Annotated in this window: 52 protein-coding genes and 1 pseudogene (1 of these 53 cut by a window edge); 42 read left to right on the top strand and 11 right to left on the bottom strand. The window is 68.7% G+C overall.

Features of this window, described 5'->3' with window-relative positions:
* Positions 1-754 precede the first annotated feature (754 nt).
* Genes ACZ3HV_RS28260 through ACZ3HV_RS28270 form a run of 3 tightly spaced genes read right to left on the bottom strand, consistent with a single transcriptional unit; the run spans position 755 to position 4,220 of the window.
* Positions 755-1,441 (bottom strand): SGNH/GDSL hydrolase family protein, encoded by a 687-nt coding sequence (locus ACZ3HV_RS28260; RefSeq protein WP_465688369.1) that lies wholly within the window; start codon positions 1,439-1,441, stop codon positions 755-757.
* Positions 1,438-2,655, bottom strand: a complete 1,218-nt coding sequence (locus ACZ3HV_RS28265) for an MFS transporter (protein ID WP_465688371.1) — start codon at positions 2,653-2,655, stop codon at positions 1,438-1,440. The genes ACZ3HV_RS28260 and ACZ3HV_RS28265 overlap by 4 nt, the downstream gene beginning before the upstream one ends.
* Positions 2,652-4,220, bottom strand: a complete 1,569-nt coding sequence (locus ACZ3HV_RS28270; RefSeq protein ID WP_465688373.1) for a class I adenylate-forming enzyme family protein — start codon at positions 4,218-4,220, stop codon at positions 2,652-2,654. Before ACZ3HV_RS28270 ends, ACZ3HV_RS28265 begins: the two co-directional genes overlap by 4 nt.
* Positions 4,221-4,516: 296 nt before the next feature.
* Between ACZ3HV_RS28270 and ACZ3HV_RS28275 the strand changes: the two genes are divergently transcribed.
* From ACZ3HV_RS28275 to ACZ3HV_RS28300, 6 genes are all read left to right on the top strand, one after another.
* Positions 4,517-5,800, top strand: coding sequence for an SGNH/GDSL hydrolase family protein (locus ACZ3HV_RS28275; protein WP_465688375.1), 1,284 nt, complete (start codon positions 4,517-4,519; stop codon positions 5,798-5,800).
* Entirely contained in the window at positions 5,800-7,014 is a 1,215-nt protein-coding gene (locus tag ACZ3HV_RS28280) for a cytochrome P450 (RefSeq protein ID WP_465688377.1), read from the top strand. The genes ACZ3HV_RS28275 and ACZ3HV_RS28280 overlap by 1 nt, the downstream gene beginning before the upstream one ends.
* A 4-nt stretch (positions 7,015-7,018) precedes the next feature.
* The gene (locus tag ACZ3HV_RS28285; protein WP_465688379.1) at positions 7,019-7,945 is read left to right on the top strand and encodes an alpha/beta hydrolase; all 927 of its coding nucleotides are present in this window, start codon (positions 7,019-7,021) and stop codon (positions 7,943-7,945) included.
* 14 nt (positions 7,946-7,959) lie between these two features.
* Entirely contained in the window at positions 7,960-9,036 is a 1,077-nt protein-coding gene (locus ACZ3HV_RS28290) for an alpha-hydroxy acid oxidase (RefSeq protein WP_465688381.1), read from the top strand.
* Entirely contained in the window at positions 9,018-10,319 is a 1,302-nt protein-coding gene (locus tag ACZ3HV_RS28295) for an aminotransferase-like domain-containing protein (RefSeq protein WP_465688383.1), read from the top strand. Before ACZ3HV_RS28290 ends, ACZ3HV_RS28295 begins: the two co-directional genes overlap by 19 nt.
* A 66-nt stretch (positions 10,320-10,385) precedes the next feature.
* A complete protein-coding gene (locus tag ACZ3HV_RS28300) occupies positions 10,386-11,546 on the top strand; it encodes an MFS transporter (protein ID WP_465688385.1) in 1,161 nt (386 codons plus the stop codon).
* Here ACZ3HV_RS28300 and coaA read toward each other — a convergent pair.
* Positions 11,527-12,480 (bottom strand): type I pantothenate kinase, encoded by a 954-nt coding sequence (coaA, locus tag ACZ3HV_RS28305; RefSeq protein WP_360363971.1) that lies wholly within the window; start codon positions 12,478-12,480, stop codon positions 11,527-11,529. The two genes, ACZ3HV_RS28300 and coaA, sit on opposite strands and share 20 nt — an antisense overlap.
* Before the next feature lie 149 nt (positions 12,481-12,629).
* On the opposite strand from coaA, the pseudogene ACZ3HV_RS28310 reads away from it, so the two are divergent.
* The 6 genes and pseudogenes from ACZ3HV_RS28310 to ACZ3HV_RS28335 form a co-directional block, all read left to right on the top strand.
* Positions 12,630-13,247 (top strand): annotated as a pseudogene (locus tag ACZ3HV_RS28310) (hypothetical protein); the annotation flags it as partial.
* A complete protein-coding gene (locus tag ACZ3HV_RS28315) occupies positions 13,184-14,038 on the top strand; it encodes a hypothetical protein (RefSeq protein WP_465688807.1) in 855 nt (284 codons plus the stop codon). The pseudogene ACZ3HV_RS28310 and the gene ACZ3HV_RS28315, both read left to right, overlap by 64 nt.
* A gap of 31 nt (positions 14,039-14,069) precedes the next feature.
* Positions 14,070-15,074, top strand: a complete 1,005-nt coding sequence (locus tag ACZ3HV_RS28320; RefSeq protein ID WP_465688387.1) for a LacI family DNA-binding transcriptional regulator — start codon at positions 14,070-14,072, stop codon at positions 15,072-15,074.
* 10 nt (positions 15,075-15,084) lie between these two features.
* Positions 15,085-15,435: a holo-ACP synthase gene (locus tag ACZ3HV_RS28325; RefSeq protein ID WP_360363963.1), complete on the top strand. Its 351-nt coding sequence runs from the start codon at positions 15,085-15,087 to the stop codon at positions 15,433-15,435.
* A gap of 3 nt (positions 15,436-15,438) precedes the next feature.
* Positions 15,439-16,836: an NAD(P)H-hydrate dehydratase gene (locus ACZ3HV_RS28330; protein ID WP_465688390.1), complete on the top strand. Its 1,398-nt coding sequence runs from the start codon at positions 15,439-15,441 to the stop codon at positions 16,834-16,836.
* Positions 16,837-16,893: 57 nt separating this feature from the next.
* Positions 16,894-19,824, top strand: coding sequence for a PIG-L family deacetylase (locus ACZ3HV_RS28335; RefSeq protein WP_465688392.1), 2,931 nt, complete (start codon positions 16,894-16,896; stop codon positions 19,822-19,824).
* Here the strand turns inward: ACZ3HV_RS28335 and ACZ3HV_RS28340 are convergent.
* Positions 19,811-20,587 (bottom strand): META domain-containing protein, encoded by a 777-nt coding sequence (locus tag ACZ3HV_RS28340; protein WP_465688394.1) that lies wholly within the window; start codon positions 20,585-20,587, stop codon positions 19,811-19,813. The genes ACZ3HV_RS28335 and ACZ3HV_RS28340 overlap by 14 nt on opposite strands.
* A gap of 283 nt (positions 20,588-20,870) precedes the next feature.
* On the opposite strand from ACZ3HV_RS28340, the gene ACZ3HV_RS28345 reads away from it, so the two are divergent.
* The 10 genes from ACZ3HV_RS28345 to ACZ3HV_RS28390 all read left to right on the top strand — a co-directional run bounded on the left by ACZ3HV_RS28345 (position 20,871) and on the right by ACZ3HV_RS28390 (position 29,545).
* A complete protein-coding gene (locus tag ACZ3HV_RS28345; protein WP_465688396.1) occupies positions 20,871-22,088 on the top strand; it encodes a GH12 family glycosyl hydrolase domain-containing protein in 1,218 nt (405 codons plus the stop codon).
* An 85-nt stretch (positions 22,089-22,173) separates the two neighbouring features.
* On the top strand, positions 22,174-22,815 hold the full coding sequence (locus tag ACZ3HV_RS28350; RefSeq protein WP_465688398.1) for an HAD family hydrolase: 642 nt from the start codon (positions 22,174-22,176) through the stop codon (positions 22,813-22,815).
* Between the two features lie 15 nt (positions 22,816-22,830).
* Positions 22,831-24,021, top strand: a complete 1,191-nt coding sequence (gene alr, locus ACZ3HV_RS28355) for an alanine racemase (protein WP_465688400.1) — start codon at positions 22,831-22,833, stop codon at positions 24,019-24,021.
* Between the two features lie 6 nt (positions 24,022-24,027).
* Positions 24,028-25,143, top strand: a complete 1,116-nt coding sequence (locus tag ACZ3HV_RS28360; protein ID WP_465688402.1) for an alpha/beta fold hydrolase — start codon at positions 24,028-24,030, stop codon at positions 25,141-25,143.
* A gap of 118 nt (positions 25,144-25,261) precedes the next feature.
* Entirely contained in the window at positions 25,262-26,188 is a 927-nt protein-coding gene (gene tsaE / locus ACZ3HV_RS28365) for a tRNA (adenosine(37)-N6)-threonylcarbamoyltransferase complex ATPase subunit type 1 TsaE (protein WP_465688404.1), read from the top strand.
* 1 nt (position 26,189) lies between these two features.
* On the top strand, positions 26,190-26,858 hold the full coding sequence (tsaB, locus tag ACZ3HV_RS28370) for a tRNA (adenosine(37)-N6)-threonylcarbamoyltransferase complex dimerization subunit type 1 TsaB (RefSeq protein ID WP_465688406.1): 669 nt from the start codon (positions 26,190-26,192) through the stop codon (positions 26,856-26,858).
* Entirely contained in the window at positions 26,855-27,304 is a 450-nt protein-coding gene (locus tag ACZ3HV_RS28375) for a GNAT family N-acetyltransferase (protein WP_465688408.1), read from the top strand. Before tsaB ends, ACZ3HV_RS28375 begins: the two co-directional genes overlap by 4 nt.
* Positions 27,305-27,315: 11 nt before the next feature.
* Positions 27,316-28,368 carry a tRNA (adenosine(37)-N6)-threonylcarbamoyltransferase complex transferase subunit TsaD gene (tsaD, locus tag ACZ3HV_RS28380; protein ID WP_465688809.1) on the top strand — a complete coding sequence of 351 codons (1,053 nt, stop codon included), beginning with the start codon at positions 27,316-27,318 and terminating at the stop codon, positions 28,366-28,368.
* Positions 28,365-28,811 carry a GNAT family N-acetyltransferase gene (locus tag ACZ3HV_RS28385; RefSeq protein ID WP_360381220.1) on the top strand — a complete coding sequence of 149 codons (447 nt, stop codon included), beginning with the start codon at positions 28,365-28,367 and terminating at the stop codon, positions 28,809-28,811. The genes tsaD and ACZ3HV_RS28385 overlap by 4 nt, the downstream gene beginning before the upstream one ends.
* Positions 28,808-29,545 carry an alpha/beta fold hydrolase gene (locus ACZ3HV_RS28390; protein ID WP_465688410.1) on the top strand — a complete coding sequence of 246 codons (738 nt, stop codon included), beginning with the start codon at positions 28,808-28,810 and terminating at the stop codon, positions 29,543-29,545. Before ACZ3HV_RS28385 ends, ACZ3HV_RS28390 begins: the two co-directional genes overlap by 4 nt.
* A gap of 171 nt (positions 29,546-29,716) precedes the next feature.
* Here the strand turns inward: ACZ3HV_RS28390 and ACZ3HV_RS28395 are convergent, their stop codons facing one another.
* A complete protein-coding gene (locus tag ACZ3HV_RS28395; RefSeq protein WP_465688412.1) occupies positions 29,717-30,985 on the bottom strand; it encodes a class I SAM-dependent methyltransferase in 1,269 nt (422 codons plus the stop codon).
* A gap of 9 nt (positions 30,986-30,994) precedes the next feature.
* On the bottom strand, positions 30,995-31,603 hold the full coding sequence (locus ACZ3HV_RS28400; protein ID WP_465688414.1) for a peptidoglycan-binding domain-containing protein: 609 nt from the start codon (positions 31,601-31,603) through the stop codon (positions 30,995-30,997).
* A 295-nt stretch (positions 31,604-31,898) separates the two neighbouring features.
* On the opposite strand from ACZ3HV_RS28400, the gene groES reads away from it, so the two are divergent.
* The 8 genes from groES (at position 31,899) to ACZ3HV_RS28440 (ending at position 39,913) form a co-directional block, all read left to right on the top strand.
* A complete protein-coding gene (gene groES / locus ACZ3HV_RS28405; RefSeq protein WP_130384566.1) occupies positions 31,899-32,195 on the top strand; it encodes a co-chaperone GroES in 297 nt (98 codons plus the stop codon).
* 131 nt (positions 32,196-32,326) lie between these two features.
* A complete protein-coding gene (groL, locus tag ACZ3HV_RS28410) occupies positions 32,327-33,946 on the top strand; it encodes a chaperonin GroEL (RefSeq protein WP_465688416.1) in 1,620 nt (539 codons plus the stop codon).
* Positions 33,947-34,045: 99 nt separating this feature from the next.
* On the top strand, positions 34,046-34,528 hold the full coding sequence (locus ACZ3HV_RS28415; protein WP_465688418.1) for a GNAT family N-acetyltransferase: 483 nt from the start codon (positions 34,046-34,048) through the stop codon (positions 34,526-34,528).
* Positions 34,529-34,639: 111 nt separating this feature from the next.
* On the top strand, positions 34,640-35,254 hold the full coding sequence (gene shbA, locus ACZ3HV_RS28420; RefSeq protein WP_360376874.1) for an RNA polymerase sigma factor ShbA: 615 nt from the start codon (positions 34,640-34,642) through the stop codon (positions 35,252-35,254).
* On the top strand, positions 35,247-36,644 hold the full coding sequence (locus ACZ3HV_RS28425) for a hypothetical protein (RefSeq protein ID WP_465688420.1): 1,398 nt from the start codon (positions 35,247-35,249) through the stop codon (positions 36,642-36,644). Before shbA ends, ACZ3HV_RS28425 begins: the two co-directional genes overlap by 8 nt.
* Before the next feature lie 130 nt (positions 36,645-36,774).
* Entirely contained in the window at positions 36,775-38,286 is a 1,512-nt protein-coding gene (guaB, locus tag ACZ3HV_RS28430; protein ID WP_465688422.1) for an IMP dehydrogenase, read from the top strand.
* 26 nt (positions 38,287-38,312) lie between these two features.
* Positions 38,313-39,419, top strand: coding sequence for a GuaB3 family IMP dehydrogenase-related protein (locus tag ACZ3HV_RS28435; RefSeq protein WP_465688424.1), 1,107 nt, complete (start codon positions 38,313-38,315; stop codon positions 39,417-39,419).
* A gap of 92 nt (positions 39,420-39,511) precedes the next feature.
* Positions 39,512-39,913: a hypothetical protein gene (locus ACZ3HV_RS28440; protein ID WP_465688426.1), complete on the top strand. Its 402-nt coding sequence runs from the start codon at positions 39,512-39,514 to the stop codon at positions 39,911-39,913.
* On the opposite strand, the gene ACZ3HV_RS28445 is transcribed toward ACZ3HV_RS28440, so the two are convergent.
* A complete protein-coding gene (locus tag ACZ3HV_RS28445) occupies positions 39,910-40,470 on the bottom strand; it encodes a TIGR03086 family metal-binding protein (protein WP_465688428.1) in 561 nt (186 codons plus the stop codon). The genes ACZ3HV_RS28440 and ACZ3HV_RS28445 overlap by 4 nt on opposite strands.
* A gap of 48 nt (positions 40,471-40,518) precedes the next feature.
* On the bottom strand, positions 40,519-41,970 hold the full coding sequence (locus ACZ3HV_RS28450) for a hypothetical protein (protein ID WP_465688430.1): 1,452 nt from the start codon (positions 41,968-41,970) through the stop codon (positions 40,519-40,521).
* A 125-nt stretch (positions 41,971-42,095) separates the two neighbouring features.
* Between ACZ3HV_RS28450 and ACZ3HV_RS28455 the strand changes: the two genes are divergently transcribed.
* The 5 genes from ACZ3HV_RS28455 (at position 42,096) to ACZ3HV_RS28475 (ending at position 48,336) form a co-directional block, all read left to right on the top strand.
* Positions 42,096-43,688 (top strand): succinic semialdehyde dehydrogenase, encoded by a 1,593-nt coding sequence (locus ACZ3HV_RS28455; RefSeq protein ID WP_465688432.1) that lies wholly within the window; start codon positions 42,096-42,098, stop codon positions 43,686-43,688.
* Positions 43,685-45,394 carry a GMC oxidoreductase gene (locus ACZ3HV_RS28460; RefSeq protein ID WP_465688434.1) on the top strand — a complete coding sequence of 570 codons (1,710 nt, stop codon included), beginning with the start codon at positions 43,685-43,687 and terminating at the stop codon, positions 45,392-45,394. Before ACZ3HV_RS28455 ends, ACZ3HV_RS28460 begins: the two co-directional genes overlap by 4 nt.
* Before the next feature lie 649 nt (positions 45,395-46,043).
* Positions 46,044-47,039, top strand: coding sequence for a biotin synthase BioB (gene bioB, locus ACZ3HV_RS28465; protein ID WP_465688436.1), 996 nt, complete (start codon positions 46,044-46,046; stop codon positions 47,037-47,039).
* A 16-nt stretch (positions 47,040-47,055) separates the two neighbouring features.
* Positions 47,056-47,247: a biotin synthase auxiliary protein BsaP gene (bsaP, locus tag ACZ3HV_RS28470; protein ID WP_465688438.1), complete on the top strand. Its 192-nt coding sequence runs from the start codon at positions 47,056-47,058 to the stop codon at positions 47,245-47,247.
* Positions 47,248-47,256: 9 nt separating this feature from the next.
* Complete coding sequence (locus ACZ3HV_RS28475) at positions 47,257-48,336, top strand: tRNA (adenosine(37)-N6)-dimethylallyltransferase (protein WP_465688440.1); 1,080 nt, start codon at positions 47,257-47,259, stop codon at positions 48,334-48,336.
* 68 nt (positions 48,337-48,404) lie between these two features.
* Here ACZ3HV_RS28475 and ACZ3HV_RS28480 read toward each other — a convergent pair whose 3' ends face one another.
* Positions 48,405-48,641, bottom strand: a complete 237-nt coding sequence (locus ACZ3HV_RS28480) for a hypothetical protein (RefSeq protein WP_360376903.1) — start codon at positions 48,639-48,641, stop codon at positions 48,405-48,407.
* Between the two features lie 193 nt (positions 48,642-48,834).
* Here ACZ3HV_RS28480 and ACZ3HV_RS28485 point away from each other — a divergent pair, with 193 nt between their 5' ends.
* From ACZ3HV_RS28485 to guaA, 7 genes are all read left to right on the top strand, one after another.
* Positions 48,835-49,242, top strand: coding sequence for a hypothetical protein (locus ACZ3HV_RS28485; protein WP_465688442.1), 408 nt, complete (start codon positions 48,835-48,837; stop codon positions 49,240-49,242).
* A complete protein-coding gene (locus ACZ3HV_RS28490; protein ID WP_465688444.1) occupies positions 49,239-50,177 on the top strand; it encodes a zeta toxin family protein in 939 nt (312 codons plus the stop codon). The genes ACZ3HV_RS28485 and ACZ3HV_RS28490 overlap by 4 nt, the downstream gene beginning before the upstream one ends.
* A gap of 74 nt (positions 50,178-50,251) precedes the next feature.
* Entirely contained in the window at positions 50,252-51,580 is a 1,329-nt protein-coding gene (gene bioA / locus ACZ3HV_RS28495) for an adenosylmethionine--8-amino-7-oxononanoate transaminase (RefSeq protein WP_465688446.1), read from the top strand.
* Entirely contained in the window at positions 51,580-52,701 is a 1,122-nt protein-coding gene (locus ACZ3HV_RS28500; RefSeq protein ID WP_465688448.1) for an 8-amino-7-oxononanoate synthase, read from the top strand. Before bioA ends, ACZ3HV_RS28500 begins: the two co-directional genes overlap by 1 nt.
* The gene (gene bioD, locus ACZ3HV_RS28505) at positions 52,698-53,351 is read left to right on the top strand and encodes a dethiobiotin synthase (RefSeq protein ID WP_465688449.1); all 654 of its coding nucleotides are present in this window, start codon (positions 52,698-52,700) and stop codon (positions 53,349-53,351) included. The genes ACZ3HV_RS28500 and bioD overlap by 4 nt, the downstream gene beginning before the upstream one ends.
* A complete protein-coding gene (locus ACZ3HV_RS28510) occupies positions 53,348-54,418 on the top strand; it encodes a cytochrome P450 family protein (protein WP_465688450.1) in 1,071 nt (356 codons plus the stop codon). Before bioD ends, ACZ3HV_RS28510 begins: the two co-directional genes overlap by 4 nt.
* A gap of 10 nt (positions 54,419-54,428) precedes the next feature.
* On the top strand, positions 54,429-55,991 hold the full coding sequence (guaA, locus tag ACZ3HV_RS28515; RefSeq protein ID WP_465688451.1) for a glutamine-hydrolyzing GMP synthase: 1,563 nt from the start codon (positions 54,429-54,431) through the stop codon (positions 55,989-55,991).
* A gap of 15 nt (positions 55,992-56,006) precedes the next feature.
* Here guaA and ACZ3HV_RS28520 read toward each other — a convergent pair whose 3' ends face one another.
* Positions 56,007-57,370, bottom strand: the 3' portion of a protein-coding gene (locus tag ACZ3HV_RS28520; protein WP_465688453.1) for a tetratricopeptide repeat protein. Its footprint extends 1,282 nt past the window's final position; only the last 1,364 of its 2,646 coding nucleotides appear in the window; the start codon falls outside the window, past its right edge — the gene reads right to left on this strand; it ends in the stop codon at positions 56,007-56,009.

Genomic DNA, 57,370 nt, shown 5'->3' on the forward strand with positions numbered 1-57,370 from the left:
ACGGCCGCGGCTGGAGCGTCCGCCGCGTCGACCACAAGACCCTCGAATGGCGCACACCCCACGGATTCACCTTCCGCGTCGACCCCACCGGCACCCACCGAGTCCCCAGAAATCCAACTGGGTGATCCCTGATCGGCGACTCTCAGAGCTGCCGAGGACCAACAGAGTCCCCGGCGGTCTCAACGATCCTGGACAGTTTCTGGGGTCGTCCCGATCTGGCCGGCGCACGCCGCCCGCTGTTGGTGGTGCAGTGCTTGTTGCTTGTTGCTTGTTGCTTGTTGCTTGTTGGTGGTTGCGTTGCTCCGCACGGCACGATCTCTTCTTCCTCCGGCGCACCAGCACGCTCCACCGGACAAGGTGGCTGATTGTGCAGGGTCGGCCCGTTGGAAGGCGTTCACGCAGTTACCTGATCCCCAGGACACGCGTCATCACGGCTAACGAGGTGACGAGTCTCAGTCACCATCCCCTCGCCCTCGCCCTCGCCCTCGCCCTCGCCCTCGCCCTCGCCCTCGCCCTCGCCCTCGCCCTCGCCCTCGCCCTCGCCCTCGCCCTCGGACCTCGACCTCGCCCTCGGACCTCGCCCTCGACCTCGGACCTCGGACCTCGGACCCCGGACCTCGCCACCGGCCCCGGCCCCGATTTCGGCCCGGCCCCGGCCGCGACCTCGGCCTTGACCTTGACCTTGACCTTGGCCTTGACCTCGATCTCGGCGTTGAACTCGGCCTCGGCCCTGAACTGCGGGGCTGGGCTGAGGTCAGCTGGGTGATTGCTGGTGGGGAGCTTTCAGCCAGCGGCCCAGGACGCGGAGGGTTTCGGCGGTCGCGATGGCGTCGCTTCGGGCGTTGCCGTGGCGGCCGTCGGTGCTGTAGAGGGCGGCGTCGGTGGAGAGGGGGTGGTCGGTGAGAGGGATGTGGATCGTGTTGAGCTTGTCGGCGAGGGCGGCGGTTCGGTTGGAGAGGGTGCGCATTCGTTGCCGGAGGCCCGGTCTGAGCCAGTCGGCGACGGCGGGGCTGTAGGAGATGTCGAACATGCCGAGGGTCATCACGTCGGCGCCGGAGTCCTGCAGGGTGGTGATCATCAGCGTGAGTTCGCGATCGACGCGGTCGGCGTCGTACGTGGCGGGGAAGGCGTCGTTGCCGCCGCCGACGACCAGCGCGAGATCGGGACCGAAGACCAGCGCGGGCTCGAGTTGGGTGGACAGGATCTCGCGCGTACGCAGTCCGCTGACGCCGAGATTGAGGTACTCGAGGTCAGGACGTACGGCGCGCAGTTCGGACGCAATGCGATCCGCCCACTGCAGGTCGCTGTAGCCGTCGACCGGTTCGCAGAGGCCCTCCGCGACGCTGTCGCCTAGTACGACGAAACGCCGCCAGGGATGATCGGCGAGCAGTTCGTGGCTCTCGCCGGGGCGGAGGCAGTAGGGATCCGTGGCCTCGTTCATCTGGCCTCCACCGGTGCGCGGGTGTCGAGAACCTTGCCGGGTCCGCGCCGGATCAGCGGGTAGCTGCTGACCACCAGGCAGGCGATACCGGATCCGATCAGAGCTGGAGTCAGTCCGAAGACACTGACCAGTTCACCGGCCAGCAGTGCGCCGAGCGGGAGACCGGCGAACGACGTCGCCGCGACCAGGCCGATCACTCGGGCCTGGAGGTGCTTCGGGACGTGTTCGTAGAGTGCCGCGCCGAAGACGGGGTTGATCGCGGCGATGCCGATGCCGGACAGGAACGTCACCACCATCACCAGGCCCAGGTGATCGCTGAGGCCCAGGACGAGCAGTCGCGGGCTGCCGCCGATGAAGGCTCCGACGGCGAAGGTCAGGTAGCGGGGGACCTTGGTGGCGAGTACGGCGAAGGCGATGCTTCCGAGGAGGGCGCCGGCGGAGAATGCGCCGAGGGTCAGGCCGAGGCCGGCGGGTGATCCGAGTTCGTCGGCGACCCAGACGGGGATGAAGACCGCCGTACTCGCGCTGGCGAAGATGTTGATGGTGAACGTGGTGATGAGCATCGTCGCGAGTAGTTCGTCGCGGCGGACGAAGGAGAATCCCTCGGCTAGCGAACGGAAGTATTTGCCTCGGATCGCGTCGATCGGGACCTGTGGGGGGCGGACGAACGCTGAGACCAGCAGGCCGCAGATCACGAAGGTCACCGCGTCGATCCAGAGCACCGACGCTGCGTCGGTCCAATAGATCAGGAGGCCGGCTAGTGGGGCGCCGAGGAGGGTCGCTCCCCGGGCGAAGGCCTCGTGGAGTGAGGTGATCCGGATGAGTTCGACTTCGGCGGCCTCTGCCATCGGTCGGACTAGCAGATCCTTGGAGCGGTCGGCGGCGCCGCGCAGCGCACCCGCGAGGGCGACGAGGGCGAGGAGGGCGCCGAAACCGAGGCTGGTGGTCGCCGCGATCGCTGCCACCGCGACCGCGCTGGTCAGGTTGGCGAGTACTGACGTTCGCCGCGGCCCGAGGCTGTCGATCAAGGGTCCGGCCATGATGCTGGCTACGATGTACGGCACCATCTCGACCGCCGCGACGAGCCCCATCCGCGCGGCGCTCCCGGTGGTGACCAGCACCAACCACGGAATCGCCACCATCGAGATCCGGCTGCCTACCGCAGACAAGACGTCCGCGACAAACAGGATCACCAGACCCCGCCGTGCCGTCACCGCGCCTCCCCAGCACTGACGCTGGGATGGGAGGCCGCGTCGTCGTGCCCTATCTGGTCCGGGTGGAGTTCTCGGTAGAGGTTGCGGAGGGCGACCTTGTCTACCTTGGCGATGCGGGTCAGCGGCAGCTCGGGTACGAAGTCGATCGCCGCCGGCGTCCACATCTCGTTGAGAGTGTTGGTGACCAGTTGTTGGAGGTCGGCGGCGGGGACGGGGGAGCGGGTTACGACGAACGCGTGGACGGCTTCGCCGAAGACGGGGTCGGGTACTCCGATGACTGCGGCGGTTCGTACTGCGGGGTGACTGGCGAGGACGTCCTCGATCGGCCGGGAGAAGATTGCCCAGTTGCGGCGGGTCGTGACGATCATGTCGTGCACCCGATCGACGAGGAACAGGTATCCGTCGGCGTCCAGGTAACCGAGATCCCTGGTCCGGAGCCAGCCGTCGACCAGGGTCTCGGCGGTGAGTTCGGGCTTCCCCAGGTACCCGGCAAACGTGAGGTTGCTCTGCACCCAAACCTCGCCGGTCTGCCCCGGCTCGAGCACCTTCCCGTCGTCGTCGCGGATCTCCAGCCGCACATCGCCGTACGCCGTCCCCGCGGACGCCAGTCGCTCTGGATGAGCAGGGTCCTCGGTCAAGCCGGGTTGTGCGGTGACGACGACCGCCTCGCTCAGGCCGTAGACGATCCGCAGCACCGGGCCGAAGCGCGCGATCCCCTGCCGCAGCCGCGCGGGGGTCGCCGGCCCGGCGCCGACGTTCAGCATGAACAGGCTGCTGCAGTCGACGTCCTCACCGCCGGGGTGATCGAGGAGCTCGTAGAGCATCGGCGGTGTCACGTACGTCGACGTGATCCGCTCGGTCGAGACGACCCGGTAGAACTCCTCCGGCGACCAGGTGTCGGTCAGGAACAGCACGCCACCGGTGAACAGGTTGAAGAAGCTCGTGATCTGGCCACTCGCCAGCCACAGCGGCGAGCTCGAGTAGTGCTGCAGCAGCGGGAACCCGTTGGCCACAAAGGCGTCGGCCAGCTCGAGGATCTGCTCGTAGAACGCCTGCGTGTGATGGACCAGCTTCGGGTCGCCGGTCGTTCCACTCGTCTGCAGCACCGAGTCCGGCGCGGGCGTCGCAGAGATCTCGTACGGCGCTCCGTCGGTGAAGAGCTCCGCCATCGTCCGGACGGTCATCGGCGCGAGCGACTGGGCGAGCTCGCGGCCAAGCTCAGTCGTCTGGTCGTAGACGAACGCGTCCGCATCGGCCAGCGAGGCGAACCGGTCGATCTCCCGGCGGGACGTGATCGGCGCGCTCCACAGCGCGCGGCAGCCGTGCAGATGCAGGGCGAGTTGCAGGGCCGGGGCGTCGAAGCAGTTGGCCGCCATGATCAGCACCTTGCCGCCCGGGCGGATGCCCGCGTCGCGCAGCCCGGCGGCTATCCGCAGTACGTCGGCGATCAGTTCGCCGTACGTCGATTTCCGCTCGCCACGGACCAGCGCGATCCGGTCGGAGAACTGTTCGAAGAGTGTGAATACCCGCAAAACGTAATTGGGCAGGACGAATTCAGGCGGCATTTCGTCTCCTGGAATAGGGCAACAGCCCTCGACACCGGCCACCCCCAGCCGTCAGCGCGACTCTACTGGATGCGACGATCGCTGGCCAGAGCCTGGAAACCCCCGGGTCGTCGCGCTCCGGAGTCGACTGATCACACCCTTGCCCGGGTGAAGGAATACCCCTGCGAAACGGGCGGGGATACCTCCCGCTAACCGTTGTCCGGTGAATTTCGAAAAGGCAATTGTTGTGCATTGACCGGATTCCTCGCGGCGTATTACGTTCCGTCCGCCATCCGATTCCGCCAGGAGGTCCGTCCATGCACGTTTCCAGTAGTTGGCGCGCGGTCGCGGTGACCGCCGCACTGGCCCTGGCCGGCTCCGGCCTCGCCGGGGCGAGCTACGGCCAAGGTCAGCACGACGACGAGTGGGTGGGGACCTGGGCGACCGCGGTCACTCATGGCAACGCCACTGGGTCGACGAATCTCGGCCTGACCGACCAGAGCGTGCGATTGGTGGTCCGGCCGACCGTCGGCGGTGACCGGATCCGGATCCGGCTGTCGAACATCTACGGCGAGAAGACCGTCATGGTCGGCGCGGCGACTGTTGCCAAGCCCAACAAGTCGACGCCGGAGCTGTCCGACATCGACCCAAACACCCTGCGGACGTTGACGTTCAACGGCTCGGGTACGGCGTCGATGGTCAAGGGCAGCGAACTGCTGAGCGACCCGGTGAACCTGAAGCTCGGCAGTCTCGACGACCTCGTCGTCAGCCTGTACTTCCCGGAGAACACCGGACCGACGACCTTCCACGGCTCGTCGATTCAGGACAACTTCGTCGGCCCGACCAACCTGGTCACCCAGCCCGGTGGCGCGGCGTACACGCTGACCCGGCGCTGCTGCTTCTTCTTCCTGTCCGGCGTGGACGTGCAGACCGAGAAGTCGGACGGCTCGATCGTCGTGCTCGGCGACTCGATCACCGACGGCACCAACAGCACGCCGAACGGGAACAACCGCTGGCCCGACCAGCTCGCCGAACGGCTGGCCGCCGCGGCCGGGCACAAGTCGTTCCCGAGTGTGCTGAACGCGGGTCTTGCCGGCAGCCGGCTGAACCACGAGGGCACCGAGCCGTCGGACAACGGCGCGTTCCCCGGCTTCAACGAGGTCGGCGTGAATGCGCTGGCCCGGCTGAACGAGGATGTGTTCGCGCAGACCGGCGTACGGACGGTCATCACGCAACTCGGCATCAACGACATCTGGATGTCCGACGACTCGGCGACCGAGATCATCGGTGCGCTCCGGCAGGTCAACGCCCAAGCGAAGGAGCGTGGAATCCGCAGCCTGGTCACCACGATCACGCCGTTCGAGGGACTCGGCGGCACTGACAGTTGGACGCCGGCCAAGGAGGCCACCCGGCAGGCGGTGAACAGCTACCTGCGGTCGAGCCACGAGTTCGACGGCGTGCTCGACTTCGACAAGGTGCTGCGGGACCCGGCCGCGCCGAGCAAGCTCCGGGCCGAGCTCGACTCCGGCGACCACATCCACCCCAACGACACCGGTTACCAGGCGATGGCCGCTTCGGTGCCGCTCAACCTGGTGCGCTGATGGTGCGTACCGCCAACGAGATCCTTGCCGCGCTGGGATCCGAGGACGGTCGCCGCGATCCGATGCCGCTCTTCGCCGAGCTGCATCGGATCGGCCCGGTCTGCCGGCTCGCTCCCGGGAGTTCGCCGTACGCCGTCGTCGTGAACGGGTACGACGCCGCCCAGGAGGCGCTGAAGGACACGCGGTTCCATCGGTTGCTGTCGGCGGATCCGAACCCGAAGGAGCCGGTACTGCGCCGGCTCGGTGGGTCGATGATGTTCCGCAACGAGCCGGATCACCTGCGGATGCGCAAGGTGTTCCAGGCGGTCCTGACGCCACGCCGGCTGACCGGGTTCGAACCGGTCGTGGAGGCCTTGGCCGCCGAGCTGCTGGACGATCTGGGCAAGACCGGTGTGGATGGTCAGGTGATCGACTTCGTCGACTTCGCGTACCGGTTGCCGATCACGGTGATCGGCACGTTCCTGGGCATCCCGCGGTCCGACCTCGGCTGGTTCCGGGATCGGACCCAGCGGATCGACGAGTACCTCGACCTCGGCGGCAAGGCGCCGGAGAAGCTCGTGGCGGCCAACCAGGCAGCCGAGGAGCTCAACGACTACTACGCCAGGATGATCGCTGAGCGGCGGATCCGTCCGCGGGACGACCTGGTCGGATCGCTCGTACACGCACTGGATTCCGGTACGTCGGGCATCGACGAACAGGAGCTGATCGACAACCTGCTCGTGCTGGTCAACGCCAGCTTCGTGACCACGATGAACCTGCTCACGAACGGCCTCGAACTGCTGATGGCCGATCCGCCGCTGGTCGACGCGCTGATCGACGATCCTGGGCTGGCCGCGGACTACGTCGAGGAGATCCTCCGGCATCAGAGCTCGGTCCAGCTGGTCAGCCGGAAGGCATCGGTCGATCTCGAGCTGGCCGGTGAGTCGATCAGCGCCGGCAGTCTGGTCCTCATCCTGCCGGGCGCGGCGAACCGTGATCCGGCGAAGCATGCAGATGCCGACACGTTCGATCCGGGACGTGATGATCTCCAACATCTGTCCTTCGGCGCCGGTCCGTTCTACTGTGTCGGCGCTGCGCTCGCCCGGATGGAAGGCCGGGCCGCTTTCGGTCAGCTGTTCCGGAGGTTCCCGGACCTGCGGCTTGTGGGGGAGCCGGTGCGCAGTCACAGCTTGCTGCTGCGTGGGCATCAGTCCATGCCGATCCGATTGAGGTGAGTCGATGCCGTTGGACCCGCAGGTCGAGGCGATGCGCGCCGAGCGCGAGGCGAGCCAGGTCCCGCAGCTCTATACCCAGACGCTGGCCGAGGCCAGAGCTGCCGACCTCGCATCGATCAAGGCCGCGGGGGGTGAGGCCGAACCCGTTCATCACGTCGAGGACCTCACGACCGACGGCGGCGTACCGCTGCGGGTTTACCGGCCTGACCTGACCGGGCCGATGCCGACGCTGATCTACTTCTTCGGCGGTGGCTGGACGCTGGGCAGCATCGAGACCGCGGACGGCATCAGCCGCAAGCTGGCCAACGCCGTTCCCTGCCAGGTGATCACGGTCGGCTATCGGCTGGCGCCCGAGCACCCGTTCCCGGCGGCCGTGCACGACTGCCACGACGCCGCGCAGTGGATCGCGGCGAATGCCGGCAAGCTGCAGGTCGATCCGACCCGGTTGGTGGTGGGCGGCGACAGCGCCGGTGGCAACCTGGCGGCCGCGACGACGTTGCTTGCTCGTAGCAACGGTCCGGCGCTCGCCGGTCAGCTGCTCGTATACCCGAACACCCGGTACGGCTCGGACACCATCTCGATGCGGAAGGGTGACGACCCCTACCTGTTCAACAAGACCTCGGTCAACTGGTACTGGAACCACTACCTGGACGAGCCCGCCGACGGACTCGATCCGCTGGCGTCGCCGTTGCTGGCCGAGTCGCACGCGGATCTCCCGCCGGCGTTGGTGATCACCGCCGAGTTCGACCCGCTCCGCGACGAGGGCGAGTTCTACGCCGAGAAGCTGCACGCCGCCGACGTTCCGACGACGCTCAGCCGGTACGACGGCATGGTGCACGGCTTCTTCGCCATGTCCGGGATCCTCGACGGCGGCAAGCAGGCGATGGCCGAAGCATCCGCGTGGCTCGCGGAGATCTTCCGCGATGCCTGAGACGCGATGGCGTGATGGCTGACACGCTCGCCGACTACGAATCCCTGGCCGCTGCCGTCCTCCCTACCGAAGTCCGCGATTTTGTGGCCGGCGGCAGCGGTTCCGAGACCACCCTGCGCCACAACCGCGCGGCCCTCGACGCGATCACTCTCACGCCTCGCGTACTCGCGGGTGTCGACGACCCCGACACCACGTGCACACTCCTCGGCAGTCAGTTCGCCATGCCGGTTGCGGTGGCCCCGATGGCCTATCAACGGCTCCTGCACCCCGACGGCGAACTCCTCCTCGCGAGCGCGGCCGCGGCTGCCGGAATCCCTTATGTCATCAGCACTCTGAGCAGCTACCCACTGGAGAAGATCGCCGCCACGGCGCCCTCGTGGTTCCAGCTGTACTGGTTGCGGGATCGCGGCCTGGTCGCGGCACTCGTGGATCGCGCGGCCGACGCCGGGTGCACCGCGTTGACGGTGACCGTCGATGTTCCTGTGATGGGCCGCCGGCTGCGGGACGTCCGGAACTCCTTCGCGCTGCCTCCGGAAGTGGTCGCGGCCAACATTGTCGACATGGTGACAGAGGCACATACTGTCGTGCCCGGGTTGTCCGCGGTTGCGGCCCACACGGCGTCGGCGTTCGATCCCGCCGTTTCCTGGTCGGACCTGGAGTGGCTCCGAACCTCAAGTGAACTTCCCCTAGTGGTGAAGGGGATTCTCGACCCCCGCGATGCGCGCAGAGCCGTCGACGCGGGTGCGGACGGGGTCGTGGTGTCGAATCATGGCGGGCGCCAGTTCGATGGTGCGCCGGCTTCGATCGATGCTCTCGGCCCTGTTGTCGATGCGGTTGGCAACGACTGTGCGGTGCTTCTGGACAGCGGGATCCGCAGCGGCGCCGATGTCGCCAAGGCGGTTGCTCTGGGGGCGTCCGCCGTCCTCGTCGGGCGACCGTTGCTGTGGGCATTGGCTGTGGAGGCTGTGGACGACGCGCTGACGCTGCTGAGGCAAGAGTTGCGCGACGCGATGCTGCTGACGGGATGTGAGGACCTGGCCGCGCTGGCGCGGCTGACCACGGGGAGGACGACATGGCAGACCTCGAGCTGACCGAGTTGCACGGTTCGCTGACGGATCGGGCGCTCACCTCGATGAACTTCCTCAACGAGGTGTCGCACCACTACCCGGACGCGATCTCGCTCGCCGCCGGTCGCCCGACCGAGGAGTTCTTCGCGCTCGAGGATCTGCACCGCTACCTCGACCTGTACGCCGATCACCTGCGATCCAAGGGGTACGACGAACCAGCGGTACGACGGACGATCTTCCAGTACGGAAGGACCAAGGGGATCATCCACGACCTGGTCGCCCGGAATCTCGCGGTCGACGAGGACATCCACGTCGACCCCGAAGCGATCGTCGTCACGGTGGGCTGCCAGGAGGCGATGGTCCTCACCCTCCGCGCCCTCCGGGCCACCGCGGACGACGTGCTGCTCGCGATCTCGCCGTCGTACGTCGGTATCACGGGCGCGGCCCGATTGGTCGAGCTGCCGGTCCTGCCGGTGGCCGGCGGCGCCGACGGGGTCGACCTCGACGACCTCGTCGCGGTGGTCAAGGCAGCCAGGGCAGACGGCCTGCGGCCGCGGGCGTGCTACCTGGTGCCGGACTTCGCCAACCCGACCGGCCTCAGCCTGGACGTGGACCTCCGGCGACGGCTGCTGGAGACCGCGGCCCAACAGGACCTGCTGCTGATCGAGGACAACCCGTACGGCCTGTTCCCGGCCGAAGGTGTCGACCGGCTGCCAACCCTGAAGGCGCTCGACACCGAGCGTCGCGTCGTCTACCTCGGCTCGTTCGCCAAGACCGGTCTGCCGGGCGCCCGAGTCGGGTACGTCGTCGCCGACCAAACCGTCGCGGCACCCGACGGAACGACCGGACTCCTCGCCGACGAACTGTCGAAGCTCAAGAGCATGCTCACCGTCAACACCTCGCCGGTCGCGCAGGCGGTGGTCGGCGGCAAGCTGATCGCGTACGACTACAGCCTGGTCGCGGCAAACCGGCGCGAACGGGACGTGTACGCCGCCAACCTGAAAGCGATCACCGACGGCCTGGCCGCCCACTTCCCTTCGGGCAAGCTCAGTCCCGGTGGCGAGATCACCTGGACGGTCCCGTCCGGCGGGTTCTTCGTGGTGGTCACCGTGCCGTTCCCGGTCGACGACGTACTCCTGGAGAAGTCGGCCCATGAATATGGCGTGCTGTGGACCCCGATGAGCCACTTCTACGAGGGCGACACCCCGATCCACGCCCTCCGGCTGTCCTGCAGCGCGGTCACCCCGCCCCAGATCGACGCGGCCCTGAACCGGCTGGCAGCCCTGATCGCTGACCAGTTGCCGTAACTGGTCCTCTCGCGCGGTGCGGAACTGGATCTGTAGGACGTACCGGTCCGCTTCTAGCGTCGAGATATGACCACCACATGCGAGATCCCGACAACTACCGATCGAGTGCTCACCGGCCAATTCGGCCGGTTGCTGGTGATGGTGTTCGGGTCCGGGCTGAGCATGTACCTGCTCACCTCGGTGGTCCCGCTGTACCTGGCCGCCAATGGCTCCGGCGGGATCGGGGCCGGGCTGTCGACCGGCGCGATGATGCTGTCCGCGGTCGGTGTCGAACTGCTGGTGCCGCGGATGCTGGCCCGCTGGGGCTACCAGGTCGTCCTCGGCCTCGGGCTGATCCTGCTCGGTGCACCCGCACTGGTCCTGCTGGCCACCGCCTCGCTGCCGGTGGTCCTCGCGGTCTGCATCGTCCGTGGCGCCGGTCTGGCGATCCTGGTCGTCGGCGCGGTCGCCCTGGTCGCCGGGATCACCCCGGCCCACCGCCGCGGTGAGGCCCTGGGCGTGTACGGCGTCGCAGTCGGCGTTCCCGCGGTCATCGGCCTCCCGCTCGGCGTCTACCTGACGAACGTCATCGGCTTCGGCGCCTTGTTCGTGCTCGCCGCGTTCACCTCCCTGGCCGGACTCGTCACCCTGGTCGGCCTGCCCGCGCGGGTCAGCACCGAGGAGCAGCACGTGAACGTCCTCGGTGGCGTCCGGCGTAGCGGTCTGCTGATGCCGACCTTCGTCTTCGCGGCCGTGACCGTCGCCGCCGGGATCAGCGTCACCTTCCTGCCCCTGGCCGTTGCCGGGGACAAGCACTCGCTGATCGCGACCGCCCTGCTTCTGCAGGCCGCGGCCGCACCCGGCGCCCGCTGGCTGGCCGGCCGGTACGGCGATCGCGTCGGCCCGGCGAAGTTGCTGGCGCCGGCGTTGATCCTGGCCGCGCTGGGTGCCGGATCGCTGGTGCTGATCGGCAACGGTCTCGTCGTCCTGCTCGGTTCGACGCTCTTCGGCCTCGGCTTCGGTGCCGCACAGAACCTGACGCTGACGATGATGTACAACCGGGTTCCGAAGGCCCGGTACGGACAGGTCAGCGCGCTGTGGAACCTTGCCTACGACGGCGGCTGGGGGATGGGAGCCATCGCCTTCGGACTGATGGTGTCAGGCGTTGGGTTTGCCGCCGGGTTTGCGATCACAGCGGCAGTTGTCGCGGTGGCCGTCGTACCGGCGGTCAGAGCTTACGGAGCCTGACCCAGCGGACCGCGTGGTCGGGGCCTTTGCGGAGGACGAGGGTGGCGCGGGAGCGGGTGGGGAGGATGTTCTCGCGCAGGTTGGGCCCGTTGATGCCGTCCCAGAGCGACTCGGCCTTCTTGACCGCTTCCTCCCGGCTCAGCTCGCCGTACCGGACGAAGTAGGACTCCGGGTTGCGGAACGCCGTCTCCCACAGCTTGAGGAAGCGGTGCACGTACCAGGACCGGATGTCGTCGGCGGCCGCGTCGACGTACACGGAGAAGTCGAAGAAGTCGCTGACCGCGAGACCGCTCTTGCCGTCGGCGTGCCGGGGTGCGGGTTGCAGGACGTTCAGGCCCTCGAGGAGCAGGATGTCGGGCTGCTCGACGGTCGTCCGTACGCCGTTCATCCGGTCGTAGTGCAGGTGGGAGTAGACCGGCGCCTCGACCGCGTCCATCCCGGACTTCACCTCGACCACGAAGCGCAGCAGCGACTTGCGGTCGTACGACTCCGGGAAACCCTTGCGCATCATCAGGTTCCGGCGTTCGAGCTCGCCGTTCGGCCAGAGGAAGCCGTCGGTGGTGACGAGCGCGACCCGCGGGTGCTCGGGCCAGCGGGCCAGCAGTTCGCGCAGCAGCCGGGCGGTCGTGGACTTGCCGACGGCAACCGAACCGCCGATGCCGATCACGAACGGGGTGCGGGTGGCGGCCGGCTTGCCGAGGAAGCTCTCGGTGTCCGCGTGCAGCGCGCGGGCGTGCCGGACGTAGAGCGACAGGATCCGCGACAGCGGCAGATAGACCTCACGGACCTCGTCCATGTCGATCTCGTCGCCGAGGCCGCGCAGCCGTTCGATCTCGTCCGCCGTCAGCGGGGACACGGTGGTCTCGGCCAGTTGCGCCCAGGCGGCACGGTCGAGCTCGGTGTAGGGAGTCACCTCCCGTGACGGCTGCAGCATGAGCCCCATTCTTCCCATCCCGCCGCGGTGCACCCATACCGGGCGGGCGTGGCCTTCGTCTCAACCACGACTCGGACCCGTCGGTGCCGAAACTTTCGAGCCCGCGGACGGGTGCTGGTGACCCGGATCCAGTGCAAGGATCCGGCGTGATGTTCGACGCCTGCTGGCTCGGCACCCAGCGGTTGCCTGAGGTGACCGTGCATGCTTCGGGGGCGCTGGCCCAGACGATCCGGGCCGAGCTCCGGCAGACCCGCCGGCTCCGCAACGACGTGGAGATCGCGCTCTGCGTCCTGGACCGGGTGCGGGAATCGCCGTTGTGGCAAGAGGTCGAGGCCGCGGTGCCGCTGGACGGCTTGGACGCCGAGGGTTTCGTGGTGGTGCGACGAGGCAACCAACTGGTCGTCGCCGCCGAGGCCGGCCCCGGGTTGACTCGGCTGCTCAACGATCACCTCCCGGATGTGTCCCGGCTGGCAGCGGTGTTCCGCGAGTACGGGATCGCTCTGATGCTGTCGGTCCGGATGAGCGAGCCACAGGACGTACGCTCGGCGCAGCGGTGGTCGGCGGCGGTCGTCCGCTTGTACGACGCCGTCCCCGATCTCGCGGGGTTGGTCGTGGTCGCGGACACAGAGGGCTGGTCGCACGCCGACGGCGCGAACATGCTCGCCCGGGCGCTGGCGCCGTACGGCGGGATGGTCTTCTGGCGATGCTCCGGGGCCGAGGGCCGGCAGGACTGGCGGGACCGGCGGACGGATCGCGCGCGGGCGGCGTACGACCACTTCATCCTGCAGTTCGACACCACCGGATCCGGCGGCCCGGCCGTTGCCGAGCGCGCCGACGCGATCGTTGCCGTCTCCAGCATCGGGGACGATCCGAACTGGACCGGGCACAAGCTTGCCCAGAGCAACCTGTACGCGTTCGGCCGGCCTGGGATCCGTCCGCCGATCCGGTCAGCCTGCTGCACGAGTGGGCGGTGGCGACCTTCGCGATGGACGATCGGACCCGGGCCGAGCTGGTGTCTATCATGGCCGACTCGTGGCAGACGTACGAGCGTTACACCGCGCCGCTCGGGGTCGGGTTCATGGTCACGCCGGAGACGCACTACGGGCCGAACGTGAACGGGTACGAGTACTCGGCGCGTGGGACGTACCACTTCGCCGACCGCTATGGCGTCGGTGTGGACCGCACGGTCGCGAGTGGTTCCGGCTTCACCGGGCAGTACCCCGAGCCGCTCGCGAGTCGCTACGAGAACGCCTACACCTGCCCCGACGAACTCCTGCTCTTCTTCCACCACGTCCCCTACGACCGAGTCCTCCAGAACGGCAGGACGGTCCTGCAGCACATCTACGACACCCACTTCCAGGGGTACGACGAGGTCGCGGCGATGCTGGACCGCTGGACGGCCATCGCCGACCGCTTCGAGCCGGTGACGCGGGAGAACGTCACGTCCCGGCTGGAGGCGCAGCTTGCGAACGCGGGCGCCTGGCGGGACCAGGTGAACACGTACTTCTACCGTCTCAGCGGGGTCCCGGACGCCGAGGGGCGCACGATCCACCGGTAGGCTGGCCGAAAGTTTCGACACTGGAGGTCGGGTGAGCCAGCGGATCACGATCGCGAAAATTGCGGAGCAGGCCGGGGTCTCCGTGCCCACCGTCTCCAAGGTGCTGAACGGCCGGGCCGACGTCGCCGAGGACACCCGGGCGAAGGTCGAGAGCATTATCCAGGAGCACGGCTACCGGCGCCGCACCGCGAGTACGGCGAGCAGCCCGATGGTCGACCTGGTGTTCCCCGAGCTGAGCGGTGACTGGGCGATCCAGCTGATCCGCGGGGTCGAGGGCGTCCTCCGCGCCGAAGGCGTCGAGTTGGTGCTGTCCGAGTGCGGCGACGCCCGCCGGCCACGTCAGGAGTGGATCGAATCCGTCCTGAACCGGCGCCCGCTCGGCGTGATCATGGTGTTCTCCGACCTGGACGCGGACCAGCGGGCGCAGTTGGAGGCGCGGCGGATCCCGTTCGTCGTGGTCGACCCGATCGGTGACGAGGGCGACGATGTACCGTCCATCGGCTCGGCGAACTGGAACGGCGGGCGGATGGCGACGCTGCATCTGCGCAAACTCGGTCACACCCGGATCGGGATGATCGGCGGACCGGTCGAGACGCTCTGCTCGCGGATGCGGGTCGACGGGTACCAGGACGCGCTGCGGTCGACCGGGGTCGCGGTCGAGCCGGAGCTGATTCGTGCGGGCGACTTCGGCGTCGGCAGTGGTTACCGGGAAGCCCTCGCGCTGCTTCGGCAGCCGGACCGTCCGACCGCGATCTTCGCGGGCAGTGACATGCAGGCGCTCGGCGTCTACCAGGCCGCCCGTGAGCTCGGCCTGGAGATTCCCCGAGACCTCTCGGTGGTCGGGTACGACGACCTCCCGGTGGCCCAATGGGTCAGTCCCACCCTGACCACGGTTCACCAGCCCCTCCACCGGATGGCCGAAATGGCCACCCGCCTGGTCCTCGACCTGGCCCGCGGCGTCACCCCGTCGGCCCTACGGATGGACCTGGCCGTAGAGATGCGAGTCCGCCAATCGACTGCTGAACCCGCCAGCTAGGCTGGCCCGCATGATCGTCGGCGTGGGCATCGATGTGGTCGACGTGGAACGGTTCATGAAGACACTCGAACGTACGCCGGGACTGCGGGATCGAGTGTTCACGCCGATCGAGGCACTCAAGCCACCGGCGTCCCTGGCCGCCCGCTTCGCCGCGAAGGAAGCCCTGGCCAAAGCGCTGGGCGCGCCCGCCGGCATGCACTGGCACGACGCCGAGGTCCAGACCGACGAGACCGGCCGGCCGTGGCTGGAGATCACCGGCACAGTCGCCACCCAGGCTTCGCGACTCGGTGTCCAGAGCCTGCATCTGTCCTTGAGTCACGACGCCGGCATCGCATCCGCAGTGGTCATCCTGGAGGGTTGAGCGATGCGCCGCGCATACACCGTCGAACAGGTCCGGGCCGCCGAGGCCGAGCTGATGGCACGGCTCCCGGAAGGCACCTTGATGCAGCGCGCGGCCACCGGCCTCGCGGTTGCCATTGGCAACTTTCTTGGCCGTACGTACGGCGCCCGCGTCGTCCTGCTGATCGGCTCCGGCGACAACGGAGGCGACGCCCTGTACGCCGGTGCCCGGCTCGCGCGCCGCGGTGCCCGGGTGACCGCCGTACTGCTCTCCGCGAAAGCCCACGCCGAAGGACTGGCGGCGCTGCGGGCAGCCGGCGGACGCGTCGGCTCGACCGACGACATCCCGGCGGCCGACGTCGTGGTCGACGGCATCGTCGGGATCGGTGGCCGTCCGGGTCTTCGCCCCGACGCTCTCGAGGCCATCGAGTTGGCCGACCAGTACGGCGTACCGATCGTCGCCGTCGACACGCCCTCCGGCGTCGACGTCGACACCGGCGAAACCCCCGAGCCGCACGTCCGCGCCGCACTCACCGTCACCTTCGGCACGCACAAGATCTGTCACTTCATCGACCCCGCCGCCACCGCCTGCGGCCCGGTCCACCTCGTCGAGATCGGCCTCGACCTCCCATCGGCCCCCGTCGAGTCGCTCCAAGCTGCCGATGTCCGCGCCCGCTACCCCGTGCCCCATGGGGAGTCCGACAAGTACTCCCGCGGTGTCCTCGGCCTGATGGTCGGATCGGCTCAGTACCCCGGCGCCGCCGTCATCGCGACGGCCGGTGCTCTCGGCGGCCCGGTCGGCATGGTCCGGTACGTCGGTTCGGACGCCGTCGCAGCCGAGGTCCGGGCGGCCCACCCGGAGATCGTGGCCGGCGAAGGCCGCGTGCAGGCGTGGACCATCGGGTCCGGCATGGGCGATGGCCTCGATATCCCGCGCATCCGCGAATTGCTGGACGCGGAAGAGCCGGTTGTCCTCGACGCGGACGGACTGAAGGCACTCGACGACTCCGGCGACCACGTCAACGTACTCGCGACACCCCATGCTGGTGAGCTCGCCAGACTGCTCGGTGTCGACCGTGCCACCGTCGAAGCCAGTCGACTCGAGCACGCTCGCCTGGCAGCCGAACGCTTCGACGTGACGATCCTGCTCAAGGGCGCGACCACCGTCATCGCCAGCCCCGACGGTCACGTCCGGGTCAACACCAACGCCACTCCCTGGCTGGCAACCGCCGGTGCCGGCGACGTCCTGGCCGGCCTCTGTGGCGCCCTCCTCGCTGCCGGTCTGACACCGCTCGATGCTGCTTCCGTCGGTGCCTACCTGCACGCCGCCGCGGCCAACCTGGCCTCGTCGAGCGCCCCGGTGACGGCCCTGTCGGTCGCGGCCGCGTTGCCGGACGCCACGCGATATCTGTTGCGAACCTGAGTGGTGCGGACGTAGGACTGAATCTGCTAGTGCCTCCACCGCCTTTGGAGTGTGCACGTGAAGCGATTCGTGGGGTTCGTCGTACTTGTCCTGCTCGCTGTTCTGCCGGTGCCTGCCCAGGCCGGCCCGAAACAGTATGTGGCTGATGCCCAGACCAAGATCGACGTGATGGGGGAGTGGGCCCATCCGGACGACGACACGAGCATCATCGGCCCGTGTGGCGTCTGGCATCAGCTGTACGGCGTCAAATGCGGCGTCATCCAGGTCACCCGCGGTGAGGGCGGCGGGAACGCGGCCGGGAACGAGCTCGGGCCGGACCTGGGCCTGCGGCGGGAGAACGAGGACCGCGTCGCGCACTACCGGTCCGGGACCGTCGACATCTTCAACCTGGACCGGATCGACTTCTTCTACAACCAGAGCGCGCCGCTGACGCAGTACTTCTGGGACGAGGAGGAGACACTGCGCCGGGTGACGCGGGTGATCCGCGAGACCCAGCCCGAGATCTACATCGGCTTCACCCCGACCCTCGCGGCCGGGCACGGCAACCATCAGCAGGCCGGCCGGCTGATCTGGGAAGGCGTCCTCGCGGCCGCCGACCCGACCCGCTTCCCTGAGCAGCTGAAGGGACCGCACGCGCTCAGCACGTGGCAGGTGAAGAAGGTCTTCTCCGGCGGCAGTACGGCGGGAACCGGCGGTACGACGTCGGCAGCGAACTGCACCACCGGCTTCACTCCGACCGGCCTCGACACCGTCGCGGGCGTGTGGACCGGCCACAACTCGCCGTACGTCTGGCCGGCCGGGAACCTGCAGGGACAGCCGGCCGGGACCGCCAAGATCTGGCAGCAGGTCGCGGACGAGGGCCGGGCGGCGTACCCGACGCAGAGCCGCGTGATGTTCAAGGGGACTTCGGTTCCGGCGTGCCCGCGGTTCGGCATGACGGAGTCGTTCGTACCGTTCCAGCCGAACAGCAGTCCGCAGGCCGGGCTCGACGACGCGATCCTCTTCGGTGCGAAGAAACCCGATCCCGGCGGGCTGCCGCTGGGGACCCTGGAGTACCTGACGTTCTCGCGGTTCTACAACGTCGCCGGTGAGCCGTTCCAGGCCACCCTGCACTTGCGCGGAAAGCTTGCCAAAGGCAACGTCCAGCTGACCGTCCCGGCGGGCTGGTCGACCGACGGCCCCCAGCAGGTCCGGGCCGGCTCGCGGGCCGACGTCACCTTCACCGTCACCCCGTCGGCGACCGCTCCGGTCGACCAGAACGCGAAGGTGTCCGCCACCTACACCACCGCGCATGCCTCCGGTTACACCGACAACGTCGTGCGCATCGTGGCCCCGGCCGAAGGCCGCTTCCAGCGCTGGGGCAACTGGGCCGAGTACGACCAGTGGCTACGGAACACCGCACCCCAGGCGAACCGTCTCGGCCGGTCCCAGGCGATCCAGTCGATGGGCATCGGCACGACCATCGACATACCGGTCGTCGTGCACAACTGGTCCACGCAGCAGCAGACCGGCGCGGTCTCCCTCGACCTCCCGGCCGACTTCACCGTCGACGCGCCGTCCAAGCCCTACGACCTCGCCCCCGGCGCTGACGCCACGGTCACGTTCAAGCTGACCAACACCGACACGACACTGCCCGCGCAGCAGAACGTCTCGATCCCGATCCGGACCGCGACCGGTAGCGAGACCCTGACGCTCACACTGGTCCCGACGACGGTGATCCCGCAGGCGACACCGGTGGTCGACGGTACGGCGGGGCCGGGCGAGTACCCCGGTCCGACGCTCGACCTCGGCCGGATCTGGCAGGGCGCGGCCACCTGCACCGGCGTCGACGACTGTGGCGTTTCCTCAACAGGAGAAGGCAGTACAGCCAAGGTGAGCTGGTCCGACGACGCCCTCTACTTCTTCATCCACGTCCGCGACGACTACCAGTCGTACGCCGTGACTCCGGCCGAATGTGTCGGTCACTGGCAGGCCGACTCGGTCGAGATCCTGCTCGACCCGCGCGGGACTGCCTCGCAGGCGCTGATGGACACGGCGAACACGTTCAAGCTCGGCATCTTCCCGTTCAGCCAGAGCGGCGGGCCTTGCTGGGAGCGAGATGCGGACAACCATCAGGGCTACTCCAGTGGTGCGCTCGACACCGGCAACGCGCCGGGTGTGCAGGTTGCCTCGACCGCACAGTGGGTCGGCAGCAACGAGACCACGGTTCCGCACGCGTATGCGGGTGGCGGGTACGACCTCGAGGTGAAGATCCCGCTGGCCGACCTCCCCGCCGCGGTCGACCCGACCCGGCTCGGCCTCAACATCACGCCGTACGACAACGACGACACCTCGGCGGCTGGTACGACGACGTTGCGGCATATCGACATGAGCACGCGACTGGGTTGGTCGGCGCTCGGATCGGTCCAGTCCGACCCGTACCGCTGGGGTCTCGCCACCCTCCCGGGCTACACGCCGCCCGCGGACCGCCCGACCACGCCGGCACCGCCGAACGTGTCCAACCCGAACCTGAACGGTGCGTTGTCACCCCAGACCATCGCCCAGTCCGCGCGTAACGGCGTACCGATCTCGGGCCGCGTCCCGACCAGCGACCTGACGATCCTGTCCGCCGCACTCCGCGGAAGCAGCGTCGACCTGGTCACCAACTCACGTGGGTCCGGCACAGCGCGGGCCTTCCTCACCACTGGCGAAATCGGCGCGATCCCGGTCTGGACAACGACCTGTACGACGGCCGCCGATCCGCCGCCCGACTACGGACTGACCCCTTGCGCGCTCACCGACGGTGCGACCCCACCCTGGTCCCCGGACATGAGCGGCCACCTGGTCAAACAGTCCAGCCAGCAGATCACGCGCGGCGTCCAGCACTGGTCGATCCCGCTGACCGCCGCCCAACGCACCCAGCTCAGGACCAACGGACATCTGCTCGTGTCCTACGAGACCCCGCAGAACGAGGTCCAGGCGTTCGACGTCCGGCTCAGCGCGGGGTAGTGAAGTCGAGGCCGCCGGTTGAGGTCCGAAGCTTCAACCGGTTGGCGTCGACCTCGTAACCGACCTCGCCCTTGAGCGCGGTGAGGAGGACGGTCTCGAGTCGCGCGGCGTCACCGGCGCAGGCCCGGCGGGTGGTGGCCAGTTCGCCGAAGGTGAGTTTGCCGGTGGCGCGGGCGACTGTGGCCTGGAAGTCGTTGCAGCCGGTCGATCCGGTGACGCGCTCGCCGTTGAGCGTCATCCAGACGTTCTGGGAGCCCGCGAAGTTGGTGGCGGCGTCGCCGGTGATCACCGTCTCCAGGGACCACCGGGTGCCGTCGAGGGCGACGTCCGGTTCGGCGGTCTCGCGATCCACCAGCGAGATCGTCGTGCTGCCGGCGGTGATGTCGAGCTTGCTGCCGTCGAGCGTCCAGGTCGGCTTGCTACTGAGGATGTTCGCCAGCCAGGAGTCCTGACCCTGCCGCGGACCCTCGCAGCCCATCATGGTCATCGCCAGGCCGCCCTCGAGCGTCAGCTTGCCGTTGTCGGTCGACACCTTGGACTGCATCGAGTTGCAGCCGGCGTCCCCGACCAGGCGGCCGTCGTCGGTGAAATCCAGCCGGACCCGGGTGTTCGGCGCGAGCTGCTTGGGCTTTCCGTTCTCGGTCACAGCGGTGGACAGGTACGAGTTTCCGGTCAGCGACGCACCTGCCGCGGTGTCGTTCCCGCAGGCGGTCAGGGCGAGCAGCAAACCGGCTCCGGCGAGGGCGATCATCCGCGTCTTCACACCCTAAGGATGCCGTTTGCCAGGCCCGCGTTGCAGTGTGAAGGGTTCGTTAAGTCGAGGCCCCGGGTTGGCGGGCGATATCACGGTTCGATAACGTCACCGGCGTACGCGAGAGCTCACGAGAAGGAACAGGACCGGTACGCCGGTCTGCCGGATCGGTTCGGCGTTTCGGGGACGCCGGCTTTTCCTGGCCTCTCTGGGGACCAAACGAACAGTTGTTGGGTCACACTGAAGTTCTGGGGCAACACAGCGTGGCCCGTCGAGCAGACGAGGAATGTTACGCATGCCCCCCACCCGAACTGCCCGGACCCGCAAGCTTGTCCCAGCGGTCGTCCTTGCCGTCGGTGCACTCATCGCCGCACCGATCGTCGTTCACGCGGCCAAGGATTCCCCTGTGGCGACCGCGAGCGCCGCGGACAGCGCGGTTTTCGATCTTCCGAGCATCGGTCGCGTCGAGAGTTGCGTCCTGGACGCCTACTCCAGCTGCACCGTGGTGCACGGATTCGGCAAGAAGCCGGTCGCCATCACCGCGACCGCGTCCGGACCCGCGATCCTGTCGATCGACCCGGCGAAGACCACAGACCAGAGCTACCGGCTGCGTGCCCTGCGCTACGACGGCCAGAAGTACCGCGCCGGCACCAAGCTGAGCTACACGGCGCACTACGACTTCGTCGCCGCGCCGGCGCAGCCGACCACACCGACCCCGACCACGACGGCAACCCCGACGAAGCCGCCGACCACCAGCACGCCGGCGCCGACCCAGACGCCGACGACCACGTCGACGCCGACCAAGCCGCCGACGTCGACTCCCACCACGACCACACCGTCGACGACGACCCCCACGTCGACTGGCAGCCCGAGCCAGACCTGCACCAACCCGTCGTTCGTCACCACCTCGACGAACAACCAGGGTGACGGCCGGACGTTCGGTGCGTACTACGTCCACAACAACATGTGGAACAACGACAACGGTACGTACACGCTGAGTGCCTGCAACTACGACAACTGGTTCCTCGACGTTACCCAGCCGCTGCCGGGTGACAAGGGCGTCCAGGCGTACCCGAACGTGCACAAGGACTACAACGACGTCGCGCTGTCGAAGATCCAGTCGGCCAAGTTCGCGGCGACCACGCCCGCCAACTGCTCCGCCTGCATCTACAACGTCGCGTTCGACGCGTGGATCGGCGACGGGCTGAACAACGAGCTGATGATCTGGACCGACAACAAGGGTCAGGTCCCGGCCGGCCGCAAGGTGGGCACCGTGACCTTCGGCGGCTTCACGTACGACGTCTGGCACGAGGACGGCTACACCGCGTACGTGTCCCAGGTGACGCAGAAGTCCGGCACGATGCCGCTGGCGAGCTTCTTCAACGACATGATCGGCCGTGGCTGGGCCCCGAAGGCCACCACCTGGCAGGTCGACTTCGGTGTCGAGGTGGTGTCCACCGGCAACACCAAGCAGCGCTTCAACTTCACCGACTTCTCCATCCAGGAGAACTGACCCCCGCGCTCTCGCGCACCCCGCGGCCACCGCGACGACCCCCACGTCGCGGTGGCCGCTCAGGTTTCCGCTTAGGGTTTCCGTCGTGACCGGACTCGTGATCTTCGACAACGACGGCGTACTGGTGGATTCCGAGCGGCTGGCCAACACGATCCTGGCCGAGCTGCTCACCGAGGCCGGGCTGCCCTACACGTTCGAGGAAACCGTGCGTGACTTCATGGGCGGCAGCATGGCGTCGATGCGGCAGCAGACGGAGGTCCAGTTGGGCCATCCGCTGCCGGCGGATCTGGAGGATCGCTACCACCAGCGGTTGTTCGACGGATTCGCCCACCTGCAGGCGATCGAGGGCGTGGAGGCTGTCCTCGATCACCTCCAGGCGCGGGGTGTCACCTACTGTCTTGCATCCTCCGGCACCCACCGCAGGATTCGTACGGCACTGACCGCGGTCGGGTTCCTGGATCGGTTCGAGGGCCGGATCTTCAGCGCCGAGGACGTTGCCCACGGCAAGCCCGCGCCCGATCTCTTCCTGCACGCGGCCGCGTCGATGGGCGTGAAGCCGGCCGACTGCGTGGTCGTCGAGGACAGCCCGCTCGGTGTCGCCGCGGCGGTTGCGGCCGGCATGAAGGTCTTCGGGTACGCCGGGATGACGGACCCCGCGAAGCTCGCCGATGCGGACGCGGTTTTCCACAACATGGCCGCCCTGGCCGAACTGCTCGACGGAGCCTGAGACACTGGAGGAGCTATGTCTACCCTCCAGTCACCTGGCAGCGCCCGCCCCGTCCGTGCCGAGGCGGTCGTCGACCTGGGCGCGATCCGCCACAACGTCGCCACGCTGCGTGCCCGTGCCGAGGGCGCGCAGCTGATGACCGTGGTCAAGGCCGACGGTTACGGGCACGGGATGATCCCGGTCGCCCGGGCCGCTCGCGAGGCCGGCGCCGACTGGATCGGTGCCGCTGTTCTCGAGGAGGCGCTCGCGCTGCGCGACGCCGGCGACACCGGACCGATCTTCTGCTGGCTGACCACCCCCGGCGAGCCGCTGGCCGACGCGATTGCGGCCGGCATCGACCTGTCCGCCGGTGCGCCGTGGGAGATCGACGAGCTGGTAGCCGGCGTGGAAGATCGACCGGCCCGGGTGCACCTGAAGATCGACACCGGGATGAGCCGGGGCGGCGCCGTACCGGAGGAGTGGCCGGCACTGATCCGGGCCGCGGTGCGGGCACAGGCGACCGGCCGGATCGAGATCAAGGGCATCTGGTCGCACCTGTCGTCGTCCGACGAGCCGAAGAGCCCGGCGAACGAGGCCCAGCTGTCTACCTTCACCGAGGCCATCGAGGTGGCCGAGTCGTTCGGGATCGACGCCGAGTTCAAGCATCTGGCGAACTCGGGTGCCACGCTCGCGCTGCCCGAGACCCATTTCAACCTGGTCCGTCCGGGCGTGGCGACGTACGGGCTCTCGCCGTTCGGGCACGCGTTGCCGTCGGACGAGCTGGGGTTGCGGCCGGCGATGACGTTGAAGGCGCGGCTGGCGATGGTGAAGCGGGTGCCGGCGGGTGCGGGTGTCTCGTACGGCCTGACCTGGACCGCGCCGCGGCCGTCGACGCTGGGCCTGATCCCGCTCGGGTACGGCGATGGCCTGCCCCGGCACGCGTCCAACGGAGCCCCGGTCCTGGCCGGCGGCGAGCGTCGTACCGTGGTCGGCCGGATCTGCATGGATCAGTGCGTGGTCAACCTCGAGGACGGCGAGGCGGCCGCGGGTGACGAGGTCGTGCTGTTCGGGCCGGGGACGGCGGGTGAGCCGACCGCGGACGACTGGGCCGACGCCGCGCGGACCATCAACTACGAGATCGTCACCCGGCTGGGAGCCCGGATCCCCCGTCGGTACGTCGACAGTTCTGAAGACCTTCCCCGCCCCACCGCCCCAGTCGAAAGGTAAACCGGCATGTCCAAAGCAGGGCGGACGGCCGGTCTGATCGGGGCCGCGGTCGGAGTGCTGGCGGCCGGTGCCGCAGCCGGTGTCGCCGTCGAACGTCAGGTGATCGGCCGGCGGTCGGGGCAGCGCAAACAGCTGGAGGCCGAGCCGTTCGGTTCGGTGCGCGGCACCCCGCATGTGTTCACCGCCGACGACGGCGTCGAGCTGTACGTCGAGGTCGACGAGCTGAAGCGGTCCCGCCGGCCCGAGCCACCGAAGCGCCGGTTCGGCCGGAAGCTGCCGCTGCCGCCGGAAGATCTGACCGTGATCTTCGCGCATGGTTACGGGCTGAACATGGACGCCTGGCACTTCGAGCGCCGGGATATGGCCGGCATCGGCACGATGGTGTTCTACGACCAGCGCTCGCACGGGCGGTCCGGCCGGTCGCCGAGGTCGGGCGTCAGCATCGACCAGCTCGGCCAGGACCTGCACGGGATCCTCGAGGAGTTCGCGCCGACCGGCCCGGTGATCCTGATCGGGCACTCGATGGGCGGCATGACGATCATGGCGATGGCCGAGCAGTATCCGGAGCTCTTCGGCGACCGGATCATCGGCGTCGGCCTGTGCTCGACCAGCGCGGGCGGGCTCGACCGGGTCCCGATCGTGTTCCCGGGCAAGGTGGGCATGCTGGCCCGGGCGCTCGCGACCCCGACGGTCGCGGCGCTGGCCCGGATCCCCGAGGTGGTCGAGCGCAGCCGCAAGGCCGGGACGGACATCAGCTACCTGCTGACCCGGAAGTACTCGTTCGGCTCCGAGGTCCCGCCGGCGTTCACCGAGTTCGTCAACGAGATGATCGCGGCCACGCCGATCGAGGTGATCGCGGAGTTCTACCCGATCTTCGCGCTGCACGACAAGTTCGACTCGCTCGAGCCGCTGCAGAAGGTCGAGTGCGTGGTGATCGGTGGCGACAAGGACCATCTGACCCCGTTCGGCCACGCCGAGGAGATCGTTCGGCGGGTGCCCGGGGCGGAGTTGGTCGAGGTGAAGAACTGCGGTCACCTGGGCCTGATCGAGCACCACCGTGAGTTCACGGCCGCCCTCCTTGGCATGATCGAGCGAGCCGAACAATCGCTAGGACACACATGACAGTGCTTTTGGCCGGGCCTCCGGCGCCGGCGGCGTCATGGGGCCTTGATTCCCGGCCTTCCTTCGTCGCTCCAGTCGCTGCGCTCCCTACGCTCCTCAGTCCAGGCCGGGAGGCCGCATGACCGACCTGCATGTGGTCGACGCCACGGTGGATCACGTCGACCAGATCGTCGCGGTGATCCACCACGCCTTCTCGGCTCGCCGGGTGCTTGACCCGCCGGCCACCGCGCTGTCCGAGAACGCCACGACGGTGGCCGCCGCGATCGCGGAGCATGGCGGGCTGCTCGTGCTGATCGACGGTGCACCCGCTGGCGCACTGCTCTTCAAGCAGACCGGTGACCTACTCACCCTGCGCTGCGTGTCGGTGGACCCGCGCCACCAGGGCCGCGGCGTGGCCTCGGCGATGGTTGGGTGCGCCGAAGAGGCCGCCGTACGCCGAGGCGTGAGCCGGGTGAATCTGGTCGCTCGGGTCGAACTGCCGGACACCGTGGAGTTCTGGCGGCGGCGGGGGTACTCGATCGTCGAGCAGCGGGACCACAACCTGATCTACGCCAAGGCGATGCCGCTGGAGCTGACCGTGCCGACGGCCGACGACATGCAGGCGATCGGCGAGGAGCTCGCCGGGCAGCTCCGGGCCGGCGATGTGCTCGTGCTGTCCGGTGACCTGGGGGCGGGCAAGACGACGTTCACGCAAGGCCTCGGCGTGGGGCTGAAGGTGCGCGGTGCCATCACGTCGCCGACGTTCGTGATCTCGCGGGTGCATCCGTCGCTGGCCGGTGGTCCCGCGTTGGTGCACGTCGATGCTTACCGGCTTGACGGGTTCGCCGAACTGGACGACCTCGACCTCGACGCGAGTCTGGAGGACGCGGTCACCGTCGTCGAGTGGGGTCACGGACTGGCCGAGGCGCTGGCGCCGGATCGGCTGGACGTCGTGGTGACCCGGGGCGACGACGACACGGACGAGACGCGCGAACTGCGGATCACGCCGGTGGGTCCGCGCTGGGCGGCGTCCGGCGTACGGGTGTCTGTACTGGAGAAGAACTGACATGTTGCTTGCCTTTGACACCTCGAGCGCTGCTGTCACGGTCGCTCTCGCGGATGCTGTGAGCGGTGAGATCGTCGCGTCGTCGACCACGGTGGACGCACTGCGGCACGGTGAGTTGCTCGCGCCCGCGATCGCGGACGCCTTGGCGACCGCCGGGATCACGGCGCGCGACCTGACCGGGATCGCGGTCGGCGTCGGACCGGGTCCGTTCACCGGGTTGCGGGTCGGGTTGGTGACCGCGCGGACGATGGCCGACGTGCTCGGGATCGAGATCTTCGGGGTCTGCAGCCTGGATGTCGTCGCGCGGCAGTCGTCGTTGACGTTGCCGGTGGCCGTTGCGACCGATGCGCGGCGCAAGGAGATCTATTGGGCCGTGTACGACGGTCCGGCCGTGGACGGGAGCCGTCGCCGGCTGGAAGGCCCGGCGGTGGATCGCCCGGCCGACGTCGCGCATGTGCTGTCGGGATTGCCCGTGATCGGGCGCGGCGCTGTGCTCTACGCCGAGGCTCTCGGCTTGGACAGTGTGGATGTCGTGGAGTACCCATCGGCCGAGGTGCTGGCGCACGGTGTGGCGACCGGGACGCTGGACGTCGTCGCACCCGAGCCGCTGTACCTGCGCCGGCCCGACGTGACGATGTCCGCCGGCCCGAAGAGCGTGCTGCCGAAGTGAGACCCGCCATTCGGCCTGCTGTCGCGGCTGACCTGCCGGCGCTGGTCGCGCTGGACGAGGTGTGCTTCGGGTCGTCGGCGTGGAGTACGGTCGCGTGGACGACCGAGTTCGACCGGCTGGCCGAGGATCGGGTGATCCTGGTCGCGGACGAGGGCTCGGTGGTCGGGTACGTCGTACTCCTGGTGCCGCCGGTGGCTCTGGATGTGGTGGAACTGTTGCGGATCGCGGTGACTCCGGCGGAACGGCGTACCGGGATCGGCGGGCAGTTGATGACGGCGGCGCTGGCCCGGTGTGCCGGGCGGACGGTGTTGCTGGAAGTTGCTGCGGGCAACGAGTTGGCCGTGGAGCTGTACGGCGGCTTCGGGTTCGAGGAGATCAGCCGGCGACGTGGGTACTACGCCGGTGGCGAGGATGCGGTGATCATGCGGTGGCGGGAGTCGGTGTGAGTTCAGATGCGGTGAGCGTGGAGCCCCTGATTCTGGGGATCGAGACGTCGTGCGACGAGACCGGGGTCGGGATCGTCCGTGGGCAGACGCTGCTCGCCGACGCGATCGCGTCCAGTGTCGAGGAGCATGCGCGGTTCGGCGGCGTCGTACCGGAGGTGGCCAGCCGGGCGCACCTGGAGGCGATGGTCCCGACCATTCGGCGCGCGTGCGAGACGGCGGGGATCAAGCCGACGGACGTGGATGCGGTCGCGGTGACGAGCGGGCCTGGTCTCGCCGGTGCGCTGCTTGTTGGAGTAGCTGCAGCTAAAGGGCTGGCGCTGTCGCTCGACAAGCCTTTGTACGGCGTGAACCACCTGGCGGCGCATGTCGCCGTCGACACGTTGGAGCACGGCGATCTGCCGAAGGGCTGCGTCGCGATGCTGGTGTCCGGTGGGCACTCGTCGCTGCTCGCGGTCGAAGACATCACCGACGGCGTGGTGCCGATGGGGAGCACCATCGACGACGCCGCGGGGGAGGCCTTCGACAAGGTCGCACGGGTGCTGGGGTTGCCGTTCCCGGGCGGTCCCTATGTCGACAAAGCGGCGCGCGACGGCGGGGATCGGCTCTACGTGACGTTCCCGCGCGGGCTGACCTCGCAACGGGATCTCGAGCGGCACCGGTTCGATTTCTCCTTCTCTGGTTTGAAGACCGCGGTGGCGCGCTGGGTCGAGGCGCGGCGTCGCGATGGTGAGAACGTGCCGGTCAACCATGTCGCCGCCGCGTTCCAGGAGGCGGTGTGTGACGTCCTGACCCGCAAGGCGATCGACGCGTGCAAGGACCGTGGGTTCGAACACCTGCTGATCGGTGGTGGGGTCGCGGCGAACTCCCGGCTCCGCGCGATGGCGGAAGAACGCTGCACCGCGGCGGGCATCGCCGTACGCGTGCCGCGGCCTGGGTTGTGCACGGACAACGGTGCGATGGTTGCAGCCCTCGGCTCGGAGCTCGTGCGCGCCGGGAAGGCGCCGTCGCCGCTGGGGTTGCCGGCCGACTCGTCGATGCCGATCACGGAGGTGCTGAACAAGTGAAGTGGAGCCGCGACGGATTCGAGGCCGACGACGATGCCGCCCGCATCGATGTCGACGTGGTGCACGGCTTCCTGAGTACGTCGTACTGGGCGCCGGGCATCCCGCGTGACGTGGTGGCGCGGTCGATCGCCGGCTCGCTGAACCTAGGGGTCTACGCGTCCGACGGTGCGATGGTTGCCTTCGCGCGGATGGTGACCGATCGGGCGACCTTCGCTTGGCTGGCTGACGTGTTCGTCGTCCCCGAGCAGCGTGGGCACGGGCTGGGGAAGTTCGTCGTGTCGACCTTGATCGATCACCCCGACCTGGCCGGCGTACGCCGCCTGATGCTGGCGACCGCGGACGCCCACGAGCTCTACCGCAGCTACGGCTTCACCGAACTCCCCGACCCCGAGCGCATGATGATCATCCGCCGCAAACCCGCCGACATCTACAACCGCTCGTGACCCCTCCTGGGGTCGACTTGCTCCGGCATCCGGTGGGGGCGACGGATCTCGTCCTGCTCGCCCATGGCGGGTCGGAGCATTCCTCGGCCGACCCGCACCTGTGGAGCGGTGCCATCCTTCGGATGTGGCCGTTCGCGCAAGCCGTGCGTTCGGCCGTCCCGGAGGCTGCGATCGGGCTGATGCGGTACCGCTACCGCGGATGGAACGGCGCCGCCGCGGACCCCGCGGTGGACCTCCGCGCCGTCCTGGACGGGCTCCCGCCGGTGATCCGCCGGGTCGTCCTGATCGGGCACTCGATGGGCGGCCGCGCGGTTGTTGCCGCGGGCGACCATCCCCGCGTGGCCGGCGTACTGGCCTTGGCACCCTGGCTCCCGGACGGCGAGCCGCTGACCGCACTCCGTCCGCCGGTCACCTTCGCCCACGGCACTCTCGACACCATCACCGACCCCCGCGCCACGGCCGCCTATGCCAACCGCCTCCGCGCTACCGGCACCCCGGTCACCGTCTACGCGGTCGAGACGGAAACGCACGGCATGCTCCACCGCCCGACCGATTGGAACACCCTGGTCGCCACCTTCACCGCGAACGCTCTCGGGTCCGCACCCACTCTGGCGACCGGCGCCGACTCTGAGCCGCTTGCGCAGTACGGGCGAAGGTCGTCGGCGGCCGCGGTCCTGTCCATCGCGGTGGCTCGCCTCCGCATGCCCGTGCTGGAACGCTTCCAGGTGGGCTGAACTGCACTGCACTGCACTGCAGTGCGGGGAAGGGCACGGCAGTGGGCAGAGGCCTGGGGTTTGTACGCCGCTCGATCCCCAGGCGAACGGTCAGCGGCCGACCGGTTCCACTCATCACCCTGCCGAACCCAGATGAACGCCTGACGGCACCCGCGTAACGCTCAGTCGACGTTAGTGGCGGGCCCCCGGGGAGTGCAGCAGCAGACGCAGCACCTCGCCCACCGGCAAGTCCCCGGGGACCCGCTCGCGAGATCGATCATATGTTCGAATGCACTCAGAATGCAAGTCCGGTCGGATGCGGTGGCAGGAGTAGGCGACGGCGTCTCGGCCGATGCGAGTGATGATGAGAGTAGCTGTGGCGGAGCCCTTGGGGGCGAGCTTCTTGCGGAGCTGCGCCGGATCGACATCAACCCCGCGTTTCTTGATCTCCAGCGTCCCGATGCCCTGCGTACGGACCCAGGAGCGCAGTGCCTTCTCCTTGTACGGCAGCTCCTCGACCACCTCGTACGCCGAGGCCAGTGGAGTCGGCGCGAGCTTCGAGCCGGTGACATAGGCGATCCGTGGATCCAGCAACCACCCATCGACCGCGGCCGCCACAGCGGTTACCAGACCGGCGCGCACTACGGCCCCATCGGGCTCGTAGATGTACTGACCGACCGGGCCGCTCTCAACCTCCGGCGCCTCGGTGACACTGGCTCCGCCGGGTAGCAGAGTCGCCCGTCGCGCCACACCGGCATACAAGGCCCCAGACCACAGGGCAGCCTCCTTCACCTCGCCGGCATCGCTGATCCACTCCGCCTCGACTCCGTCGGGTACGGCGGCGTGCGGGATACCCGGTGCGACCTTCACACACGCAGTCCGCCGCAGGAGCTCCGTCACAAAGGACCATGGCGGCGAATAGGCGTTGTGGTCGAACACCCGCCGCCCATCGGCCCGTCGCGCCGGGTCGGCGAACACCACGTCGTACGGCGTGAGGTCGGTGGACTCGGAGTCACCCACCAAGACCTCACCGGGCAGATCGAGCGCGGCCAGGTTGGCGCAGGCCGTGGCTGCGGTCTCCGGGTCGCGCTCGACACCAGTGACCCGCAGGCCGGCGCGGGCGGCGCTGATCAGGTCGCCTCCGATGCCGCAGCCCAGGTCGACCACGCTGGCTCCAGGAACGGCGGATGCGATGCGTGCGGCTCGGTGTGAGCCGACAGTGGTTCGGGTGGCCTGCTCCAGGCCGTCCGGGGTGAAGTACATCCGCGTGGAGTCCGTACCGAACTTGGCGACGGCTCGGTGGCGCAGTGCGGCCTGGGTGACAGCAGCAGTCACGAGGGTGGCGTCGTACCGTCGCCGGAGCTTCTCCACGAGCTGCAGTTCGCGGCCGGGGTGGTAGTCGGCGCAGGCAGCGGCAAGCACCTCAGCCCCAGGGCCCTCCAGCAAGGCGGTGACTGTCACCCGGCAACTCTAGAGGGGACTCGAGCAGCCCTTGCTCCAGCTGTTGGTGACGGACGAGTAGAGGCGCCAGTTCATGGCGGAGCGGGTCTTGGGGCCGTAGATGCCGTCGGCCACGAGCTTGTGCTTGCTTTGGACCGCCTTGACCATCGCACGGGTGTTGCTGCCATAGATGCCGTCGACAGCGAGCTTCGAGCCGTAGCAGAAGTTCAGGTTGCGCTGGAGGACCCGGATGGCGGTGTCGGGGTCGCCGTACCGGGTGGAGCCGCGGTCCGGGTCGTCGCCGTACATGAGGTTGCAGGTCGTGCTGGTGCTGCCGTAGATCGAGGGTATTGGGATGCCCCAGCTGCGGTTCACCGGTACGAGCCGCGCTGAACGGCACTGCGGGAGGGCAGCAGCGGCCTTGGTCTCAGCATCCGCGGAGGTGCGCGCGGTGTCCCCGCCCTGGTCCGCGTCGGCCTGCGGGGCCGGGCCGACAGCGGGGGCTTGGGCGCCGGGGCTCGCGGGTTGATCCTTCGAAGCGCCGGCGGCTACGGCACCGATGGCGACTGCTCCGACCGCGGCCAGAACCGCGACGGTGCGCCCGGACAGGTTGGGCAGAGACGGGAAGTTGAGAGCCATGGCCTCTCCTCGGGGCGGCACACCGTTGTCACAGAACGGTCGCACGCCGGCACCGGTTCGGCCCAGCGTTTGACCACATTCCGTGCCCGATTCGTCACAGCCGACCCGGCGTCGTGATGTCTCACCCTGAGAAGTGTCTGGCACTCGAGTTGACCGAGTGCTAATCGCGGCCTAGATTCGGTGTTGGCACTCTCCACCCGAGGGTGCCAGCGGTCCGGCCTCTGACCCCCGCGACGGCAGGGGAGCGCGACCACCCTGAAGTGCAGACAAGCAAATCGACCGTGGAGGTCAGCAAGTGTCGGTCACGATCAAGCCGCTCGAGGACCGCGTCCTCGTCGCGCCGCTCGAAGCCGAGCAGACCACGAAGTCCGGCCTGGTGATCCCGGACACCGCCAAGGAGAAGCCGCAGGAGGGCGAGATCCTCGCCGTCGGTCCGGGCCGGATCGACGACAACGGCAACCGCGTCCCGCTGGACGTCGCCGTCGGCGACAAGGTCATCTACTCCAAGTACGGCGGCACCGAGGTCAAGTACGACGGCCAGGACTACCTGATCCTGGGCGCCCGCGACATCCTCGCAGTCGTCAGCAAGTGACGACCGCTCGCTGTTCCTGACTGACACCGCCCTGGTGCCGTACCGGCGCCGGGGCGGAGTCGGTCTGGGGTCAGCGAGTTCGGTACCTGCTGTTACGAAAGAGCGAATTTCAGAGAGGGACTGGATTTTTCATGCCGAAGATCCTCGAGTTCGACGAGAACGCTCGGCGCGCGCTGGAGCGCGGCGTCGACAAGCTCGCGAACACGGTGAAGGTGACGCTGGGGCCGAAGGGCCGCTACGTCGTCCTGGACAAGAAGTGGGGCGCCCCGACCATCACCAACGACGGTGTCACCGTCGCCCGTGAGGTCGAGCTGGACGACCCGTTCGAGAACCTTGGTGCGCAGCTCGCCAAGGAGGTCGCCACCAAGACCAACGACATCGCCGGTGACGGCACGACCACCGCGACGGTGCTCGCGCAGGCGCTGGTGCACGAGGGCCTGCGGGCCGTCGCGGCCGGGGTCAACCCGATGGGCCTGAAGCGCGGTATCGAGGCGGCCGTCGAGGCCGTGTCGGCCCGGCTGGTCGAGACCGCGCGGCCGGTGGACGACAAGGGCGACATGGCCCACGTCGCCACCATCTCCGCCCGCGACGCCGAGATCGGCACCCTGATCGCGGACGCGTTCGACAAGGTCGGCAAGGACGGTGTCATCACCGTCGAGGAGTCGAACACCTTCGGAACCGAGCTCGAGTTCACCGAGGGCATGCAGTTCGACAAGGGCTACATCTCGCCGTACTTCATCACCGACGCCGAGGCCGGCGAAGCGGTGCTGGAGGACCCGTACATCCTGATCCACCAGGGCAAGATCTCCGCGATCGCGGACCTGCTGCCGCTGCTGGAGAAGGTCGTGCAGTCCGGCAAGACGCTGCTGCTGATCGCCGAGGACGTCGAGGCCGAGGCCCTGTCCACCCTCGTGGTGAACAAGATCCGCGGCAACTTCACGTCCGTCGCCGTCAAGGCGCCGGGCTTCGGTGACCGCCGCAAGGCGATGCTCGAGGACCTGGCCGCGCTGACCGGCGCGCAGGTCGTCGCCCCCGAGGTCGGCCTCAAGCTGGACCAGGTCGGTCTGGAGGTGCTGGGTTCGGCTCGCCGGATCGTGGTCACCAAGGACAACACCACGGTGGTCGAGGGCGCCGGCAAGTCCGACGACATCGACGGCCGGGTCAACCAGATCAAGGCCGAGATCGAGCGCACCGACTCCGACTGGGACCGCGAGAAGCTGCAGGAGCGGCTGGCGAAGCTCGCCGGTGGCGTCTGTGTGATCAAGGTCGGCGCGGCCACCGAGGTCGAGCTGAAGGAGAAGAAGCACCGGATCGAGGACGCCGTGTCCGCGACCCGGGCCGCGATCGAGGAGGGCATCGTCGCCGGTGGCGGTTCCGCTCTCGTCCACGCGGCCACCGTGCTGGACGGCGGCCTGGACCTCGAAGGTGACGAGGCCACCGGTGTCCGGATCGTCCGCAAGGCGATCGTCGAGCCGCTGCGCTGGATCGCCGAGAACGGCGGTTACGAGGGCTACGTCGTGACGTCGAAGGTGGCCGAGCTCGAGTCCGGCAGCGGCTTCAACGCCGCCACCGGTGAGTACGGCGACCTGCTGGCCCAGGGTGTGCTGGACCCGGTCAAGGTGACCCGGTCCGCGCTCGCCAACGCCGGCTCGATCGCCGCGCTGCTGCTGACCACCGAGACGCTGGTGGTCGACAAGCCCGAGGACGAGGAGCCCGCCGCAGCCGGTCACGGCCACGGCCACGGTCACTGATCCTCAGGTAGTAGTTCATGGGCGCCGCCCGGCTGGTCCACTCGGACCGGCCGGGCGGCGCTTTTGTTGGCGCCAGGAGGTGTCTGGTGGGATGGGGTGGTGGCTGAGATTCGGGAGCGGGCTGACAACGATCTGGACGTGTGCGTGGGGTTGTTGGGGGACGTGCATGAGGTGGCGGGGTATCCGATCAACTGGCCTGCGGATGCTCGGCGGTGGTTGACGCCGGCGGACGGCCTTGGCTGCTGGGTGGCTGTGGCCGACGGGCGGGTTGTCGGGCATGTGGCCTTGACCCCGAACCGCGCCGACGGCGCGTCCGTCGAGCGGTTGTTCGTGGATCCGAAGGTGACTCGGGCGGGAATCGGGCGGCAGTTGCTGGACCACTGCGTCACGATCGCGGCTGAGCTCGGGCGCAAGCTGTCGCTGGAGGTTGTGGACAACAGGGGTGCGGCGGTGACGCTGTACCGGCGGGCCGGCTGGCGGGAAACAGGTCGTACGCCGATCGACTGGGGCGGCGATCACGCCTCCGCCGTCCTGCACTTCGACGCCCCCGGATCCGAGACGGAAGTCCGTACGGGCGAGTAGTGACGGATCGTAATCAGAATCTGGATTTGCTCACGAATTGCCACTAGGCAACTGAAGGTGAGAGTCGTACCATCTTTCAGGCTGACCGGTCTGAACACGAGGGGGCGAGGGGTGACCGAGGTACAAGTACCGCACACCCACGACCGGGTCGAGCTCAAGGATCTTGCCGCGCTGGCCGGCGACGGGGACCGCACAGCTCTTAACGACCTGCTCACCAGGGTGCGCGCCGTTGCGCACCGCTACGTACGGTCCCGTCTGTGGACCTATCCCGGCGGCGCCGACATGGTCGACGACGTCGCTCAAGAGGTTTGTGTCGCGGTGTTCGGCGCGTTGGGCCGGTATCGTGACGAGGGGAGGCCTTTCGAGGCTTTCGTCTACGGCATCGCGGCCCGCAAGGTCGCCGATGCCCAGCGTGCGTTCGCGGTGGCCGACGTTTCGACGCCGGATCTGCCGGACGGCGCGGACGAGTCACCGACGCCGGAAGAGCACGCGGTCCGGCACTCGGAGGTCCAGCACATCATGGGGCTGCTGGACAAGTTGCCGGAGAAGTTGCGGGAGATTCTGCGGCTCCGGGTGGTAGCGGGGATGTCAGCCGAGGAGACCGGCCGGGCACTGGGGATGACACCGGGGGCGGTGAGGGTCGCACAACATCGAGCGTTGAACACGCTCAGGGGGTATGTGGTGGGGCATGAGGGACGAGGAGCAGGGGAGGGGCATCATGGCTGACCGTTTCGACCTGGACGCGATCGACGCCGATGACGCACTGCTCGACCTGCTAGCTGCTGGTGGGGAGTCCGCGCGAACCGCGGGCGAGCACGACCCGGCCGTGAAGCTGCTGGCCGATCTGCGGCTCGCAGTGGAGGTCGAGGACGAGCTACCAGTAGAAACGATCGACGATCCGGAGAGCTTCCTGGCGCGCTGTGCGGCGCTGAACCCGGTGATGGACCCGTTCGCCCGCAAGATGGCGGCGCGGGGTCTGGCACTCGGTGTCGCCGCGGTGGCCGCGCTGTCGGTCTCCGGGGTGGCCGCCGCCGTCAACGGTGACCCGCTGTCGCCGTACGAGAAGGTCATCGAGAAGGTGGTCGACGCGGTCAGCCCGCAGACCAGCTTCCCGAAGGAACAGCTCGACGGCATGCCGGTCGTCGACAAGACGAAGATCGTGAAGGTCGCCAAGGACTACAAGGAGAAGGCCGACCAGAAGGCCGCGGCCGACGAGAAGCAGATCCAGACGGATCCGATTCCGCCGGCGTCGGTGCTGCGTCCGAAGGACCAGCAGGACGTCCTGCAGCGGGCGCTGCCGCAGATCCCCGAGCAGCCGACCGTCACGGAGCTCGAGCCGACGGACCCGCAGCCGACCAAGCTGCCGGCGACGACGGACGACACCAAGACGGACAACCCGACCACGACGGAGCCGACGGACCCGACGACGACGGAGCCGACGACCCCGCCCACCACGGAACCGACCGACCCGCCGACCACCACGGAACCGACCGACCCGCCGACCACCACGGAACCGCCGGCGACCCCGCCGACCGATCCGCCCACCACGGGCACCGGCGAGACGGGCACCGGTGAGACCGGGACCGGCGAAACTGGGACTGGGACTGGGACCGGGAACACCGGGGACACCGGCACCGGTGACAACAAGGGCGAGACGTCGGACCCCGGCGGTACGACGACGGCCCCGCCGAGCGACACCGGGTCCGGCACCGGCGGCACCGACCAGTCCGGCACGGACCAGTCGGGTTCGGACCAGTCGGGCACCGGCCAGACCGGGACCGGTGACGATCAGAAGCCGGCCGGCGACGTACCGGTGATCGACCCGCTGGCCGCGGTGGTCGAGAAGATCCTGAAGCCGATCCTGCCGACGCCGACCGGGGCTCCGGCCGAGGTTCAGAGCGCCGAGCAGTTCTTCGGCAGCAGTGTCGCGGCGTTCGGGAAGCACTCGAGCGGGCAGGTCACCTCCGGTTCGGTCCGGAAGGTCTACCCGACGGGCAAGCACTCCACCGGCCTGTACGCCGAGGGCAGGCATGCCGCGATCGCCCGTACGCACGGCTCCACCGATGACGCCAACGTCCTGAAGATCCTCGGCGTCGTCAACAAGCCGACCGCCTAGTAGTCCACACCTCGTCCCGCCCGCCGCCTACCAGCGGCGGGCGGACTTGTGGACGGCCGGTTCGGGGCTCCGGGCGGGCGCGGATACCATGGGGTTCCGATCTCGCCGTGTAAAGGTGCTCGCTTTCCCCATGGACATCACACCCACTGGAGTTCCCGACAAGTTCGCCGTCCTCGGCCTCACCTTCGACGATGTGCTCCTGCAGCCGAACGAGTCCGACGTCATCCCCTCCGAGGCGAACACCCGGTCCCGGGTCAGCCGCAACGTCGAGGTGAACATCCCGCTGCTGTCCAGCGCGATGGACACCGTCACCGAGGCCCGGATGGCGATCGCCATGGCCCGCCAGGGCGGCCTCGGCGTCCTGCACCGCAACCTCTCGATCGAGGACCAGGCCCAGCAGGTCGACCTGGTCAAGCGCTCGGAGTCCGGCATGATCGCGCAGCCGATCACGATCGGCCCGGACGCCAGCATCGGCGAGGCCGATGCACTCTGCGCGCAGTACCGGATCTCCGGCGTCCCGGTGGTCGACAACGCCGGCGTCCTGGTCGGCATCGTGACGAACCGTGACATGCGGTTCGAGAACGACCTGTCCCGCCCGGTCCGCGAGGTGATGACCAAGCAGCCGCTGATCACCGGCAAGCAGGGCATCTCCGCCGACGACGCGATGGCGCTGCTCAGCAAGCACAAGGTCGAGAAGCTGCCGCTGGTCGACGACGCCGGCAAGCTCACCGGCCTGATCACGCTGAAGGACTTCGTCAAGCGCGACCAGTTCCCGCTGTCCACCAAGGACGGCACCGGCCGGCTGCGGGTCGGTGGCGCGATCGGCTTCTTCGGTGAGGCCTACAAGCGAGCGATGACGCTCATCGAGGCCGGCGTCGACGTGCTCGTGGTGGACACTGCGCACGGTCACTCCCAGGCCCAGCTGGAGATCATCCGCAAGCTCAAGGCCGACCCGGCCACCCGTGGCGTCGACGTCGTCGGCGGCAACGTCGGGACCCGCGCCGGCGCCCAGGCGCTGGTCGACGCGGGCGCGGACGGCGTCAAGGTCGGCGTCGGCCCGGGCTCGATCTGTACGACGCGGGTCGTCTCCGGCGTCGGCGTACCGCAGGTCACCGCGATCTACGAGGCGTCCCTGGCCTGCAAGCCGGCCGGCGTGCCAGTGATCGGCGACGGCGGCCTGCAGTACTCCGGTGACATCGCCAAGGCCCTCGTGGCCGGTGCGGACACCGTCATGCTCGGGTCGCTGCTGGCCGGCTGCGAGGAGTCGCCGGGCGACCTGGTGTTCATCAACGGCAAGCAGTTCAAGGCCTATCGCGGGATGGGCTCGCTCGGCGCGATGCAGTCCGGCGGCCTGCGCAAGTCGTACTCCAAGGACCGCTACTTCCAGAGCGACGTCGGCAGCGACGAGAAGCTGATCGCCGAGGGCGTCGAGGGCCAGGTCCCGTACCGCGGCCCGCTCTCCGCGGTCGCGCACCAGCTGATCGGCGGCCTGCGGCAGTCGATGTGGTACACCGGGGCCCGCACTGTCGCCGAGCTGCAGGAGAAGGGACGCTTCGTCCGGATCACCTCCGCCGGCCTGCAGGAGTCCCACCCGCACGACATCCAGATGACAGTCGAGGCCCCGAACTACTCCGGCCGCTGACACTGCCTGCCAACCGAAGGAACCAGATGACCGAGATCGAGATCGGCCGCGCGAAGCGGGGGCGGCAGGCGTACGCGTTCGACGACATTGCGATTGTGCCGTCGCGCCGGACGCGGGACCCCGAGGAGGTCTCGGTCGCCTGGCAGATCGACGCTTACCGGTTCGAGCTGCCGATCCTGGCCGCGCCGATGGACTCGGTGATGTCACCGGCCACCGCGATCGCGATCGGCAAGGCCGGCGGCCTCGGCGTCCTCAACCTCGAGGGCCTCTGGACGCGGTACGAGGACCCGTCGAGCCTGCTGGAGGAGATCACCAGCATCAGCAAGGAGCAGGCGACGCACCGGCTGCAGGAGATCTACTCCGCGCCGATCAAGCCCGAGCTGATCTCCCAGCGGGTGCAGGAGATCCGCGACTCCGGTGTCACCGTGGCCGGCGCTCTGTCGCCGCAGCGCACCAAGCAGTTCGCCAAGCACGTCGTGGACGCCGGCGTCGACCTGTTCGTCATCCGGGGTACGACGGTCTCCGCCGAGCACGTGTCCGGTCAGGCGGAGCCGCTGAACCTGAAGCAGTTCATCTACGACCTCGACGTACCGGTGATCGTCGGTGGGTGCGCGACGCACCAGGCCGCGCTGCACCTGATGCGGACCGGTGCGGCCGGCGTGCTCGTCGGGTTCGGCGGCGGCGCGGCACACACCACCCGGAAGGTGCTCGGGGTCGCGGTGCCGATGGCGTCGGCGGTGGCCGATGTGGCGGCGGCGCGACGCGACTACATGGACGAGTCCGGCGGCCGGTACGTGCACGTGATCGCTGACGGCTCGGTCGGCCGGTCCGGCGACGTGGCGAAGGCGATCGCCTGCGGCGCGGACTCGGTCATGGTCGGTTCGCCGCTGGCCCGGGCGAGCGATGCGCCGGGCGGCGGGTACCACTGGGGTGCCGAGGCCTGGCATCAGGACCTGCCCCGCGGTGAGCGGGTCGAGGTCGGCGTGACCGGCACCCTCGAGCAGATCCTGTTCGGCCCGTCCTGGGTCCCGGACGGCACGATGAACCTGGTCGGCGCCCTGAAGCGCGCGATGGCCACCACCGGCTACACGGAGCTCAAGGAGTTCCAGCGGGTCGAGGTCGTCGTCGGGTGACGGCATGACCACCGGCGTCCTGCTCCTGCACGGATCAAGCGGTACGCCGGAGGTGGCGCGTGCGGGTTGAGAGGTTCTGGAAGGATTGCGGCATGGGATTGTTCAGCCGACACAGCAGCCAGGACGCGGACAATGTTGCCCTCGCCGCAGCGCGGGCGCGACTGTCCCCCGATGACGTCGATCAGGTGCGGTTCCTGATCACCACCAAGAAGATGGTGCACGCGGTCAAGCTGATCCGCGAGCGTACCGGCCTGGACCTGAAGCACGCCAAAGGCATGGTCGACGACATCCGGCTCGGCCGCTACGTGCCACCCACCACCGGTACGCCGGTCGTCCGCCTGCCGGGCGCGAACCTCGCCGAGCGCACCCGCACGCTGAAGGCCGCCGGCGACCTTCACCAGGCGACCGCCCTCGTCGTCTCCGAAACCGGCATGACCGAGGCCGAGGCCGGCCTGTTCGTCGGTGCCTTGCGGACCGACCTCCAGGACTCCTAAGTCTTCCACCGCGGATCGCGGCCGAAGGCTCCGAGCAACTGGTCCGCCGGGTCGGTGAAACCTTCGACCGGTTCGCCGATCATTCCGGACGAGCGGTACATCTCCTCCCGTTCCGCGAACCAGCCGGCCACCTCGGCGACCAGTTCGGGGGCCAGCCGGGTGTCGGCGCCGATCGCGGCCGCCAGGTCCCAGCCGTGGATCAGGTGATCGGCGGCGAGTTGCCGCAGATACTCGGCCGGGTCCTCGTCGCCGTACGACAGGTGCACCTTGGCGATCGTCCGGCCGGCCGCGACCTCGGCGTCGCGCGCCGCTGTGGACGCGGCGGCGACGGGGTCGTCGCCGAGCAGGTCGCCGTCGAGGGAGTTGCCGACGTCGGCGATCGTCTTGCCCTCCATCAGCGGGACGGTCCAGCGCTCCTCGCCGACGACATGGTTCACCAGCATGCGGACGTCCCAGTCCGCGCACGGCGTCGGCTGTGACCACTGGTCCGGCCCGACCTCGTTGACCAACCTCGCGAACTTGGCGACGGTCTGGTTGTGCAGCTCCACGACATCCATGACGAAGTCCCCCTCTCAGCGTCAGCGTCCGCCTGAGGGGGCAGTGCGTCAACCGCCGAGCTGGAGTTGCTGGGCGGCTTCGTGAGCGTGCTGGGACGCGGTCAGGTCGCCGGTGGCGGCCAGCAGGTCGCCATGGTGGCGGTAGCAGGAGCCGGCCAGGTCCTTCATCACGGCGTCCTCGTCCGTGAACGGGATGAGCGCGGTCGCCACCTCCGCGCACCAGCGGCCCAGGTCGAGCGCCATCTCGGTCCGCCCGCCCTGGTAGTAGGCCTCGGAGATGTCGAGCAGCAGCTGTGCCCAGATCGGCGCGTAGGTGCTCGTCTCGTACCGCATCCGGTGCGACTCACGCTCGGACGAGATCGCGAACAGATAGTGCGCCTCCAGCCCGAGCGTCAGCGCGGTCTCCACGTCCTGGAGCAGCAGCGGCCGGATCACCTCGGCGAGCTCGGTCGCCCGGACGGCCGCCGACTCGGGATCGGTCCGGCCGGACACGGTCGCCAGCGTCATCCCCGGCGCGGGCTCGCTCAGCGCCAGCAACCGGTGGTACTGCTCGAACGGACCGAGCTTGATCTCCGCGTTCTCCAGCGCCGCGACGAGGGTGAGCGGCAGGCCGCGGTCCAGCTCCTCGGTCACCCGGTTCGCAGTCTCCGGGTCGGTGTCGTACGCCGTCCGCAGGCACGCCTCGCCTTCCATCAGCCGGCCGACGATGCCGAGGTGCTTTCCCTTCCGGGTGAGGGCGGCGACCAGCGTGCGCATGTCCGTCGCCGAGTCCGAGTCAGCGAGCGTGTCGGCCGTGGTCAGGCCGATCTCGTCCGCCTCGAGTGCCAGGTCGAGCCGGCCCTCGGCCGCGTGGACGTCGGCCGACACGGCGGTCGCCGTACACAGATAGCGCGCGTACGACAGCGACTGCGGGCTCTCGTTGATCTGGTCGGCCAACTGCAGGAACAGCTGGGTCGCCGCGTCCGCGGATGCGACTGCCAGCGCGGGATCGCCGTACCGCCGCAGGATCAGCGCGTTCATCGCGAGCACCCGGGCGAAATCCGGCTGGTGCTTGAGGCCCTCGTCGCCACCGACCAGCTGGCCGTACGCGATCACCGCGCCGTCCATCTCCAGTACGGCGGTCGCCCCGTGACCGCGATGCGCCTGGGTCATCGCCCGCCGGGCCCGTACGTCGGCCAGGAACGAGGTCGCGACGAGCACACCGGCGTCGCTGAGCTCGGTGTACCCGAGTTGAGCCTCGTGCAACGCGGCAAGCGCTTCCTCGTGCCGGCCGGACGCGTTCAGCGAGCCGGCCAGCTCGTACTGGGTCGCGGCCATCAGATGCTTGGCCTCGTAGTGGTTCGGGTGCCCTTCGGCCCGCTCCCTGGCCAGCTCGATGACGCGTTGCTGGTACGGCCCGGCCTCGTCGGCACGGCCTTCCTCGATCAGCACCTGGGCTGTCTGCAGCGCCTCGCCGAGCTCGTCCTCAGGGGGCGTCCAAAGCCCCCCGCTGTCCACCATCTTGACGTTCCACCCCTTCGCAGGTTCAACGGATCACCTTAACCAGGATTTGCCCTGAACTCTCAGTCCTGACACGACCGAGTTCGACTGCTGACATGGCTATTACCGGCAGGTAGCCTGGGTGAATGAGTGAGCAGACCTCGATTCCGGCGGACCCCGAGCTCGATCCGACGGCGTCGTACGCGACCGATCAGTCGGTCATCCGGCGGCTCTCGGGGCTGCTGCGGGCGACGGCCGGAACACGGACGTCGTGCGCGCCGGCGACCGGTCAGCCGATCGCGGACCTGCCGGTGTCCAGCCCGGACGACGTGATCGCCGCGGTCCGGTCGGCCCGCAAGACCCAGCAGACCTGGCGCCGGGTGCCGCTCGCCGAGCGTGTCGCGATCCTGCTGCGCTACCACGATCTCGTCCTGGACCATCGGCACGAGCTGGTCGACCTGGTCATCCGGGAGTCCGGCAAGGCGCGCAAGCAGGCGTTCGAGGAGGTCGCGCACGTCGCGCTGACCGCTCGGTACTACGGCCGCAAGGCCGCCGAGTTCCTCGAGCCGCAGCGCAAGCTCGGCATGTTCCCGATCCTGACCCGGGCCGAGCAGCGGTTCGTGCCGAAGGGTGTCGTCGGCGTCATCTCGCCGTGGAACTACCCGCTCAGCATGGCGATGGCCGACGGCCTGCCCGCGGTGCTGGCCGGCAACACGGTCGTGCACAAGCCGGACAGCCAGACCCCGCTGACCGCGCTCCGGGCGATCGAGCTGCTCTACGAAGCGGGCCTGCCCCGCGACGCCTGGCAGGCGGTGAACGGCGACGGCCCGACCGTCGGCGGCGAGCTGATCCAGAACGCCGACTACATCTGCTTCACCGGCTCGACCAAGACCGGGCGGCTGGTCGCGAAGCAGGCCGGTGAGCGGCTGATCGGCTGCAGCCTCGAGCTCGGCGGCAAGAACCCGATGCTCGTCCTGCGGGACGCGGACATCCAGCGCGCGGCCGAAGGCGCCGTACGGGCGTGCTTCGCCAGCGCCGGGCAGCTGTGTGTCTCGATGGAGCGGCTCTACGTCGCCGACCAGGTGTACGACGCGTTCGTCACGGCGTTCGTGGACCGGGTGAAGAAGATCCGGCTGTCCGCCGGGACCGGCTGGGACGTGGACATGGGTTCGCTGATCTCGAAGGCGCAGCTGGAGACCGTGACCCGGCACGTCGACGACGCCCGGGCGAACGGCGCCACGGTGCTCGTCGGCGGCAAGGCCCGGCCGGACATCGGTCCGCTGTTCTACGAGCCGACCGTGCTGTCCGGGGTGACGCCGGCGATGGAGTGCTTCGACAACGAGACCTTCGGACCGGTCGTCTCGATCTACCGGTTCTCCGACGAGTCCGAGGCGATCCAGCGTGCCAACGAGGGCGAGTACGGGCTGAACGCGAGCGTCTGGACCCGGGACGGCCGGCGCGGTCGCGCGGTCGGGGCCCAACTGGTGGCGGGCTCGGTCAACGTGAACGAGGGGTACGCCGCGAGCTTCGGCTCGATCGACACCCCGATGGGTGGGATGCGCTCGTCCGGCCTCGGCCGCCGGCAGGGCGCCGAGGGGATCCGGCGGTACGTCGATCCACAGACCGTCGCCACCCAGCGCGTGCTGCCGATCGCGGCCTCGCACGGCCTGTCCGACGAGACGTACGCCGAGCTGATGACCGGCGCCTTGCGAATCCTGAAGAAGTTGGGTCGTCCATGAGCTTCGACTACGACGTGGTGATCGTCGGGTCCGGGTTCGGTGGCAGTGTCAGTGCGCTACGGCTGACCGAGAAGGGCTACAAGGTCGCCGTCCTCGAAGCCGGTGCGCGGTTCGACGACGCCGGGTTCGCGAAGAACTCCTGGGACACCAAGCGGTTTCTCTTCGCGCCGAAGCTCGGCTGGTACGGCATCCAGCGGATCAGCGGGCTGCGCGACGTCATCATCCTGTCCGGCGCCGGAGTCGGCGGCGGCAGCCTGGTCTACGCGAACACCCTCTACGAGCCGCTGCCCGCGTTCTACACCGATCGCCAGTGGGCGCACATCACCGACTGGAAAGACGAGCTCGCGCCGTACTACGACCAGGCCAAGCGGATGCTCGGCGTCACGACGTACCCGGGCTTCACGCCGGCCGACCAGGTGATGAAGCAGGTCGCCGACGACATGGGTGTGGGGGAGACGTTCCACCCGACCCCGGTCGGCGTCTTCTTCGGTGAGCCGGGTGTCGAGGTCGACGACCCGTACTTCGGCGGCGCGGGCCCTCGGCGTACCGGGTGTATCGACTGCGGCGAGTGCATGACCGGTTGCCGGCACAACGCGAAGAACACGCTGACCAAGAACTACCTCTACCTGGCGGAGAAGGCCGGCGCCGAGGTCTACTCGATGACCACGGTGACGTCGGTCGAGCCCTTGCCGGACGGCGGGTACGCCGTGGACACCCGGCGTACGTCGAATCGCAAGAGCACCCGCCGGTTCACCGCCGGCCAGGTCGTGTTCGCTGCTTCGGCCTTGGGTACGGCGAAACTCCTGCACAGGCTCCGGGACGAGGGCAAGCTGCCCCGGCTGTCGGACCGGCTCGGTGTGCTGACCCGGACCAACTCGGAGTCGTTGCTGGGGGCGATCTCGCGGGACCGCGACATCGACTACAGCCGTGGGGTCGCGATCACCTCGTCGTTCCACCCGGACGACATCACCCACATCGAGCCGGTCCGGTACGGCAAGGGCAGCAACGTGATGTCGCTGCTCCAGACCGTGCTGACCGACGGCGACGGGGACAAACCGCGGTGGCGGACCTGGTTGCGTGAGCTCGGCGTGCAGCGCAAGAACATCCGCCGGCTGTACGACCTGAAGCACTGGTCCGAGCGGACCGTGATCGCACTGGTCATGCAGACCGCGGACAACTCGATCACGACCTTTGGCAAGCGGGATCGGCTCGGTCGCTGGAAGCTGACTTCGAAGCAGGGCCATGGGGCACCGAACCCGTCGTGGATCCCGGTCGCGAACCAGGTGGTCCGGCGGATGGCCAAGCTGATGAACGGGACTCCGGGAGGGACCATCGGGGAGCCGTTCAACGTGCCGATGACGGCACACTTCATCGGCGGCTGCGCGATCGGCGACTCATCCGAGACCGGCGTGGTCGACCCCTACCACCGGGTCTACGGGTACGACGGCCTGCACATCGTCGACGGGTCCACGATCTCGGCGAACCTCGGCGTCAACCCGTCGCTGACGATCACCGCCCAGGCCGAACGCGCTCTCTCGTTCTGGCCGAACAAGGGCGAGAGCGACACCCGCCCAGCCGTGGGATCGCCGTACCAACGGGTTCAGCCCGTGAAGCCCGGTCACCCCGTCGTCCCAGCCGACGCCCCGGGAGCCCTCCGCCTCCCGATCATCCCCATCACCCCGAAACAGTCTGTGACGAACCCGTAACACCATCACGACATTTCTCGGTGCCTTGAACAGGATCTGGTGACCGTGAACAGGTCATTGCCTGTTCAAGGCCCCGACAAAGGGTGCAATCCCCCCGCAGATCGCCGGTTGCCGGGCGCGGGGCGTGGGGGGAATGGTCTGGAGGGGAAATGAAAAAACCTCAGCGCCGGTGGGGGCTGAGGTTTGCAAAGACCTGGAAAAGGGAGCAGGTCCCTCGGGAACGTTTCCGCCCAAATCGTTTCCCGAGGGACCCACTCAAGCCGGGGTGAGGCGCCCGGCGCTTTGGGATCGGGTCACCAACCATAGCTGGCGACCCGAGCTCTTGGTCACTACCTTACATCCGATTCCCGGAGTTTCGACCCTTACCGAGCGGTTGTGACCACTCTGCGTGCTGTTCGTAATGATCAGCTATTCGTCGCTCCTAGTAACCGGGTGGCGGTCTTCCTTGCGGTAACCGCCTCTGTACACATCAACGAGCCCATCTACAGGGGGTTACGAGGTTCCGGAGAAAATCCAAAGACTTTTCTCCGGGATGTGCGGAGCGTTGCTGAAGCAGGTCGCCCCCAGGTGTTCCACGTGACGCCCGCCGCAGAGACGACGTACCCGGCTGTCCTACTGTGAGCCGACCGTTCGATCAGGCAGGAGAACCATGAGCGACATCCTGGACGTGGCACGTGAGCAGGTTCTGGAACAGGGCGTCGGCCTGAGCCAGGAACAGCTGGTCGAGGTTCTCCGGTCACCCGACGAGCAATTGCCCGAGCTGCTCGCGCTGGCTCACGAGGTCCGGGTCAAGTGGTGCGGCGAGGAGGTCGAGGTCGAGGGGATCATCTCGCTCAAGACCGGCGGCTGCCCGGAGGACTGCCACTTCTGCTCCCAGTCCGGTCAGTTCACCTCGCCGGTGCGGTCGGTCTGGCTGAACATCCCCGAGCTGGTCGAGGCGGCGAAGGAGACCGCGAAGACCGGTGCGACCGAGTTCTGCATCGTCGCCGCCGTCCGCGGCCCGGACCAGCGGCTGATGTCCCAGGTGAAGGCCGGCATCGAGGCGATCAACGCCGAGGTCGACATCAACATCGCCTGCTCGCTCGGCATGCTCACCCAGGAGCAGGTGGACGAGCTCAAGGCGATGGGCGTGCACCGCTACAACCACAACCTCGAGTCGGCGCGCTCGTACTTCGGTGACGTCGTCACCACGCACTCCTTCGACGAGCGCTGGGACACCTGCCTGATGGTGCGCGAGTCCGGGATGGAGCTGTGCTGCGGCGGTCTGGTCGGCATGGGGGAGTCCCTGGAGCAGCGCGCCGAGCTGGCGTCGCAGCTGGCCGAGCTCGGCCCGCACGAGGTCCCGCTGAACTTCCTCAACCCACGCCCCGGTACGCCGTTCGGCGACCTGGAGATCATGGACGGCAAGGACGCGCTGCGGACCATCGCCGCGTTCCGGCTCGCGATGCCTCGCACGGTTCTGCGGTACGCCGGCGGCCGTGAGCTGACCCTGGGCGACCTGGGGACCCGCGAGGGCCTGCTCGGCGGGATCAACGCCGTCATCGTCGGCAACTACCTCACCACGCTCGGCCGCCCGGCGACCGCGGACCTCGACCTGCTGGCCGAGCTCAAGATGCCGGTCAAAGAACTGCAGAAGACCTTGTGATGTGGGGTCGGGCGTTGTGACCGAGGTGTACTGCGGCCACTGCGGCCGTGACCTGGCCGACGGCAGTCACGAGGACTGCCGCCAGGCCCTGGCGCTAGAACCACCTAGGTACTGCGCCGAGTGCCGCCGCCGGATGGTCGTCCAGGTGCATCCGATGGGCTGGTCGGCCCGATGCTCGGTTCACGGTGAGCTGTCTGACCTCGACTAGGGTTGAGCCATGCCCGACGCCGCGCCCCGCCTGCTGATCGCCCTCTACGGGCCGACCTCGGCGGGGAAGACCGGGGTGTCGATCGACCTGGGGCTGCGGATCCGGGACGAGCTGGGACTCGAGCCGATGGTCGTGTCGGCCGACTCGCGCCAGGTGTACCGGTACATGGACATCGGCACCAGCAAGACCACGCCCGAGGAGATGCGCGGCATCCCGCACACGATGATCGACGTCACCGAGCCGGTGCGGAAGCTAGAGCTCGAGACGTTCGTCGCCGAGGCGCGGCAGCACATGGACGCCTGCTGGGCGTCCGGCGGAGTTCCGATGATCGTCGGTGGTACGAGCGTCTACGTCCGCTCGCTGCTCGAGGGCTGGGAGGTCGACGCGGTCGCCGAGGCGCGGAACGCGATCCGCCGCGACTTCCCGCGCAGCATGGCCGAGGACGCGTACGCCGTACTCGGCCGGCTCGACCCGAAGGCGGCCGGGAAGATCCACGCCAACAACTACGACGCGATCGTGAACGCGCTGGCCCATGCCATGGGCAACGATCCGGACCGCGCCAGTACCTCGGTCGCGGCCCGGCCCGTCGTGCTCGGGGTGGACCGGCCGGCCGCGGACATCGATCGCCGGGTGGCGGCGACGTACGACGAGCAGGTCCGCCGCGGGCTGCGGGACGAGGTCCTCGGTCTCGACGAGCGGTACGACGTCCTCGCGCAGTACCGCCGGCTGGGTCAGAAGTCGCCGAACCAGGTCGTCCACACGCACGGGTACACCGAGTGGTTCGACGTTGCGCTGGACCGCGGCAAGCCGGTCGACAGCCTGGGGGAGGCGGACCTGGCCGAGGTCCGTGAGCGGGTGGTCGAGCGCATCCGCGTCCACACTCGTCGCCAGCGGTCGGCGATTCCGAAGCTGACCGGGGTGAAGATGGTCCGCGGTGCCGCAGACGCGTTCGCGGCGGTCAAGGCTGCTCTGGAGGCTAGGCCTGTCAAGCAGGCGCCTTCCCGGAAACAAGGATCGGGCGGGCAGCGCCCTCGTCGCTCGAGTGGCAACAACCGCCCCAGGCAGGGGAAGCGCGGACCTCGCCGCTGAGGGCCAGAACGTGAGCCGGCCGGGGCCAACCGATCGACGGTCGCCCCGGCCTGGCGGGCGAGCAGCGGTCAACCCTTACCCTTGCCTTTGCCCTTGCCGCCCTTCGGGTTGCCGTTCTTGTTCGGGTTGCCGCGACGGCGGGCATCACCCTTCTCGCCCTGCTTGTCGCGGCCACGGCGCGAATCACCGCGCTCGTGCTTGCCCTGCGTCGACGGCCGGGCGTTCTTGTCGTGCCCCTTGGCCGGCTCCGGCTTGTCTTTGTCCTTGTCGTTACCGCCACTGCTGGACCTACCGAACAGCCCCATATCCACCCTTCCGGAGAGCCGCCTCTCGCGGCTGATCATCGTTGGTTTGCGTTCGAGCAGACGCTCCGATCCGGCACCTGGTTCCCTTCCGGTCGGAGCATCGGAAACATAACTGCGGCTGGGGTTCATCTGCTGTTCAGCAGGGCGTGCAGGCCGTGTGTGCGTGACCCGGACGGTCGGCTAAAGTCCAGGCGTGGTTAACGTCAACGTGCTCGCCGAGCTAGGTACGGCGACCTGGACGGTGCCGCAGGCGATCGCGTACGAGACCGCGCAGGAAGGTGTTCGGCAGGCGATCGGCTACTACGCCCAACTGATCGGGGCGGAGGAGTCCGCCGCCGAGCCGGATGCCGATGCGATCGCGGGCTTGCGAGCCGACCAGCAGGCCTGGGCGGCGCGCGGGCAGGAGCTCACACCGTCGGATACTCGCGCGATCAAGCGAATCCGCGCCGACGCCGACGACCTCCTCAGCGTCCCGGACGACGATGATGATGACGACGACGCGGATGACATCGACGACGAGGACGATGACTCCGGCGAGCGCGACGACGAAGACGACTTCGACGAGGCGGACGGGGACGACGAGGTGCAGGGGCGAGCGTGACCGAGGTGTGGGGGACCGAGTCGGCCGAGGACGACCGCTATCTGCTGGGCGAGGCGGAGAGCGGGCGGATCTTCCGCGACCGGATCGTGCCCGACCAGCTGGCCGGTGTCCCTCAGGAGCAGCCCGTCGTGGTGTTCGTTGGTGGTCAGCCGGGCGACGGCAAGGCCACGATCACTGCGATGGTCAAGGCGGTCCTGCATCGTCGCGGCCGTCCCGTCGTACTGAGCGCGACCGCCTACCAGCCGTACCATCCACGCTTCCACGAACCCATCACCGACGTACTGCCGACGGCCGGCAAGTACGTCGAGGCCGACGGCCGCCGCTGGCTCGCACGGGCCGAGGACTGGGTGATCCAGGAGCGGTACGACGCGATCGTCGAGACCGAGTTCCTCGACCCCGATGGGTTCGCCGCGTCGGCCCGGCGGTTCAAGGAGGCGGGCTTCCAGGTCGAGGTCGCGATCCTTGCGATGCACGAGGCGCTCAGCCGGTTCGGCGTACTCGAGCGGCACATGCGTGCGCTGGAGAACTTCGGCTTCGGCCGGTTGGCGGTGCAGAGCGTCCACGATGCTGGGTACGCCGGCGTACTGCGAGCCGCTGAGCTGGTCGACGAAGGAGACTGGGCCGACCGGATCGCCGTACTGCGTCCGGACGGGCAGCTGATCTACGGCAACCAGCGTGACGACGGGCAGTGGCAACAACCGGCGCGGACCGCCGAAGCGATCTCCTGGGAGCGGGACCGCCCGTGGACCGTGGTGGAGTCGCGGCACTTCCTGGAAACCGCCTCGCAGGTCGGGCGGATCGGACTTGCGGCGCCGGTGCAGTGGATCCGGGACGAATCACTCGACGGTGCCAAGACGGTGACGGCGATGGCCCGCCCGCGACTGCATCCCGACGCAGTGACGTTGCACATCGCAACCGCCGGCACGCAGCTGTAGGAGATGTCGCCCACATCCTGACCACCCGCGCCGCTGCGGGCATCGAGCAGCGATTACCGTGGTGAATCCTCAGGATGGAGGCGGACGCGGTGTCACAGTCGGTCAATGCACGGCTACAGCAGGATTCGGAGCTGCTCTGGCATCCGTACTCCTCGCTGACCGAGCCCTCGCCGGTCCGGCTCGTCCGGGGTGCTTCCGGCGTACGGCTGCAGCTGGACGACGGGTCCGGCGGAGTGGTCGAGGCGATCGACGCGATGGCGTCCTGGTGGTGCATGATCCACGGCTACCGCAACCCCGTGCTGGATGCGGCGCTGAAGAGCCAGGTGGACGACTTCAGTCACGTGATGTTCGGCGGGCTGACGCACGAACCGGCCATCCGGCTGGCTGAGCGGCTGGTCGAGATCACACCGGATCCGCTGCAGCATGTGTTCTTCTGTGACTCCGGCTCGGTCTCGGTCGAGGTCGCGATCAAGCTGGCGCTCCAGTACCAAGTTGCCCGCGGCAACAACGGGCGGACGCGGATGCTGACGGTTCGCGGTGGGTACCATGGCGACACGTTCGCGCCGATGAGTGTGTGCGACCCGGTGAACGGGATGCACTCGCTGTTCACCGGAGCCCTGAAGGAGCAGGTGTTCGGCCCGCAGCCGCCGGCTGGATTCGACCGGCCGGACGACGATCCGGAGCTGCAGGCCTGGGCCGCTGCGGTGACCGAGCTGGCCGAGCGGCATGCGGGCGAAATCGCCGGCATCATCGTCGAGCCGATCCTGCAGGGCGCGGGCGGCATGTACCCGTACAGCCCGGCCTGCCTCCGGGTACTGCGGGAGCTAGCCGACCGGCACGGATTCCTGCTGATCCTGGACGAGATTGCGACCGGCTTCGGCCGTACCGGCACGTTCTTCGCTTCCGAGCACGCGGGCATCGCCCCGGACATCCTCTGCGTCGGCAAGGCCTTGACCGGCGGCTATCTGACGCTGGCCGCGATGCTGTGTACGACGGACGTCGCGCGAGCGGTCTCTGATGGGCCGGGTGGCGCGCTGATGCACGGGCCGACCTTCATGGCGAACCCGCTGGCCTGCTCGGTCGCGCTCGCGTCGATCGAGCTGCTGCTGTCCCAGGACTGGTCGTCGCGGGTTGCCCGGATCTCGGCGGGATTGTCGGCGGGGTTGGCTTCCGCGGCGTCGTTGCCTGGGGTCAAGGATGTGCGGGTGCTCGGCGCGGTCGGCGTCGTACAACTGGGTGGGCCGGTGGACCTGCCGCGGATGACCGAGGCGGCGCTGCGGCGCGGGGTGTGGGTCCGGCCGTTCCGCGATCTGGTCTACACGATGCCGCCGTACGTGTGCACCGATGACGAGATCGCCACCATCGCGGCGGCGATCACAGGTGCGGTCGAGGAGGCCGGCTGATGCTCGAGGACTGGCTTGCGCCGAAGGCCGCGGCGCTGGAGTCCCGCGGCCTGACCCGCCGGCTCCGGCCGCGCGCGGCTCACGAACATCTGATCGACCTCGCCGGCAACGACTACCTCGGTCTGGCGCAGGACCCTCGCGTGATCGAGGCCGCGGCCGACGCCGTCTGCGCGTGGGGCACCGGCTCGACCGCGTCCCGCCTGGTGACCGGTACGACGACTCTGCACGAGGAACTGGAGTCCGCGCTGGCCGCGTATGTGGGCCAGGAGTCGGCGCTGGTGTTCTCGTCCGGCTACCTCGCCAACGTCGGCGTGGTCACGGCACTCGGCGGGCCGGGCACGCTGCTGGTCTCCGACGACCATGTCCACGCCTCGTTGGTGGATGCCTGCCGGTTGTCCCGGTCGCGGGTCGAGGTCGTTCCCCACAACGATGTCGACGCGGTCACCAAGATCCTTGCCGAACGCAACGAACCGCACGCTCTCGTCCTGACCGAGTCCGTCTTCAGCGTTCTCAGTGACGAGGCTCCGCTGGCTGCCCTCGCCGCCACGGCCGCCGAGCACAACGCCGTACTCCTGGTCGACGAGGCCCACGGTCTCGGCGTCACCGGCGGAGGCCGCGGCTCGATCCACGCCGCCGGCCTCGCCGGTCTGGACCATGTCATCGTCACGATGACGTTGTCCAAGGCTCTTGCCTCTCAAGGCGGCGTCGTCCTCGGCCCTCAGGTGCTGCGGGATCACCTGATCAACCGCGCCCGGCCGTTCATCTACGACACCGGCCTGAACCCCGCCGCCTGTGCCGCCGCGTTAGCTGCTCTCCAGGTTCTTCAGGCGGAGCCCAGTCGGCCCGATGCGATCCACGCCGCAGCTTTCCGCCTGGCCACCGCCTGCGGCGTCCCGCCTGCCGCCGGCCCTGTCGTTTCCGTCCCCATGCCGGGTCCTCGGGAGACCGTTCAGGCCGCAAACTTTTGCTTGTCCGCCGGCGTGCGTGTTGGTAGCTTCCGACCGCCGTCCGTTCCCGATGGCATCTCCCGCTTGAGGTTGACCGCGAACGCCGGCCTGTCCGACGCCGACCTGGACCGAGCCTGCGCTGTGATCGTGGACGCGATCGGCCAGGTCTCATGATCATCCTCATCACCGGCACCGACACCGGCGTAGGCAAAACCATCACCACCGCCGCCCTCGCGGTCCGGGGTGGGGCAGTTGCTGTTGTGAAGCCTGCTCAGACTGGTGTTCTGGCCGACGAACCTGGCGACCTGGCCGACATCGAGCGGCTGACAGGCCTCACCGAACTGCATGAAGGCATTCGGTTGCGGGATCCGCTTGCGCCGACCACTGCGGCTCGGCGGGAAGGGGTTCCGCTGCCGTCGGTTGCGGAGCACGCCAAGTTCATCGACGATCTGGCCGGCAGCTACGACACCGTGCTGGTCGAAGGTGCGGGCGGTCTGCTGGTCGGGTTGGATGCTGAGGGCAACGACATCGCCGACCTCGCCGCTTGCCTCACTACGCCCTTCGCGTTCGTTCTGGTGACGCGCGCGGGCCTCGGCACGCTGAACCACACCGGGCTGACGGTTGAGGCTCTTCGCGCGCGTGGTCTGCCGTTCGAGGGACTCGTCATCGGCTCGTGGCCCGCGGAGGCTGACCTGGCTGAGGAGTGCAACCTCGAGGATCTGCCTGCGGTGACGGGCGTGCCGGTGATCGGGCGGATTCCGGCCGGCGCTGGGCAGTTGGATCGGGAGGCGTTCACGAGCGCAGCGCCCAGTTGGTTCGTATGACGGGGTGTCCGGCCCGGTACGACGAGGAGCTCGGGTACTGGGTTGTCGACGATCCGGCGCTCGCGCGTGAGGTGTTGCTGGATCCGGAAACGTTCCGGCCGGACAACGCCGTACTGGCGCACAAGCCCTTGTCGGTGAAGGCGTTGCGGGTGCTGTCGGGCGTGGGGTTCGCGTTGCCGCCGACGTTGGCGAACAACGCGGGGGAGTCGCACCGGCCGATCCGTGCGGCGGTGGCGCGGTTCTTCAGTCCGGCGCGGGTGGCGGCGGTCGAGCCGCTGGCGCGGTCGCTGACGTCTGCTCGGGTGGCTGGTGCTTCGGAGACCCTCGCCGCCGGCGGGCAGGTCGACCTGGTCCAGGCGATCGCGGCCGAGCCACCGGCGCTCGTCGTACTCGACATGCTGGGGTTGTCGGAGGTCGACGTACCGGCGTTGAAGGCGTGGAGTCTGGAGTCGCTGGAACTGTTCTGGGGGCGGCCGGACGAGGACCGGCAGCTCGAGCTCGCACACAGTGCGGCCGAGTTCTATGCGTGGCTCAGATCGCGTACGACGGCCGCCCGCCGAGCACCCGGGGACGACCTGTTCGGCGTGCTGGTCGGCCTGGGGCTCACCGATGAAGAGGTCTGCGCGGTCGGCTACTTCCTCCTGATCGCCGGTCAGGAAACCACCACCCAACTCATCTCCACAGCCTTCCACCGCACGCTGGGCACCAGTTTCGAGCCAGTCCAGGTGGTTGAGGACGTTCTGCGGGAAGCGTCTTCCGTACCTACCTGGCGGCGGGTCACGGCCGAAGCCGCGGTGATCGGCGACGTCGAGCTGCCCGCCAACGCGCCGGTTCTTCTCGGATTGTCAGGCCATGGAGGCCCGGCGGATCTTGCGTTCGGGGTGGGGATTCACCGGTGTCTCGGCGCCGGGCTGGCTCGGTTGGAGGCTCGGGTCGCGCTCGAGTGTGCGGCCGGCCTGCTGAGCGCCGTACGCCTGGTGGAAGAGCCCCCGATGATCGACCTCCTGTCGTTCCGCGCGCCCAAGCGACTGATGGCGGATTACAGTCCCGCTGACCTGCACCGATAGGCTTTGCAAGGTGACCCGGGAAACTGCACAGCATGAGTTGGTTCTGGTCGTCGACTTCGGCGCGCAGTATGCGCAGCTGATCGCCCGCCGGGTCCGCGAGGCCAAGGTGTACTCCGAGATCGTGCCGCACTCGATGCCGGTCGAGGAGATGCTGGCGCGGCAGCCGAAGGCGATCATCCTGTCCGGCGGCCCCCAGTCGGTGTACGCCGAGGGCGCGCCGCGGCTGGAGTCGGGGCTGTTCGACGCGGGCGTGCCGGCGTTCGGGATCTGTTACGGGTTCCAGGCGATGGCGCAGACGCTCGGTGGCGAGGTCCGGCGGACCGGCCTGCGGGAGTTCGGGCGTACGCCGGTGACGGTGAGTGAGCCGGGCACGCTCCTGGCCGGCATCCCCGAGGACCTCAACGTGTGGATGTCGCACGGTGACGCGGTGCACGCCCCGCCGGTCGGCTTCGCCGTACTGGCCGGATCCGAGGGCGCGCCGGTGGCGGCGTTCGAGGATCTGGACCGGCAGTTGGCCGGCGTGCAGTGGCACCCGGAGGTCCTGCACTCGCAGGCCGGGCAGGCGGTGCTCGAGCACTTCCTCTACGACATCGCCGGCTGTTCGGGCGACTGGACCACGACGAATGTGGTCGAGGAGCAGGTCGAGCTGATCCGGCAGCAGGTCGGTGACAAGCAGGTGCTGTGCGCGCTGTCCGGCGGGGTGGACTCAGCGGTGGCAGCAGCCCTGGTGAGCAAGGCGATCGGTGACCAGCTCACCTGTGTGTACGTCGACCACGGCCTGCAGCGGGCCGGTGAGTCCGACCAGATCGAGAAGGACTTCGTCGCCGCCACCGGGACCCGGCTGGAGGTCGTCGACGCGGAGGATCAGTTCCTCGGCGCACTCGCCGGCGTGACCGACCCGGAGCAGAAGCGCAAGATCGTCGGTCGCGAGTTCATCCGGACCTTCGAGGCGACCGCGCGCAAGCTCGACGCCGACCGGCACATCGAGTTCCTGGTCCAGGGCACGCTCTACCCGGACGTCGTCGAGTCCGGCGGCGGCACCGGTGCGGCGAACATCAAGTCGCACCACAACGTCGGTGGTCTGCCCGACGACCTGCAGTTCTCACTGATCGAGCCGCTGCGCACCCTGTTCAAGGACGAGGTCCGTGAGCTCGGTATTGCCCTCGGCCTGCCCGAGACGCTGGTCTACCGGCACCCCTTCCCCGGTCCTGGCCTGAGCATCCGGATCATCGGCGAGGTCACCCGCGAGCGTCTGGACATCCTGCGCGCCGCGGACCTGATCGCCCGCACCGAGCTGACCGCGGCCGGCCTCGACCGCGAGATCTGGCAGTTCCCGGTCGTCCTGCTGGCGGACGTCCGCTCGGTCGGCGTCCAGGGCGACGGCCGCACCTACGGCCACCCCGTCGTCCTGCGTCCCGTCACCAGCGAGGACGCCATGACCGCCGACTGGGCCCGCCTCCCGTACGACGTCCTCGAGCGCATCTCCACCCGCATCACCAACGAGGTCGACGAGATCAACCGAGTCACCGTAGACATCACCAGCAAGCCCCCAGGCACCATCGAGTGGGAGTAGTCACCCGCGCGGGGTCTACCCCTCGGTGAGTTGCGACTCCAGGGTGGTTGCTTCGGGGGTGCGGCCTTGGGTGTGGAGGCGGTCGACGAGGAGCCAGCCGGCGCGGTACCAGGGTTCGGTGCCGGGGGTGAGGGTGGGGAAGAGCTGTTCGAGGTACTTCTCGTCGGGGCCGTGTTCGGCGATGAGGAGGCGGGCGTTGAGGTGCTGGTCTTCGTAGCCGCCGCGTTCGTAGTGGTCGGCTGCCTGGGTTGCCTGCTGTACGGCGGTGGCCGAGTCGCCCTGGTGGAGGGCGATCATCGCGAGGTCCCAGTGGATGCCGGCGGTCTGGAAGATGACGGGCTGCTCAGCTGACGGCAGGGCGTCCAGGATCGGGCGGCCACTTTCGGTCAGCTCGACGGCTCGGGCGAAGTCGCCGGTATAGCGGGCGGACTGGGCGGCCAGGCGCAGTGCTTGCACCTGATCGATCGGTTGCTCCGCGGCAGCGCAGTACGACGCCGCACTGAGGAACACCTCGACCGCCTCCTCGTCACGGTCGAGTTTCTCGAGCAGCAGACCCTCGTCCTGCCGGACCATCGCCAGCCAGCCCGGATGCACGTCAGCGGGCGCCGACGCCTGCAACTCGCGCAGCTTGGTCAGTGCGGACTCCAGCTCGCCCAGAGCCTTGTACGCATCGATCAGTACCCCACGCGCGTCAGCCAGCGGCTCAGCCAGGTGAGGGTCGCCAGTAAGCGCCGGCAGTGCCTCCTCACCCGTCTCCGCAGCCTCCAACGGCCTCCCGGTCAGCAGGTACGCGCGGGCCAGCTCCAACTGACACAGCGCCACATGCACTTCCAGACCAGGCATCCCCGTGGCCAGCGCGACCGCTTCGGTCAGGTCCTCGGCTGCCTCCGCAGGACGGTCCAGCTCGAGCCGGATCCGTCCACGCTGCCGGTGGGCGAACGATCGCGGCAGGTCGTACGACGTATCCAGACCGATGGTCGCAGCCTGCTCCGCCTCCTCCATGCGTCCCAACTGGGCCAGCAGATTGCCCTGCAGGATCGCACCGCTCGCTCTGAGCTCGTTGTCGATGTCGGAGCGCTGCAGCATCGCGGTCAGCTCGCGTACGGCGTCGTCGAAGCGACCGGCCTGCGCGTACATGGTCGCGAGCGATTCCTGCCAACCACCACGGCGGTGTGGGTCGTCGTTCTCGATCAGCCAGCGCAGAGGCTCCTCACCAGTCGCCAGACCCTCGTCGACCTGGCCCTGTGAGCACAGCGTCCGGCCGATGCGGCCGCGGTCGCGGAGTACGCGGACGTCCTCGCCGAGCTCGGCGTACAGAGTCAGGGCCTCGCGCCAGGCGTCCAGTGCGACCTCTGCCTGGTCCTGTGCGACCAGACCGC

The sequence above is a fragment of the Kribbella sp. NPDC020701 genome (assembly GCF_055562215.1).

Coding starts and splice junctions, on each gene's coding strand:
- ACZ3HV_RS28260 (WP_465688369.1), bottom strand. CDS start 1,441: ATGAACGAGGCCACGGATCCCTACTGCCTCCGCCCCGGCGAGAGCCAC.
- ACZ3HV_RS28270 (WP_465688373.1), bottom strand. CDS start 4,220: ATGCCGCCTGAATTCGTCCTGCCCAATTACGTTTTGCGGGTATTCACA.
- ACZ3HV_RS28275 (WP_465688375.1), top strand. CDS start 4,517: ATGCACGTTTCCAGTAGTTGGCGCGCGGTCGCGGTGACCGCCGCACTG.
- ACZ3HV_RS28280 (WP_465688377.1), top strand. CDS start 5,800: ATGGTGCGTACCGCCAACGAGATCCTTGCCGCGCTGGGATCCGAGGAC.
- ACZ3HV_RS28285 (WP_465688379.1), top strand. CDS start 7,019: ATGCCGTTGGACCCGCAGGTCGAGGCGATGCGCGCCGAGCGCGAGGCG.
- ACZ3HV_RS28290 (WP_465688381.1), top strand. CDS start 7,960: ATGGCTGACACGCTCGCCGACTACGAATCCCTGGCCGCTGCCGTCCTC.
- ACZ3HV_RS28295 (WP_465688383.1), top strand. CDS start 9,018: ATGGCAGACCTCGAGCTGACCGAGTTGCACGGTTCGCTGACGGATCGG.
- ACZ3HV_RS28300 (WP_465688385.1), top strand. CDS start 10,386: ATGACCACCACATGCGAGATCCCGACAACTACCGATCGAGTGCTCACC.
- coaA (WP_360363971.1), bottom strand. CDS start 12,480: ATGCTGCAGCCGTCACGGGAGGTGACTCCCTACACCGAGCTCGACCGT.
- ACZ3HV_RS28315 (WP_465688807.1), top strand. CDS start 13,184: ATGCTCCGGGGCCGAGGGCCGGCAGGACTGGCGGGACCGGCGGACGGA.
- ACZ3HV_RS28325 (WP_360363963.1), top strand. CDS start 15,085: ATGATCGTCGGCGTGGGCATCGATGTGGTCGACGTGGAACGGTTCATG.
- ACZ3HV_RS28330 (WP_465688390.1), top strand. CDS start 15,439: ATGCGCCGCGCATACACCGTCGAACAGGTCCGGGCCGCCGAGGCCGAG.
- ACZ3HV_RS28345 (WP_465688396.1), top strand. CDS start 20,871: ATGCCCCCCACCCGAACTGCCCGGACCCGCAAGCTTGTCCCAGCGGTC.
- alr (WP_465688400.1), top strand. CDS start 22,831: ATGTCTACCCTCCAGTCACCTGGCAGCGCCCGCCCCGTCCGTGCCGAG.
- ACZ3HV_RS28360 (WP_465688402.1), top strand. CDS start 24,028: ATGTCCAAAGCAGGGCGGACGGCCGGTCTGATCGGGGCCGCGGTCGGA.
- tsaE (WP_465688404.1), top strand. CDS start 25,262: ATGACCGACCTGCATGTGGTCGACGCCACGGTGGATCACGTCGACCAG.
- tsaB (WP_465688406.1), top strand. CDS start 26,190: ATGTTGCTTGCCTTTGACACCTCGAGCGCTGCTGTCACGGTCGCTCTC.
- ACZ3HV_RS28400 (WP_465688414.1), bottom strand. CDS start 31,603: ATGGCTCTCAACTTCCCGTCTCTGCCCAACCTGTCCGGGCGCACCGTC.
- groL (WP_465688416.1), top strand. CDS start 32,327: ATGCCGAAGATCCTCGAGTTCGACGAGAACGCTCGGCGCGCGCTGGAG.
- ACZ3HV_RS28425 (WP_465688420.1), top strand. CDS start 35,247: ATGGCTGACCGTTTCGACCTGGACGCGATCGACGCCGATGACGCACTG.
- guaB (WP_465688422.1), top strand. CDS start 36,775: ATGGACATCACACCCACTGGAGTTCCCGACAAGTTCGCCGTCCTCGGC.
- ACZ3HV_RS28435 (WP_465688424.1), top strand. CDS start 38,313: ATGACCGAGATCGAGATCGGCCGCGCGAAGCGGGGGCGGCAGGCGTAC.
- ACZ3HV_RS28440 (WP_465688426.1), top strand. CDS start 39,512: ATGGGATTGTTCAGCCGACACAGCAGCCAGGACGCGGACAATGTTGCC.
- ACZ3HV_RS28445 (WP_465688428.1), bottom strand. CDS start 40,470: ATGGATGTCGTGGAGCTGCACAACCAGACCGTCGCCAAGTTCGCGAGG.
- ACZ3HV_RS28450 (WP_465688430.1), bottom strand. CDS start 41,970: ATGGTGGACAGCGGGGGGCTTTGGACGCCCCCTGAGGACGAGCTCGGC.
- ACZ3HV_RS28455 (WP_465688432.1), top strand. CDS start 42,096: ATGAGTGAGCAGACCTCGATTCCGGCGGACCCCGAGCTCGATCCGACG.
- ACZ3HV_RS28460 (WP_465688434.1), top strand. CDS start 43,685: ATGAGCTTCGACTACGACGTGGTGATCGTCGGGTCCGGGTTCGGTGGC.
- bioB (WP_465688436.1), top strand. CDS start 46,044: ATGAGCGACATCCTGGACGTGGCACGTGAGCAGGTTCTGGAACAGGGC.
- ACZ3HV_RS28475 (WP_465688440.1), top strand. CDS start 47,257: ATGCCCGACGCCGCGCCCCGCCTGCTGATCGCCCTCTACGGGCCGACC.
- ACZ3HV_RS28480 (WP_360376903.1), bottom strand. CDS start 48,641: ATGGGGCTGTTCGGTAGGTCCAGCAGTGGCGGTAACGACAAGGACAAA.
- bioA (WP_465688446.1), top strand. CDS start 50,252: ATGGAGGCGGACGCGGTGTCACAGTCGGTCAATGCACGGCTACAGCAG.
- ACZ3HV_RS28500 (WP_465688448.1), top strand. CDS start 51,580: ATGCTCGAGGACTGGCTTGCGCCGAAGGCCGCGGCGCTGGAGTCCCGC.
- bioD (WP_465688449.1), top strand. CDS start 52,698: ATGATCATCCTCATCACCGGCACCGACACCGGCGTAGGCAAAACCATC.
- ACZ3HV_RS28510 (WP_465688450.1), top strand. CDS start 53,348: ATGACGGGGTGTCCGGCCCGGTACGACGAGGAGCTCGGGTACTGGGTT.